Below are 51,648 nucleotides of genomic sequence, written 5' to 3' on the forward strand. Positions count from 1 at the left end.
ATTCTGGTGGGTGCACAGATCCTGGGGCTGCTTCGCAGCCCATCGCGACACAAGGCCGCTCCTACACAATCAAAAGCAACTTCCCCGAAAGCATAGAATCTCCGACAGTATCGGCGCAGAGCCGCGATATTGATATCTGGCTCAGATCACTGTGGGAGCTGGCGCCAGCCTGCGATGAGGCCAGAGACTACCGAGCCAATGCGAGGCGGTTATAGCCCGCCGGTTGCGTTGAACCCCACCCCCGCCGCGGTCAGCAGCGACAGCGGCAGCAGCAGGGTATCGAGCAGCGCACTGCCCGGCAGGTCCAGCCCAGGCCACGCCGGGGCCTGCGCCCCGAAGCGGTCCAGCGGGCAGCAGCCGCCGTTCATCACATACAGGTCCAACCGGGTGCCGGCGTACACCACAGGCGCCCCCGGCTTGTTGGCATCAAGCGTGCGCACCGTGGCGCAACCGCCCAGCGCGCCCAGCATCAGCAGCGCCAGCAGCGGCTTTTTCACTCATCAGCCCCGTAGTGATGCTCGCCCCAACGCGGCAGCATGTCCTGGGGGATGTCCAGCAGGTTGAGCACCCGTGCCACGACAAAATCGACCAGGTCGTCGATGGTCTGCGGCTGGTGATAGAACCCCGGCGCTGCCGGCAGAATCACCGCGCCCATCTGCGACAGCTTGAGCATGTTCTCAAGGTGAATGGTCGAGAACGGCGCCTCGCGCGGTACCAGAATCAACTGCCGACGCTCTTTCAAGGTGACGTCGGCAGCGCGCTCGATCAGGTTGTTGCAGGCCCCGGTGGCAATCGCCGACAGCGTGCCTGTGGAGCACGGCACTACGACCATCGCCGCCGGCGCGCCAGAGCCGGACGCTACCGGCGACATCCAGTCCTCTTTACCATACACGCGGATCTGCCCAGCGGCAGCACCGGTGTATTCGGTCAGAAAAGCCTGCATGCCCTGCGGCTTGGCCGGCAGCACCACGTCAGTCTCGGTGGACATCACCAGTTGCGCGGCCTTGGAGATGAGAAAGTGCACCTCGCGGTCTTCGCGCACCAGGCAGTCGAGCAGGCGCAGGCCATATTGCGCGCCGGAGGCGCCGGTCATGGCCAGGGTGATGCGTTCCGGGCCGCTCACTTGAGCGCCTCGGCGAGCTTGCCGTGCAGGCCGCCAAAGCCGCCGTTGCTCATGATCACCACATGGGTGCCAGGGCGGGCCTGGCCCTTGATGCGCTCGATAATCGCCTCGAGGCTGTCGGCAACCACGCTCGGCACGGTGCATTCGGCGGCAGTACCCGCCAAGTCCCAACCCAGGTTGGGCGGCGCGTACCAGATCACCTGGTCGGCATCGTTGACGCTTTCTGGCAAGCCGTCGCGGTGCGCGCCCAGCTTCATGGAGTTGGAGCGCGGTTCGATCACGGCAATCACCGGCGCCTCGCCGACGCGCTTGCGCAGGCCGTCGAGGGTGGTGGCGATGGCAGTCGGGTGGTGGGCGAAGTCATCGTAGATGGTCACGCCCTGCACTTCGGCGACCTTTTCCATACGCCGTTTGACGCTCTTGAACGCGCTCAGGCCTTCGATGGCCATGGCGGGTACCACGCCAACATGGCGCGCCGCCGCCAGCGTGGCGAGGGCGTTGGCCACGTTGTGCTGGCCGGTCATGCCCCAGTCCACCACGCCTTGGGCCTCACCCTCGAACAACACTTCGAAGCGCGAGCCGTCGGGGCTGAGCAGGCGCGCCTGCCACTGGCCGCCGGCGCCGGTGGTTTGCACCGGGGTCCAGCACCCCATGCCAATCACCCGCTCTAGCGCAGGCTCGGTGGTGGGGTGAATGACCAGGCCTTCGCTCGGGATGGTCCGCACCAGGTGGTGGAACTGACGCTCGATGGCGGCAAGGTCCGGGAAGATATCTGCATGGTCGAACTCAAGGTTGTTGAGGATCGCCGTGCGCGGATGGTAGTGCACGAACTTCGAACGCTTGTCGAAGAAGGCGCTGTCGTATTCGTCGGCCTCGACCACGAAGAACGGCGTACCACCCAGGCGCGCCGACACCGAGAAGTTCTGCGGCACACCGCCGATCAGGAAGCCCGGGCTCATGCCGGCGTGTTCCAGCACCCAGGCCAGCATGCTGCTGGTGGTGGTCTTGCCGTGGGTACCGGCCACAGCCAGCACCCAGCGGCCCTGCAACACGTGGTCGGCCAGCCACTGCGGGCCGGACACATAAGGCAGGCCCTTGTTCAGTACGTACTCAACGGCGGGGTTGCCGCGCGACATGGCGTTGCCGATCACCACCAGGTCTGGCGCAGGGTCCAGCTGGGCGGGGTCGTAACCTTGGATCAGCTCGATGCCCTGGGCTTCGAGCTGAGTGCTCATGGGGGGATAGACGTTGGCGTCGCAGCCGCTGACGCGGTGGCCAAGGTCCTTGGCCAGCACCGCCAGCGAGCCCATGAAAGTGCCGCAAATACCGAGAATGTGAATGTGCATGATCGACCTCGCAAAACATCGAGGCAGGGTAGCCCAGGGCGAGGGAAATCGCACCCGCTGTTTCGCTTAGCCGGCCCTGGCGATGCCGTGTTTGCGCAGTTTCCGATACAGGGTGTTGCGGCTGATGCCCAGGTGCTCGGCGACCTGGGTCAAATGCCAGCGTTTTGCCTCGAGAATGCCAAGCAACGCAGCGCGCTCGGCGTGCTCAAGGCTGTGGCAGCGGGCTTGCCCGGCGATGGCATCGGCAGGGGGTTCAAGGGTGGCCGAGCGCACGTCATCGTGGGGCAAGCCCGCGCCCACGCTGCGCACGACCTGGGGCAGGTCGTGGTACTCGACCCGACCGTCGTCACAGAGCGCTGCCACGGTCCGCAGCACGTTGCGCATCTGCCGCACGTTGCCCGGCCAGGCAAAGCTCAGCAACGCCTGGCGCGCCGCAGGTTCGAGGGCGATGGGTTGGCCTTGCGCCTCTTGTTGCAACAGAAACTCCAGCAGTTGCGCCTTGTCGCTGCGCTCGCGCACAGCCGGCAACGGCACTTCCAGGCCATTGAGACGGTAATACAGGTCTTCGCGGAAACTGCCCTGCGCGACCCGTTCCAGCAAATCGCGGTGGGTGGCGCTGATGATGCGCACATCCACAGGCTGCGGTTCGCCGCCAATCGGCACCACCTGGCGCTCTTCGAGCACCCGCAGCAACCGGGTTTGCAGCGCCAGCGGCATGTCGCCGATTTCGTCCAGCAGCAAGGTGCCGCCGTCGGCCTGCAACAGCTTGCCACGCATGCCTTCCTTGCGTGCACCGGTGAAGCTGCCGCCGCGGTAACCGAACAGCTCGCTCTCGATCAGGCTCTCGGGAATGGAGGCACAGTTGATGGCCACGAATGGCTTGAGCCGGCGCGCGCTGGCCTGGTGCACGGCCTGGGCAAAGGCTTCTTTGCCGCAGCCGGTTTCACCGCGCAGCAACAACGGCACGTCACGTTCGAACACGCGTACGGCGCGCTGGAGTTGGTGCTGCAGGGCTGGGTCGAGCAGACAGATACCGGGCTCGGCACTGGGCAAGGCAGCCGCAGGCAATGCCTGTGGCAGTGACCATTGCGGCGCCTGCGCCCGGCCCCGCAGGCTTGCGAACACCTGGCGCCCGTCGCGGGTACGCAGCGGCCAGGCGGTGCTGCCGTGGGCGGTGGCGCGGCTGAACAGCTCGTCATGGCTACAGGCAAAGAACAGCTCCAGCGGCTGGCCCAGCACACTACCGCGCACAGTACCCAACAGGTTCAGCGCACTCTGGTTGGCCGCATGAATACGCCCGTCGCCATCGAACGCCAGCAGGCCTTCGCTGAACAGCCCCACCGACTCGGCCTGCAGATGAAAGCGCAGCAGCCAGTGCTGCTCGAACTGGCGCAGGAAATAACAGCTCTCGATCATCTTGGCCGACAGGTTGACCAGCGCCATGGTGTGGAACTGGCTTTGCCGCGACACATCGGCCCGCGCCGAGGACACATCGAGCACCGCCAGCAGCTCGCCATGGGGGTCGAAGACCGGGCTCGATGAACAGGTCAGGCCGGTGTGACGGCCACGGAAGTGTTCGTCCTGGTGAATGGTCAGGGCCTGACGTTCCACCAGGCAGGTGCCGATGCCGTTGGTGCCCTCGCGCGCCTCGCTCCAGTCTGCGCCCAGCCACAGCCCGGCGCGCTCGAAGATGCGCCGCTCGCTGGGCGCGGTGACGCAGTTGAGGATCACCCCACGGGCATCGGTCAGCAGCACCGCATGGCCGGCCCCGGAAAGCTGCTGGTGCAGGCTGTTCATTTCAGGGTCGGCGATCTGCAACACCTGGTGCAGGCTTTCGCGGCTTTCGAGCAGGCGGCCGTGCTCAAGCACAACCGGGGCCTGGGCGCGCGCGGGGTCGAGGTGGTAATCCTCAAGGCAACGCAGCCAGGAGCGGGCAATGGAAGGGTCGCTGCCCGGCCCGCTGGCCTGGCCGTGGGCCACGGTCAGCACTTGCTGGGCATGGCGGCTGAATGAGTTGCTCTGCATTTTTTTTGTTCTCCGCAGATAGAGCGTGCCCCAGCATCCTCCAGGCAGGGAAGCTTTGCAATGGCACCGGGTCAGGCTGTGCCGTCAACGGCACAAAGTGTCACCCAGTACGTACCACCCCTGGCACAGCGCGGCGCAACCCACGCCGCAAAACTGACCCAAGTCATTGATTCATAAAGGCTGTAAGGCGCTGGCCCGACCTTTGCTCTACGCTTTGAAACTCCGCAACAATCACAAAGAACTGGAGACACATCATGCGTTACGCACATCCCGGTACCGAAGGCGCGAAGGTTTCCTTCAAGAGCCGCTACGGCAACTACATCGGCGGTGAGTTCGTTCCTCCGGTAAAGGGTGAATATTTCACCAACACCTCGCCTGTGAACGGCCAGCCGATTGCCGAATTCCCGCGCTCCAGCGCCGAAGACATCGACAAGGCCCTCGATGCCGCCCACGCCGCCGCCGACGCTTGGGGCCGTACCTCGGTGCAGGACCGCTCCAACGTCCTGCTGCGCATCGCCGACCGCATCGAGCAAAACCTCGAAGTGCTGGCCATCACCGAAACCTGGGACAACGGCAAGCCGGTCCGCGAAACCCTCAACGCCGACATTCCCCTGGCCGTCGACCATTTCCGCTACTTCGCCGGCTGCCTGCGCGCCCAGGAAGGCGGCGCTGCCGAAATCAACGAAAACACCGTGGCCTACCACATCCACGAACCGCTGGGCGTGGTCGGCCAGATCATCCCATGGAACTTCCCGCTGCTGATGGCCGCCTGGAAGCTCGCCCCGGCCTTGGCCGCGGGTAACTGCGTGGTGCTCAAGCCGGCCGAACAGACGCCGCTGGGCATCACCGTGCTGATGGAACTGATCGGCGACCTGCTGCCCAAGGGCGTGCTCAACGTGGTGCAGGGGTATGGCCGCGAAGCCGGTGAGGCGCTGGCCACCAGCAAGCGCATCGCCAAGATCGCATTCACCGGCTCCACGCCGGTGGGCTCGCACATCATGAAGTGCGCTGCCGAGAACATCATTCCGTCCACCGTCGAGCTGGGCGGCAAATCGCCCAACGTGTACTTCGAAGACATCATGCAGGCGGAGCCGGCGTTCATCGACAAGGCTGCCGAAGGCCTGGTGCTGGCGTTCTTCAACCAGGGCGAGGTGTGTACCTGCCCGTCGCGCGCGCTGGTACAGGAGTCGATCTACCCGCAGTTCATGGAAGTGGTAATGAAGAAGGTGCTGCAGATCAAGCGCGGCGACCCGCTGGACACCGACACCATGGTCGGCGCCCAGGCCTCGCAGCAGCAGTTCGAGAAGATCCAGTCGTACCTGCAGATTGCCCAGGAAGAAGGCGCCGAGTTGCTCACCGGCGGCAAGGTGGAAAAACTCGAAGGTGCCCTGGCCACCGGCTATTACATCCAGCCAACGCTGCTCAAGGGCAACAACAAGATGCGCGTGTTCCAGGAAGAAATCTTTGGCCCGGTGGTCAGCGTCACCACCTTCAAGGATGAAGCCGAGGCGCTGGCGATTGCCAACGACACCGAGTTCGGCCTGGGCGCGGGTGTCTGGACCCGCGACATCAACCGCGCCTACCGCATGGGCCGTGGCATCAAGGCCGGCCGCGTGTGGACCAACTGCTACCACCTGTACCCGGCGCATGCCGCGTTTGGTGGCTACAAGAAGTCCGGCGTCGGCCGCGAAACCCACAAAATGATGCTCGACCACTACCAGCAGACCAAAAACCTGCTGGTGAGCTACGACATCAACCCGCTGGGCTTCTTCTAAAGGGTTCTGATCGCGGGGCAAGCCCGCTCCCACAGAACGGGTGAATGCTGCTCTTGTGGGAGCGGGCTTGCCCCGCGAAGGGCCCGTCAATCCAGAAGCGGTTCGCGTGCACCAACCGCTCTGGCTCGCTTCCTGCAGTACCTATCACCAAGGGCCGGAATCCCACCCGGCCACCAAAAAAAAGAACAGGTGAATCCATGCCAAGCGAACATTCCGCCGGTACGCCGGCCAACGCGTCCGTCGACTTCGAAAAAGTAGGCTCGGACTATTTCCAGCAACGTGAACTGAAAAAAGGCGCCGCCGGCTGGGTGCTGCTGGTGGGCCTGGGTGTGGCCTACGTGATCTCCGGCGACTATGCCGGCTGGAACTTCGGCCTGGCCCAGGGCGGCTGGGGCGGCATGTTCCTCGCCACCCTGCTGATGGCCACCATGTACCTGTGCATGTGCTTCTCGCTGGCCGAACTGTCCTCGATGATCCCCACCGCTGGCGGCGGCTACGGCTTTGCCCGCAGCGCCTTCGGGCCATGGGGCGGGTTCCTCACCGGCACCGCGATCCTCATCGAATATGCCATTGCCCCCGCCGCCATCGCCGTGTTCATCGGCGCGTACTGCGAGTCGCTGTTCGGTATCGGCGGCTGGATGATCTACCTGGCGTTCTACATCGTGTTTATCGGCATCCACATTTTTGGCGTGGGTGAAGCATTGAAACTGATGTTCATCATCACCGCCGTCGCCGCCATCGCCCTGGCCGTGTTCCTGATCGGCATGGTGCCCCATTTTGATGCAGCCAATCTGTTCGACATCGCCAAGACCGACGCCGTTGGTGCAAGCAGCTTCCTGCCGTTCGGCTATGTCGGCGTGTGGGCAGCGATCCCCTATGCCATCTGGTTCTTCCTCGCCGTCGAAGGCGTGCCGCTGGCCGCTGAAGAAACCAAGAACCCCAAACGCGACCTGCCGCGCGGCCTGATCGGCGCGATGCTGGTACTGCTGGCCTTCGCCCTGCTGATTCTGGTGGTCGGCCCAGGCGGTGCAGGTGCCGATGCGCTCAAGGCATCGGGTAACCCGCTGGTCGAGGCGCTGTCCAAGGCCTACGGCGGTTCGACCTGGATGGGCGGCTTCGTCAACCTGGTTGGCCTGGCCGGCCTGATCGCCAGCTTCTTCTCGATTATCTACGCCTACTCCCGGCAGATCTTCGCGCTGTCGCGTGCGGGCTACCTGCCGCGCAAGCTGTCACAGACCAACAAGAGCAAGGCGCCGGTACTGGCACTGGTCATCCCCGGCATCATCGGTTTTGCCCTGTCGCTGACCGGCCAAGGTGACCTGCTGATTCTGGTGGCGGTTTTCGGCGCTACGCTGTCCTATGTGCTGATGATGGCCGCGCACATCACCCTGCGCATCCGTCGGCCGAAGATGGACCGCCCGTACCGCACCCCAGGCGGCATCTTCACCTCCGGCGTAGCCCTGGTGCTGGCGTGCATCGCCGTGGTGGCAGGCTTCCTGGTCGACCCTCGGGTGGTGATCGGTGCCGCGGTGATCTACGCCGTGCTCATCGCCTACTTCGCCTTCTACAGCCGCCACCACTTGGTAGCCGGCACGCCGGAAGAGGAATTTGCCGCGATCCAGCAGGCCGAAGAGGCCCTGCACTGATCGCCGATTTGCGCCGCAGGCCAGGCCTGCGGCGCCCTGGAGAGTTTGTATGGCAGTATTCGTACACACCGTAGGCAACCAGTTGTACCGCTTTGACAGCCTCAAGGAGGTCATGGCCAAGGCCAGCCCGGCGCGCTCCGGCGACTATCTGGCCGGGGTTGCCGCCAGCAACGATGGCGAACGGGTGGCGGCGCAGATGGCGCTGGCCGATATCCCGCTCAAGCATTTTCTGACCGAAGCGCTGATCCCCTACGAAGACGACGAAGTCACCCGGCTGATCGTCGACACCCACGATGCCAGCGCCTTTGCCCCGGTCAGCCACCTGACTGTCGGCGGGCTGCGTGACTGGCTGCTCAGCGAGCACGCCGATGAACACAGCCTGCGCGCCCTGGCCCCCGGCCTGACACCCGAAATGGCCGCTGCTGTTTCGAAGCTGATGCGGGTGCAGGACCTGGTGTTGGTGGCGCAGAAAATCCGTGTAGTCACGGCGTTTCGCGGCACCATGGGCCTGCGCGGGCGGCTGTCCACGCGCTTGCAGCCCAACCACCCCACCGATGAGCCGGCCGGCATCGCCGCCAGCATTCTCGATGGCCTGCTGTACGGCAACGGCGACGCCATGATCGGCATCAACCCGGCCACCGACAGCATTTCGTCGATCTGCGCCTTGCTGGAAATGCTCGATGCGATCATCCAGCGCTACGACATCCCCACCCAGTCGTGCGTGCTGACCCACGTCACCACCTCGATCGAGGCGATCAACCGCGGCGTGCCGCTGGACCTGGTGTTCCAGTCCATCGCCGGCACCGAGGCGGCCAACGCAGGCTTTGGCATCAACCTCAATGTGCTGCAGGAAGGCTACGAGGCGGGGCTTTCGCTCAAGCGCGGCACGGTCGGGCAGAACCTGATGTACTTCGAGACCGGCCAGGGCAGCGCGCTGTCGGCCAACGCCCACCATGGCGTCGACCAGCAAACCTGCGAAACCCGCGCCTACGCCGTGGCCCGCCATTTCAAGCCGTTTCTGGTCAACACCGTGGTCGGCTTCATCGGCCCGGAATACCTGTACAACGGCAAGCAGATCATCCGCGCAGGGCTCGAAGACCACTTCTGCGGCAAATTGCTCGGCGTGCCGATGGGCTGCGACATCTGCTACACCAACCATGCCGAAGCCGACCAGGACGACATGGACACCCTGCTGACGCTGCTGGGCGTGGCTGGCATCAACTTCATCATGGGTATCCCAGGCTCCGACGACATCATGCTCAACTACCAGACCACCTCGTTCCATGACGCGCTGTACGCCCGTCAGACCCTGGGCTTGCGCCCGGGGCCAGAGTTCGAAGACTGGTTGGCGCGCACCGGCATCTTCACCCAGGCCGATGGCCGCATCCGCTTTGGCGACAACCTGCCGCCGGCCTTCCGCCAGGCCCTGGCGCAGCTTGCATAGGGGAACCCCATGGACCGACACACACCCACCGCCGAAAACCCCTGGCTGGCGCTGCGCAACCTGACCCCGGCGCGCATCGCCCTGGGCCGCACCGGCATCAGCCTGCCGACCGGCGCGCAACTGGACTTCCAGTACGCCCACGCCCAGGCGCGCGATGCCGTGCACCTGGCGTTCGACCACCAAGGCCTGCGCCAGCAACTGAGTGACCGTGGCCGCGAAAGCGTGCTGCTGCACAGCGCAGCCAGCGACCGCCACCAGTACCTGCAACGCCCCGACCTGGGCCGCCGCCTGCATGAGGAGTCGGCGCAACGGTTGCGTGAGCACGCCCAGGCCAACCCCGGCGGCGTCGACCTTGCCATCGTCGTCGCCGACGGCCTGTCGGCGTTGGCCGTGCACCGCCACACCCTGCCCTTTCTGAGCCGTTTTGAAGAGCAGGCCGCAGCCGACGGCTGGACTAGCGCCCCGGTGGTGCTGGTGGAGCAAGGCCGGGTGGCGGTCGCCGACGAAGTGGGGCAACTGCTCAATGCCCGCATGACGGTAATGTTGATAGGCGAGCGCCCGGGCCTGAGTTCGCCGGACAGCCTTGGGCTGTATTTCACCTACGCGCCCAAGGTCGGCCTGACCGATGCGTACCGCAACTGCATCTCCAACGTGCGCCTTGAGGGCCTGAGCTACGGCATGGCGGCGCACCGCTTGCTGTACCTGATGCGCGAGGCATGCAAGCGCAAGCTGTCCGGGGTGAACCTGAAGGATGAGGCCGAAGTTCACAGCATCGAAAACGAAGGTTCTGGCGGCAAAAACGGAAACTTCCTGCTCGGCAACAGGTAAAAAACATGTAATGGATGGCGGATTGCGCTTGCAGCGTGCTTTCGGCAGCATGGGACATACACGCTGCTGGCAACCCGCCGTATCCCCCAATGGACTCTGAGGCCCGCCCATGCGCATCATCAAGGCAACCCTGGAACACCTTGACCTGCTCACCCCGCTGTTCGTTAAGTACCGCGAGTTCTACGGCCAACTGCCTTACCCAGACAGCTCACGGTCGTTTCTGGAAAAACGCATCACGCGCGGCGAGTCGATCATTTACCTTGCCCTGCCTCTTGATGACGACAACAAGTTGCTCGGTTTCTGCCAGCTGTACCCCAGTTTTTCGTCGCTATCGCTCAAGCGCGTGTGGATTCTCAACGACATCTATGTGGCTGAAGATTCGCGGCGCATGCTGGTGGCCGACCACCTGATGCGCGAGGCCAAGAAGATGGCCCGCGAATCCAACGCGGTGCGCATGCGCGTGTCTACCAGCAGCAACAACGAGGTAGCGCGCAAGACCTACGAGTCGATTGGCTTTCGCAAGGACACCGAGTTCGAGAACTACGTGTTGCCGATCAGCCAGGACTAAAACCCCTACTGTTAGGTATGGTTTTTGTACAACTCTGTCTTGGCCTCATCGCAGGCTGGCGCCAGCTCCCACAGGATTTGAGCCAGACACCAATATCGCAGCTGACGCGGCCTCTGTGGGAGCGGGCGACAACCTGCGATGAGGCCGGAACAGGTCTGCACATAAGCGTGCCCCCAAAACCCGGCGTGGGAGCGGGCCGACGTCACCTTGTCGTAACCCCCCGCTACAAACTCCTCGGGCACTTTCCGGGCTTCGCCGTATAATCCTTTCCCTGTCGTGTGCGAAAAGTTACCCACCAAGCGGTAAACCCTCCCACGCCCAAGACGCCGTCCGTCATCGCGCGCCCGTAGTAGCGGGACCAGAACACAGGTGCTGTACATGGATTTCAACCCGCTGGACCTCATCCTGCATCTCGATGCCTACCTCGATCTGCTGGTCACCAACTACGGTCCCTGGATCTACGCCATCCTGTTCGCGGTGATCTTCTGCGAAACGGGCCTTGTGATCATGCCGTTCCTGCCAGGCGACTCGCTGCTGTTCATCGCCGGCGCCGTGGCGGCCGGTGGCGGCATGGACCCGGTCCTGCTGGCGGGCCTGCTGATGGCAGCGGCCATCCTCGGTGACAGCACCAATTACGTGATTGGGCGCACCGCAGGCGAACGCTTGTTCAGCAACCCGCGCTCGAAAATCTTCCGCCAGGACTACCTGCAGCGCACCCACGAATTCTACGAACGCCATGGCGGCAAAACCGTCACCCTGGCGCGCTTCCTGCCGATTCTGCGCACTTTCGCCCCGTTCGTCGCCGGCATCGCCCACATGCACTACCCGCGCTTTCTGGGCTTCAGCATCGCCGGTTCCCTGCTATGGGTCGGTGGCCTGGTTACCCTCGGTTACTTCTTCGGCAACGTGCCGTTCATCAAGCAGCACCTGTCGCTGATGGTGGTGGCAATCATCATCCTGTCGCTGGTGCCGATGATTCTCGGCCTGCTGCGTGGCCGCTTTGGCCGCGCCGCCAAGGCCCACTAAAGCGCCCATGTGGTCGTTCAGCGCCTGGCGCCGCCGGCGCCCCCTGGCCCGTTATCCGCTTGATGAACAGCTGTGGCAGCAGGTGCGCGAGCAACTGCCACTGCTCGATGGCATCAGCGCCGAAGAAGACCACTGGCTGCGCGAAGCCTGCATCCTGTTTTTGCACGACAAGCACCTGACCACCCTGCCGGGCGTCGAGCTGGACGACGCCGGGCGCCTCCACCTTGCTGCCCAGGCGCAACTGCCGCTGCTGCACTTGGGCGAGCTGAACTGGTACCAAGGGTTTCACGAGATCATTCTCTACCCCGACGATTTCAAGAGCCCGCAGCGCCATCGCGATGCCAGCGGCGTCGAGCACGTGTGGGACGCCGAGCACAGTGGCGAGGCCTGGCAGCAAGGCCCGGTGATCCTGGCCTGGAACGGCGTGCGCAGCGGCGGTGGCTGGGAAGCCTACAACCTGGTCATCCACGAGCTGGCGCACAAGCTCGACATGCTCAACGGCGACGCCAACGGCCTGCCGCCCTTGCACGCAGGCATGCAGGTCGAGGCCTGGGCGAGCGCCATGCAGCACGCCTATGAAGACCTCAATCGCCAGCTCGACGCCGACCCCGACTGCGAAACCGCCATCGACCCGTACGCCGCAGAAAACCCGGCCGAGTTCTTTGCCGTCACCAGCGAATACTTCTTCAGCGCCCCCGACCTGCTGCACGAGGCTTATCCAAAGGTCTACCAACAACTCGCGCTGTTCTACCGCCAGGACCCGCTGAGCCGTCTGGCACGCCTGTTGGCGGAGCATCCGGCGTATCGCCAGGAGCATGCCTGAGGCCCGCCACACATCAGGCCGGGCGTGGCATGCACTGGCGGAATGTGTCTATAATCGCCGCCACTTTTTTGATCAAACACGGGGACATTGCCCAATGAGCTACAGCAAGATTCCGGCTGGCAAAGACCTGCCGAACGACATCTACGTCGCGATCGAGATTCCGGCCAACCACGCGCCGATCAAATACGAGATCGACAAAGACAGCGACGCCCTGTTCGTCGACCGCTTCATGGCCACCCCGATGTTCTACCCGGCCAACTATGGCTTCATCCCCAACACCCTGGCTGACGACGGTGACCCGCTCGACGTGCTGGTCGTGACCCCGTACCCGGTAGCGCCAGGCTCGGTCATCCGCGCCCGCCCGGTTGGCGTGCTGAACATGACCGACGACGGCGGCGGCGACGCCAAGGTCATCGCCGTCCCGCACGACAAGCTGAGCCAGCTGTACGTTGACGTGAAGGAATACACCGACCTGCCGCCACTGCTGATCCAGCAGATCGAGCACTTCTTCGCCAACTACAAGGATCTGGAGAAGGGCAAGTGGGTCAAGATCGAAGGCTGGGCCGGCGCCGACGCCGCCCGCGAAGCGATCACCAAGTCGGTTGCAGCTTACAAAGGCTGATCGGCTGAACCCAAAGAGCCCTGCTTATGCAGGGCTTTTTTATGCCTGCAGAAAACTCCTACACAAGCCTAGGAGCCCGCCTACATTTCCCCGACGTTCCTACAATTTCCCTACACAACCGGTTCATTTATCAACGCGTAAGACGGCGATAGACTCATCGCCATGAATACATCCGGTGAACGCCTTAAAGCCCTCCTGCTGGAGTGCGACCTGACCCCTTCGGACTTTGCGGCGCTGCGCAAGGTCTCGGCCCAGCACATCAACAACTGGTTCAGGCGCGGCGTGCCGCTCGCCCGTCTCGAGGACGTTGCCGAGCAGTTCAGTGTGCGCCAGCGCTGGCTGAGCCATGGCGAAGGCCCCAAGTACATTGACCTGCGCACCGCCGCCCAGCACGCGGCCATCCCAGAGCGGCCGTTACCCTTGGGCGAGCTGCCCCAGGCGGCGGTGCCGGTGCCCTTCTATCGCATGAACCAAGGCCGGCTGGAGCATGCCACCGAGTTGCACCCCCTGATCCCGCCACAGGCGCTGAAGCGCCTGGGCATCGCGGTGCAGCACAGCTTCTGCATCGAAATGCCAGAAGACAACCTGGCGCCGCAGTTGCCCCAAGGCACGCTGCTGGCCGTTGACCGCAGTTTCAGCAAGGTGGTGGATGGCGAATATTACGCCCTGCTGCACAACGGCCGCCTGCGCGTGCATCAGCTCAGCCGCAGCCCTGGCGGCATCTTGTGCCTGCACAGCCACGACCGCTTCAACCACCCGACCGAGCGCTACACCACCGCGCAACGCCGGGAACAGCAGCTGGAAATCGTCGGCTGGGTATTCTGGTGGTCATGCGTACGCCCGAGTCGCCCAGGGTGAAACACACCGAACCAATTTTTGCTGGGCATCGCTGGCGCGCCCGAGTATGCTACGGCCCACATCACGCCCCCTGATGGTGCAAGCCGCATTACAGAGGGCCTGGCGACGGCCGACACAGCCGCCAGCCATCTTTTTCAGGCCATGTTGCCACCCGTTTAAGGCGGTTGCGGCTTATCAAAAATGAGCCAAAACCGTCCCCGAGAAGCCGGCCACAAGCCGGCTTTTTAATGCCTGTTCGAAAGGCATCCTCCTCGACTTCAACCTTCTGTAGCCATTTTCGTGCAGGAGCATGCGAGGATGAATCATCCGTAGATGGCAGAATGCCTGGCGCCTCATACGATCGAGCCGAAAAACTTCCTTATGCATTTCGTCCCAAATCCTGAGGTCAAGAACCTCGGGGGACTGACAAGCTACGTACCTTTCTTACTTCACCCCTTCTCCGTGACGATGAGAACATTCATTCAGGGTGGGGCGACTGGCGCCCAGCGGCGCGACAGCTATAGACTTGACCTGATTTTCTCGGGGTTTGAAGTGGGCCGAAGTCCGCGAACAGATTGTCGCTGTGTTGAGTGATATGGACGTGGATATCGTAGTGTTCGAACCTTCAAGCCAATATCTAAATGTGGCCAAGCGCAGCGGAGTCGAAAAACTCACGCCTGCTCGCGCTCTCATTGCCGAATTGGTTCGACGCTATTGGGTTTTAGGTATGGAATGCAGCCTGCTTGAGATCCAGAAGCTGGCTTGGTTCCTGGAGCGCTCGATGGAACAGCTGCCCGCCACCAAGAACCCCCTGAACCTTAAGTTTGTAGCGCATAAATACGGCCCATATGCCAACCGATTGGACCACCTGCTCGACAATCTTGATGGCAGCTATCTGCACTGTAACAAGCGCATCAGTGACGCTGGGATCAGTGATGTGATCTGGTTTGACGATGAACGTAAAGCCTTTCTGCAAACCTATCTCAAAACCGAGGCTAAGGAATATTCCCAAGCACTTGAGCGCACCGCCGAACTGATCGATGGCTTCGAGTCGCCCTTTGGCATGGAGCTGTTAGCGACCGTCGACTGGCTGCTAAGCCGGGGAGGCGTTACCCCGACTGTTGCTGCCGTGCGAGAGTCGTTGAGGAAGTGGGATGGCGGAGCGGGATCTGCTGCTCGTAAAAACAAGCTGTTCGACGATCAGGCGCTTGAAATAGCCCTCAAACGCCTGACATCCAGCAGTTTCAGGCCTGAGATGGCTAGCTGCTGAAGCACATCAGTCATCAAGCGACGCGCCCCTCACCCCTTGACGCAAACCACCTGCCGCAAGGTATGCACCACCTCCACCAACTCCCGCTGCGCCTGCATCACTGCATCGATGTCCTTGTAGGCCATGGGGATCTCGTCGATCACCTGTTTGTCCTTGCGGCATTCCACATGGGCCGTGGCGCGCTGCTGGTCGGCGACGGTGAACAGGCTTTTGGCCTTGGTCCGGCTCATCACCCGGCCGGCGCCGTGGCTGCATGAGCAAAACGCCTCTTCATTGCCCAGGCCGCGCACGATGAAGCTTTTGGCGCCCATGGAGCCTGGGATGATGCCCAGCTCGCCCTTCTGCGCCGACACCGCACCTTTGCGCGTCACCAGCACTTCACGGCCAAAGTGTTGCTCTTTCTGCACATAGTTGTGGTGGCAGTTGACGGCCTCAAGGCGCGCCTCGAAGGGGCGGCCGAGCACGCTGCGGGTGGCCGCGACAACTGCCAGCATCATCAGCTCGCGGTTGTGCCGGGCGAAGTCCTGCGCCCATTCCACTGCCTCGACGTAGTCGGCGAAGTGCTGGCTGCCTTCCTCGAAATAGGCGAGGTCTTTGTCTGGCAAGTTGGCGATATGCTGGCGCATGTCGGCCTGGGCCAGTTCGATGAACAGGTTGCCGATGGCGTTGCCGACCCCGCGCGAGCCGCTGTGCAGCATGAACCAGACGCGGTCGGCTTCATCCAGGCACACCTCGATGAAGTGGTTGCCGCCGCCCAGGGTGCCCAGGTGCTGGCGGTTGTTGGTCTTTTCCAGGCGTGGGTACTTGTCGGTGATCGCCTTGAAGCGCCCGGCGAGGTTTTGCCAGACCTGGTCGGCCTGGCCGGGCACGTCGCTCCAGGCGCCTTGGTCGCGGCGGCCGAAGGTCTTGCCGTGGGGGACGGCTTTTTCAATGGCGCTGCGCAGGCCGTGCAGGTTGTCCGGCAGGTCGCGGGCGTGCAGCGAGGTGCGGGCGGCGATCATGCCGCAGCCGATGTCCACACCCACGGCCGCGGGGATGATCGCGCCGAGGGTCGGGATCACGCTGCCGATGGTCGAGCCTTTGCCCAGGTGCACGTCGGGCATCACGGCCAGGTGCTTGAAGATGAACGGCATCTTTGCGGTGTTCTGCAACTGGCGGCGCGCGTCGTCTTCGACCGGCACGCCGTCGGTCCACAATTTGATCGGCTTGCCGCCGGTGACTTCGAGAATGTTCATTACGGGGTTTCCTTGTTACCGGGTCCAGCGTGCGCCGGCCTGAGACAGGCCGACGCCGCTGTGTAATCAACCTGCCTTGATGCTCACCAGGCCGTTCAACACCTGATCGAGCCCGCCGAATACCGAAATCCGGTCGATGCGCTCAGCCACCCGCTCCAGGGTTTCCAGCTCTTTGAGGCGCAACGCCGTGGCGCTGCCCTCCATCACCTTGGCGGTGTTGAGCAGTGAACGCGTCGCCTGGGTTTCTTCACGGCGGCGGATCACGTTGGCCTGGGCGGCTTTTTCGGCCTCCACTACCTGCGCCAGCAAGGTCTTCATCTCGCCAGGCAGAATGATGTCGCGCACGCCCAGGCTGCCCACTTCAAGCCCGCTGCCCTGCAACTGCTTGAGCAGGTGCTCGTTGACGCTGTCGTCGATCAGTTGCTTGTTCTCGAGCAACTCATCCAGGGTACGCGTACCCACGGCTGCGCGCAGGCCAAACTGCAGCTCGCGGTACAGGTGCTCGACGGGCTTACTCATGCGGGCATGGGCGCCGAGCACATCCAGGTAGCGCCAGTTGGCGACCAGGCTCAGGCGCAGGCTCACCTTGTCGCGGGTGAGGATTTCCTGGCCGCTGACTTCCAATGCCTGCAAGCGGGTGTCGACCATCTCGATCTCCACCTGGCTGCCGCACCGCAGGTAGCCATGCTGCCCTGGTTCGAGCAAGCCCACCACCACGCCGTCGATCTTCAGCACACCGACGTGGAACGCCGGCACCAGCGCCAACAGGACATGCTCCATGCCGGCAACACCTGGGCGGTTCAGGCGTGCCACCAGCTCATCTGCCAGGCGCAGCCCCTGGCTCAGGCTGATGCGTTGCAGCTCATGGCGGGCCTGGGCTTTCCAGTACTGGCGGCGGCTGTCCGGTGGCAGCACTTCAACCAGTTTGCCGTCTTCCAGGCGCAGGCCGACTTCATCAGCGCCGAGGTCCATGGTCACGAAATGCTCATCCATGCCCTGGGCGTGGAATTCTTCGGCGTTGAGTTCCGATACCGCCCAGCGGGTGTCGACGGTCTCGACCTCGACCTTGGCGCCACACGCCCAGAAACCATACTGGCCGACCGGCAACAACTCGCTCACCACGCCGTCGATGCGCAGCACACCCACATTGAAGGTCGGCACCTTCACCAGCAGCACGTTGTTCATGCCGGTGATACCGGGCTGCTGCAAGCGAGCCTGCAGCGCGGCGTCGATACGCCGGCCTTGGCGCAGGTCGATACGCTCGACGTGCTGGGCCACTGGCCCTTTCCATTGCAGGCGCTGGCTGCCGGGTGCCAGCAGTGCCTTGAGTTTGCCGTCTTCGAAATACAGGCCGACTTCATGTTCGGCAACATCCAGGCTATCGAAATACTGCTCGACCAGCGCCGGCTCGTACTGGCGCAGGTAGCGCTCGAGCGACGTGTCGTGCAGCGGGGAATTCTGTGGGCAGGTCTGCAGCGTCAGCCGCCCCTGCCAATCGAAACGCTTGTGTTGCCCGGCGCCCAGAATGGCGTGGAACTCGCCATCCTTGAGCAGCAAGCCGTGTTCGCATTTCTTCACCACAAAGCGGTTCAACAGTTTCATCGTGTTCATCCTTTTAAATTGTCCTTGAGTGCTGGTGTGCGCCAGAGCACCGAGCGCCGTAGGCGAAGCCTGGCGGAGTCAGGGCCGTGCAGCATCGCTGCAGCGGGCTCCTTCGTTGCGCCAGGCCCGGCCGGCGGGCCGGGTGAACCAGCGGTGGGCTCAGGTTTTCCTTCGCTGTCACGAGCCGTCCTGGCTCTGTTCGCGTTTACCTGTGCCCCACCAGCGGGGGTATTGCAGGGTGTAGCTACCGTGGAGGGTATTGATCGGTTTGAGGCCAATCTCAGGGTCCGGACGCCCGTTTCAAAGAACGTCCGGTAGCGACTGCCCGTTGCGGCGGCGGCATGCACGACACCAACACTTGCGTGGGCTCGTGCACCGGCGGGGTTTTGTTCAACCCCTGACCCGAGGGCCTGCCTGGCGATGCAGTCGAGAGGAATATTGCGAGCGGCGTGCCAGGTTTGCAAAACCCACCCAAATAAACTTATAAATTATTGATTTATATAGATTTATTAATTTGAATGAACGTTTATTGGTGTTTGACACCGATACAGCAACATCAAGATTCATATACCATGAGCTAGCACTTTATCTTTTTGGATAACCTCAAATGCGTAAGCCAACCGTCGCCATCGGTTTTCTCGGCACCACTCTGGATCGCAATGGCAAGGGCGCCGCTCGCTGGAGCCGCTGGCGCCCCAGCGTTGCCCTGTGCCAGCAGCCAGACCAGCCGATCGACCGGCTGGAACTGCTGCACGGCACCACCGTGCGCGACCTGGACCTGGCTGAGCGCATTCGCGACGACATCCAAAAGGTCTCGCCCGGCACCGAGGTGCGCCTGCACGCCCTGCCCCTGCGCAACCCGTGGGACTTCGAGGAGGTCTACGGCGCCCTGCATGACTTCGCCAGCAGCTACAGCTTCGACACCGAGCGCGAGGACTACCTGGTGCACATCACCACCGGCACCCACGTTGCGCAGATCTGCTGGTTTTTGCTTACCGAAGCCCGCTACCTGCCGGCACGCCTGCTGCAAACCGCCCCCGCGCGCCAGCAGGACGCCGATGCCGACCCGCGCGGCAGCGCCACGCTGATCGACCTCGACCTGTCGCGCTACGACCTCATCGCCTCACGTTTTCAGCGCGAGCAAGCCGAGGGCCAGTCACTGCTCAAGGCCGGCATCGCCACGCGCAACGCTGACTTCAACCGCACCATCGAGCAGATCGAACGGGTGGCGCTGCGCTCCAAGGCGCCCATTCTGCTGGTCGGGCCGACGGGCGCCGGCAAGTCGTTCCTGGCCCGCCGCGTGCACGAGCTCAAGCGCGGCCGCCACCAGTTGGGCGGGCGCTTTATCGAGGTGAACTGCGCAACCCTGCGCGGGGACGGCGCCATGTCGGCGCTGTTCGGCCACGCCAAAGGCGCGTTCACCGGCGCGCAAAACGCCCGCGACGGCCTGCTGCGCGCGGCCGACGGCGGCATGTTGTTCCTTGACGAGATCGGCGAACTGGGCGCCGACGAGCAGGCCATGCTGCTCAAGGCCATCGAAGAAAAACGCTTCTTCCCGCTGGGTGCCGACCGCGAAGTGCAAAGCGACTTCCAACTGATCGCCGGCACCCACCGCGACCTGCGCGCCAAAGTTGCCGACGGCTCGTTCCGCGAAGACCTGTTCGCCCGTATCAACCTGTGGACCTTCGCCCTGCCAGGGCTGGCGGCGCGGCGTGAAGACATCGAGCCGAACCTGGACTTCGAGCTGCAACGCCACGCCCGCGAACAGAACCGCCAGGTGCGCTTCAACCTTGAGGCCAAGCGCCGCTACCTGGCCTTTGCCCTGGCCGCCGAGGCGCGCTGGGCGGGCAACTTTCGCGAGCTGTCGGCGTCGGTCACGCGCATGGCCACGCTGGCCGACAGCGGGCGTATCGACGAGGCGCTGGTGGAGGAGGAAATCGGCCGGTTGCGCCATGCCTGGGGGCTTGAGAGCGAACAACTGCAGTTGCCGATAGACCAGCCGCTGGACCTGTTCGACCAGGTTCAGTTGCAGGCGGTGATCGACGTATGCCGCCGTGCGGCAAGCCTGTCGGAGGCTGGGCGAACGTTGTTTGCCGTGTCGCGCCAGGAAAAGGCCAACCCCAACGATGCCGACCGCCTGCGCAAATACCTGGCGCGTTTTGGCCTGGACTGGCAGCAACTTAAGTCGTAGCGCTTGCCGGCAAGCGGGCCGCTTGCTGTATGCTGGCCCGGTCTTCAGGGCGGGGTGCAATTCCCCACCGGCGGTAAATCGAAAGATGAGCCCGCGAGCGCCCCGGCCATGCCGGGGGTCAGCAGATCTGGTGCAATTCCAGAGCCGACGGTCATAGTCCGGATGAAAGAAGGCGTTTGCCAGGGGCAGTTCGTGCGCCCCTGCGCGCGCATTTTGTTCGCCCCGAGACGTTCATCGATCATTCACGAGGAGCGTTTCATGTCCACCACGCACCACAAGCCTTTCCCCAACGTCACTGCCGCCATCGCCGCCTTCCAGGCTGGGCGCCCGGTACTGCTGCTCGACGACAACGACCGCGAAGACGAAGCCGATATCGTAGCTGCGGCCGAGAACCTGTCGTTGCAGACCATGGCCATGATGATCCGCGATTGCAGCGGCATCGTTTGCCTGTGCCTGGACGAGGCCACGGTCGACGCCTTGCAGCTGGCACCGATGGTGCCGAACAACCAGGCCCGCCACGGCACCGGCTTCACGGTGACCATCGAGGCGGCCGAAGGGGTCACCACCGGGGTTTCGGCGCAGGACCGCATCACGACCATCGAGGCGGCGCTGCGCTCGACGGCGCAACAGCGGCATATCGTCAGCCCCGGCCATGTATTCCCGCTGCGCGCCCGCAATGGTGGCGTGCTGACCCGCCGTGGCCATACCGAAGGCTCGGTGGACCTGGCGCGCCTGGCGGGCCTGCGCCCGGCGGCGGTGCTTTGCGAACTGATGAACCCCGACGGCAGCATGGCGCGTGGCGAGCAGGTAGCGGTGTATGCCCGGCAGTACAACCTGCCGGTGCTGACCATCGAAGAGTTGGCGCGCTATCGCCAGGCGATGCTGGCGCCTGAGGCGGAGCCTGCCTGAGAGTGAACCGGGCTTGACGGTGTAGGAGCGGCCTTGTGCCGCGAAAGGCGGCGAAGCAGCCTCAGGTTCTGTGCCGCGTGCAAGATCGTCGGGGGCGCTTCGCACCCCTTTCGCGGCACAAGGCCGCTCCTACACGCTACAACGACAGGCCAAGCCCTAGCGCAGGCCCAGCGGGCCTTTCAGAAACTCATACAAGCCCGCTGCACTTTTGCGGTAGCCATCGGCTGTCAGGTGCACCTGGTCCGGCCGCGCCAGGCCGTTGGCTTGCCAGCCGGCAATCGAGCATGGCCCGCCCATGAACGCCTGCCAGTCCCAGAACAGCGCTTTGTGCTTCTGCGCAGCCTGCTTCTGGATACGCACCACCGACGCCAACGGCTGCGGCTGGCGTGCCGCACAACTGCCGGCCCTGCGGTTCTTGATCGAGTCCGGCGGCCCCACCAGCAATATCGCAGTGCGCGGCAGGTCCTTGCGCAGGCGCGTCAGGGTCGCGTCCAACTGCGTGCGGTACAGCACCAGGTCGAGCTTGTCGTCGAACGCTTCATTGGTGCCGTAAGCCAGAACCACCAGGTCCGGCTTGATCGCCTTCAGGCTGTCCTGCCAACCCGGCTGCCACTTGTCGACCACCTCCAGCCGCGCACCATTGATGCCCAGCGTGGAGTAGGTGACGCCCGCGTTCTTCTGCCCCTGCAGATACCAGCCACCCAGCGCCACACCACGGCCACCTTCGACACTCAACTGCATCGGCAGGCCAACATTGGCGAAGGCTGGGCTGAAGCGCCACTGGCCCTTGGTGATCGCCAGCGGCCGGCGCTGGCCACCGTTGACCAGCAGCGCAGCATTGCTGGTGGACTGGTACAGCGCCGACACCTTGTAGCGCTGGCGGTCTTCGTCGCGCGCCTGCAACACCACGCTGGCGCGGTTGGCCTGGGGCAGCGAGAGATACCCGCCCAACGGGAACTGGTTGCTTTGCTGGTTGCGCGCCGACAGCAGCTCCCACTGGCGCTTTTCGCTCTTGATGATCACCCGGTCGTTGCGAATACCCGGCACCGGCGAGGCCGGCACCAGGCCGATACCGCCATCACCGTAGCGCGCCTGCAACAAGCGGCGCAGCTCGCCACTGAACAGGTCGGCAGCGGTGTGTGAGTCGCCCAGTTGCACGATGGCGACCGGCGCGCGATTGGCATTGCGCAGCTTGTTTGCCAGCAACGCCACATTGCCGTCCTGACGGGCGGCCGGGGCTGGCGCCGGGCGTGCTGCGGGCTGGCTGGCCACGCTGTTGGCGCCGGTACTGCAACCGGGTGCGGCGCTGATCAGCAGGGCCAGGCCCAGCAGGTGATGCCATTGGCGCATCTTAATGTCCTGTAACGGTCAGGCCCGGAAAACTGATCAGCGACATAACCTGTTCGGCGATCATCTTCTGGCCTGTAATGGTGAAATGAATGCCGTCGTCGACCCGCACCTTGACCCGCTTGCCCTCCGGCGTCTGCACCGTATACGAGAAGCCTTGGTCGGCATAGCCGAGGATGGGGTTGGCCGAGACGTAGTGTTGGCCATACAGCGCGGTCTGTTGCTGGTACAGCCCGCTCAGATAATCCATTGCCGTAGACAGCCGCGCTTTCTCCATGTTCGGTGGGCCGACCCAGATCACCTGTACGTTGTGCGCCCGGGCCTGATCCAGAATCGAGTCGATGCGCGCGCGGTAGGCCACCTCCCAGTCCGGCGACTTGAAGCGCAGGAACGGCTTGCCCTTGCCCTGGGGCATGTCCCAAGGGTCGTTAGGGCCGAGGAACACCACCATCAGGCGGATGTTGGGCTCATGGTCCAGGGTTTCGGCTACCGTCTTCGGCCAGTTGAAGAACCCCGGGTAGGCAAGGCCGGTGCTCTGCTTGCTGAGGTTGATGGTGCGGATCTGATGGCGCTTGCGCAGGCTGTTGGCCAGGTGCGGCGCGACCCCTTGCATCAGCGAATCGCCGACCAGGAACACATCGTCACCGGCGGCCAGTGCAGCAACCGTACCCGGCTGCAGCGGCACAGGATGCGACGGCTGGGCGGCGACCTGCGGCTGCACGGCTGCCGGCTGTGGCGCCGGAGCAGGAACAGGCGCCGGCACGTGCGCAGGTTGCGCCGCCTGCACCGGCTCGTGCTGCGGCGCAGGCTCGGCATGCACCGGCAAAGGCTGGGCCAGCGCGGCCGGGGTTTCCAGGTTGATCGACACCACCGGCTCAGGCTCAGGCAACACCTGTGGCACAGGTGCCGTGGCCAACTGCGGCGCAACTTCGAGGCGCTGCAGGAAGCTGTCGCGGCCTTCTTCCAGCGCCAGGGTCAACTGCGCACCATAGCGCCAGGCGGGCAACTGCCCGAGCAGCGGGATTTCGCAGCCTTGGTGGTATTTCTGCTGGCAGTAGAGCTTGATCGAGTCCTGGTTCAGCCAGAACAGCAGCAAGGTAGTGACCACGATGGCATACAGCGCGCGCAGCGCGCCCAGTTGCACCTGCAACAACTGTTTGCTCTCAGAAGCTTGCATAGATGAACCCCGGCACACCCGATTGCGACGCAAAGATCACCAACGACACCCCCACCCCGAGCGGGATCGGATACACCTGCCACGGCAGCCGCTGGGTGGCAGCGAAGCCTGCACGCAGCAGCACCAGCCATTGCGGGTAAGTGGCGACGAACAACACGCAGCCCAGCAGCATCAAACCGGTCGGGCTGTTGAGGCCGACCAGGCTCAGCTGGGCGATATCACCGAGCATTTCCACGGCACCATCCAGGGTGCTGCTGCGGAAGAAGATCCACGCAAAGGCGACATAGTGGAACGTCATCAGCCGCGCCAGCAGGCCAGCGCCGGGCATGCGGGCAAAGCCTGGCACCCACTGGCTGAACAGCTTGGACAGCGCAAGGCCTATGCCATGCAGGCCGCCCCAGATGATGAAGTTCAGGCTGGCGCCGTGCCAAAGGCCGGACACCAACATCGCCAGCAGCATGTTCAGGTTGCCGCGCCACACGCCCTGACGGTTGCCGCCCAGCGGGATATAGACGTAGTCACGGATGAACCGCGACAGGCTGATATGCCAGCGCCCCCAGAATTCCTTGAGGTTGTGCGCGGCATACGGGGCGTTGAAGTTTTCGGGCAGACGAAAGCCCAGCAACAGGGCAATCCCGGTGACCAGGTTGGTGTAGCCACTGAAGTTGAAGTAGATCAGGAAACTGTAACCGTAGACGCTCAGCAGCACCTGCTCCGGGGTGTAGCCGCCGGGCGTATCGAACACCGGGTCGACCCATTCGCTGCCCAGCCAGGCACTGAGGAAGAACAGCTTGACCACGGCCAGGGCGATCAAGCCCATGGCTCGCTGCGGCTCCAGCACCTGGCGCAGCCCTTCGGGGCGAATCTGCGGCAGCATGTGCAGCGCCCGGTTGACCGGCCCGGCCACCAGGCTTGGGAAGAACGCCAGGTACAGCGCCAGGTCGAACGGCCCGACCGGCGTCAGTTCGCGGCGGCTGATCGACACCAGGTAGCTCACCGAATGGAAGGCATAGAACGACAGGCCAATCGGCACCAGCACTTCCAACAACGGCAGCGACACCACAAAGCCGGCCGATGCCAGGGCGTTTTGCGCCCCTTCGACGAAGAAGGTCTGGTACTTGAACAGGTAGAAGCAGCCCAGCACCAGCGTCAGCATCAACGCGTTGCAGAACCAGCGCCCGGGATAACGCCAGGCCAGCAGCCCGAGCAGGTACACCAGCGCGCTGTAGCCAAGCAGGATGTACAGCGATTGCAGGCTGAAACTTGCCACCAGGCCATAGCTGGCAGCCAGCAACAGCAGGTTCTGCAACCGCGTGCTCCAGCACAGGCTCCAGTAGACAAGGAAGAACACCGTGAAGCAGAGGCCGAATTCGATCGAAAGGAAGCTCACAACGTAGTCCGTTACGTGACATCGAGGAGGGGGTAGCCCTGCGGCATGGGCCGCGGGCTTGGGCGCGCGGATTATGGCAGAGGGCCAGAAGCCCCACAATCGGATCGCACAACGATTTGCAAGCCAGGCATGCGCCTATAAATGCAACAGAATGCTACAAAAGCCCGGCTGATTTGCTCCCCCTGCCCCGCTCTGCTAGTGTCGCGCCGTTCTGAACGCCACCGAGACAGTCGCCATGGCCCGCAAAAAAACCTCCATCGATTTCGAAAAATCCCTCGCTGACCTGCAAGCTCTGGTCGAGCGCCTGGAGAACGGCGAACTGTCGCTGGAAGACTCGCTGGCCGCTTTCGAGCAGGGCATCGCCCTGACCCGTGACTGCCAGGGCGCCCTGGCTCAAGCCGAACAGAAGGTGCAGATTCTGCTGGAGCGCGATGGCGAGCTGGCGGCGCAGCCGTTCGATGCGGAGCCCGAGGCATGATCAGCGCCTACCAGCAAAGCGCCCAGGCGCGGGTGGACGCGGCCCTTGAGCCGTTGTTCAAGGCCCCGTCCAAAGAGCTGGAGCGGCTGTATGCCGCCATGCGCTACAGCGTGATGAACGGCGGCAAGCGGGTGCGCCCGCTGCTGGCCTACGCTGCCTGCCAGGCCCTCGGCGCCCCAGCCGAGCACGCCAATGGCGCGGCCTGCGCCGTAGAGCTGATCCACGCCTATTCGCTGGTACACGACGACCTGCCGGCCATGGACGACGACGACCTGCGTCGCGGCCAGCCGACCACCCACAAGGCGTTTGACGAGGCCTGTGCGATTCTTGCTGGCGACGGGCTGCAGAGCCTGGCGTTCAGCGCCCTGCTCGACCCGCAGCTAAGCCCGCAAGCGGACACTCTGCGCCTGGCCATGGTCCAGGCGCTGGCCAAGGCGGCGGGCCCCGCCGGCATGGTGGGTGGCCAGGCCATCGACCTCGGCTCGGTGGGCGTGAAGCTCGACCAGCAGGCGCTGGAGTACATGCACCGGCACAAGACGGGTGCGCTGATCGAAGCCAGCGTGCGCCTCGGCGCCCTGGCCAGCGGCAATGCCCAGGCGGCGCAGCTCGACGCCCTGCAAACCTACGCGCAAGCCATTGGCCTGGCGTTCCAGGTGCAGGACGACATTCTTGATGTAGAAAGTGATACGGCAACCCTGGGCAAACGCCAAGGCGCCGATATCGCCCGCGACAAACCAACCTACCCGGCGCTGCTTGGTCTGGATGCCGCCAAGGCCTATGCCCTGGAGCTGCGCGACCAGGCCCTGGCTGCGCTGCAAGGCTTCGGTGAAAACGCCGAACCCCTGCGGGCACTGGCGCGCTATATCGTCGAACGCCGCCACTGACACTTCCTCACGTTCTGTAGCAGCGGCCTTGTAACGCGAAAGGGCTGCAAAGCAGCCCTGGCGAATTATGCTGCGAAGCTAAAAATCTGGGGCCGCTTCGCAGCCCTTTCGCGACACGAGGCCGCTCCTACAGGGGCAGCTTTTCCTCCAATGGGTTAAACTGCCGCGTCTTCAAACCTATAACGACTCGCCTGATGCCCACGACGTTTCAAGAGATCCCCCGCGAACGCCCGGTCACGCCGTTGCTCGACCGCGCCGATACGCCAGCCGGCCTGCGCCGCCTGGCCGAAGCCGACCTTGAGCCGCTGGCCGACGAGCTGCGCCAGGAATTGCTCTACACCGTCGGCCAGACCGGTGGGCACTTTGGTGCCGGCCTTGGCGTCATCGAGCTGACGATCGCCCTGCATTACGTGTTCGACACCCCCGATGACCGGCTGGTGTGGGATGTGGGCCACCAGGCCTACCCGCACAAGATCCTCACCGGGCGCCGCAACCGCATGCTCAGCCTGCGCCAGAAGGACGGCATCGCCGCCTTCCCGCGGCGCAGCGAAAGCGAGTACGACACCTTCGGCGTCGGCCACTCCAGCACCTCGATCAGCGCAGCGCTGGGCATGGCCATCGCCGCCCGCCTGCAAAACGAGGCGCGCAAGTCGATTGCCGTGATCGGTGATGGCGCACTGACCGCCGGCATGGCCTTCGAAGCGCTGAACCATGCGCAGGAAGTGAATGCCGACATGCTGGTCATTCTCAACGACAACGACATGTCGATTTCGCGCAACGTCGGCGGGCTGTCCAACTACCTGGCCAAGATTCTCTCCAGCCGCACCTACGCGAGCATGCGCGAAGGCAGCAAAAAAGTGCTGTCGCGCCTGCCAGGCGCCTGGGAAATCGCCCGCCGCACCGAAGAATACGCCAAGGGCATGCTGGTGCCCGGCACCCTGTTCGAAGAGCTGGGCTGGAACTACATCGGCCCGATCGATGGCCACGACCTGCCCACGCTGGTGGCGACCTTGCGCAACATGCGCGACCTCAAGGGCCCGCAGTTCCTGCATGTGGTCACCAAAAAAGGCAAAGGCTTCGCCCCCGCCGAAGTCGACCCGATTGGCTACCATGCCATCACCAAGCTGGAACCGGTCGACAAGCCCGTGGCGCCGAAGCAGCCCAGCGGGCCTAAGTATTCCGCAGTGTTCGGCCAGTGGCTGTGCGACATGGCCGCCGCCGACAACCGCCTGGTAGGCATCACCCCGGCGATGAAAGAAGGCTCGGACCTGGTCGAGTTCAGCGAGCGCTACCCAGAGCGCTACTTCGATGTGGCGATTGCCGAGCAGCACGCCGTCACCTTGGCCGCCGGTATGGCCTGCGAAGGTGCCAAGCCGGTGGTGGCGATCTACTCGACCTTCCTGCAACGTGCCTACGACCAGTTGATCCACGATGTCGCCGTGCAAGACCTCGACGTGCTGTTTGCCATCGACCGTGCAGGCCTGGTCGGCGAAGACGGCCCGACTCACGCGGGCGCCTACGACCTGTCGTACCTGCGCTGCATCCCCGGCATGCTGGTGATGACGCCAAGTGACGAGAACGAGCTGCGCAAGATGCTCAGCACCGGCCACCACTACAAAGGCCCGGCGGCTGTCCGTTACCCGCGCGGCACCGGCCCGAATGCACCGATCAGCGGCGACCTCGATCCGCTGGAAATCGGCAAAGGCGTCGTGCGCCGCAAGGGCAGCAAGGTTGCCATGCTGGTGTTCGGCGTGCAGTTGGCTGAAGCCCTGCAAGTTGCTGAAACCCTCGACGCCACTGTGGTCGACATGCGGTTCGTCAAGCCGCTGGACGAAGCACTGGTACTGGAAATGGCCGCCAGCCATGAACTGCTGGTGACCCTTGAAGAGAACGCCATCATGGGCGGCGCAGGCGCGGCAGTGGGTGAGTGCCTGGCCCGCGAGGCAGTGGTCAAGCCGCTGTTGCACCTGGGGCTGCCAGACCTGTACGTCGAGCACGCCAAGCCTGCGCAAATGCTGGCAGAGTGCGGGCTGGATGTGGCGGGGATTGAAGCCTCGGTCAGGGCGCGGCTGGCAAAGCTCGGCCTGTAAGCCAGTCGCTGTGAGCTGTGTAGGAGCGGCCTTGTGTCGCGAAAGGGCTGCGCAGCAGCCCCGGCGATATCGGCGTGGTGCACAAATCCTGGGGGTGCTACGCACCCCTTTCGCGACACAAGGCCGCTTCTACAGGGGATCGCGGCATGCCGGATGGCGCGGGTCAGCCTAGCTGGCGCGGGATGCGGTAGAGGTACAGCAACACCACGGTCGACAGCGCCAGCAGTATCTGTGGCACCGCCTCCAGCCCCACCAGCACCGACAATGCGGCCACCCAGGCCGGGAAACAGGCAAACAACATGGCCATGCGCCGAACCTGCGCCAGGGTGATCCAGGCGGCAGGCTCATCCGGGCTGCCCAGCGCTTTGTCTGTAGCGATCAACGCCCGCTTGTAGGCAGCGAAACGCGGCAAGCTGAGGAACATGGTTGCAGCGCCCGCGATGAACAGCGGCATGGCCAGCACGCCCATTTGCACGGCGCCACCAAAGGCCCAGGCCATCACCGGCAACGGCACCAGCCCCACGGCCAGGTACTGCCACCAGGCGAGTGCCAGGCGGCGCTTGACCTGCCCGCGTGTCACGCCTGCTCGCCCTGGTGCTTGTTGCCCATCATATGGCCGAGCTTGTCGGCCTTGGTCGCCAGGTACAGGCGGTTGTGCGGGTTGTGCCCGGTGTGCAGCGGCACACGCTCGGCCACCTTGATGTTCATGTCGGTCAGGGCTTTGACCTTGCGCGGGTTGTTGGTCATCAGACGCAGTGCGCTGACGCCCAGGTGCTCGAGCATCGGCAGGCACATGGCGTAGTCACGCTGATCGGCCGCAAACCCCAGGCGCTCGTTGGCTTCGACGGTATCGGCGCCGCCATCTTGCAGCTCGTAGGCGCGGATCTTGTTCAACAGGCCAATGCCTCGCCCTTCCTGGCGCAGGTACAGCAGCACACCACGGCCTTCGCGGGCGATGGCTTGCAGCGCGGCTTCAAGCTGCGAGCCACAGTCACAGCGCTGGCTGAACAGTGCGTCGCCAGTCAGGCACTCGGAATGCAGGCGCCCCAGCACCGGCTCACCGTCGGCAATCTCACCCAGGCTGAGCACTACGTGCTCGCGGCCAGTGGCTTCGTCGAGAAAGCCATGCATGGTGAAGGTCGCAAAAGGGGTCGGGAGTTTAGAGGCGGCAACAAAGACGACGGGCACGTTGTGCTCCTGGATGTAGGAATTTTCAATCGGCAGATTGTATCAGCAGCCCGCCATAGGTGCGCAGGCTGAATACCGGGGCTTAAGATCGAAAAGTTCGATGCTTATGGAGCACGCCCCTGCTACAGCTCAGAGCGGCTGGCTATTGGCAGTGAATGGGTACGGCTGCTTCCAGCGCTCGAAAATCGGCTTCAACTCGCCGCTGCGCACCAACTGCTGCATGCGCTGATCGAACAGGTCGCTGAGCGCCTTGCCGCGCGCGGTATTGCCGAACGCCAGGTACAACGGCAGCTCAGTCAGGTGGGTGCTGCGAAAAAGCCCGGGGTTGGCCGCGCGGCCAAGCACGTACTGAACCTCGGTGAAGGCATCGACATAGAAGTCGACGCGGTCATGCTCGAGCATCGGCAGAATCCCTTCACGGCGCTGTACCTCGCGAAATTCCTCGACATTGGACAGATAACTGCCGTAATCGTAGCCGCGCACCCAGGCCAGGCGGTATTTGCCGATGGTGTCCACAGTCGGCACCGGCTTGCTGGCCAGGCCCAGCACATAGATATGGTCCATATCGAAATGCCAGCGCGGATAGATATCGCCGCTTTCCTCGCCTTTGTAAGACCCCACCCAGGCATCGGCCTCTTCACGCTTGACCAGGCCCATTGCCCGGCTGTACGGCGCGCTTTGCGCCTGTACCTTGACCCCGGCCGGCTCGAACACCTTGCGCAGCACGTCCCAGGCAAGCCCGGTACCATCGGCATTGGTGTAGTCGACCCATTCCTCGCTGACCAGGCGCACTTCGGCAGGCGCCTGCCCGGCAACGGCGCAGGGGCCTGCGACGAGCAACAGCAATGCCAGCAACACAGTCCTGAACCCCATCACCACGCTCCGTGCTTCATCTGTGCGGCCACAGCCACAGGTTGATCCACATGCCGCCCTTCCCGCACAAGACAATGGCCCCATGGCCGCAGCCACGCAAGCGCCCGCTCACACGGTCTGCCCGAAGTGCTGATAGCCGCGCTGTTGCGGGGTGATGTCCTGGCCATGCTCATCGCGCAGGCTGACGCCCTGGCCCGGCAAAACCCGGCCAATAACGTGGTACGGCTGCACCAGGGACGCCAGCGCCGCCTGCGGCGCGGTAAACGCCAGCACGTAGTCGTCGCCACCGGTCAGCGCCGCATGCAGCGCCGCATCACGCCCCAGCAGCGCCAGCAGCGCGGCAGACACCGGCACCTGCGCCTGATCAACTTGCAGCGCCACGCCTGAGGCCTTGGCGATATGGCCGCAATCGGCCAGCAGGCCGTCGGAGATATCCAGCGCCGCGCTGGCCAGGCCACGCAACTGCTCGCCAAGGCGCAACTGCGGCAGCGGCGCCCAGTAGTGATCAAGCAAGGGTTGCGCAACGTCGGCCGGCGCCGAGCGCTGGCCCAACACCAGCGGCAGAGCACCGGCAGCGTTACCCAGGTCGCCGCCCACACACAGCAGGTCACCTGGTTGCGCGCCACTGCGACGCAACGCCTGGCCTGTTGGCACACGGCCAAACACTGTGACAGTGATACTGAGTGGGCCGCGGGTGGTGTCGCCACCGATCAGGCTGATAGCGCAGCGCCCGGCCATGCGGCCTAGGCCTTCGGCAAAGCCTGCAAGCCAGTTACGGCCGACGTCAGGCAGGGTCAGGGCAAGGGTGAAAGCGATTGCCGTAGCGCCCATGGCCGCCAGGTCGCTGACCGCCACGGCCAACGCACGCTGGCCGAGCAGCAGGGGGTCACAGGCATCTGGAAAGTGCACACCGGCCACGAGCGTGTCGGTGGAGATTGCCAGCTGTTCGCCGGCAGGCAGGTCCAGCAGGGCGCAGTCGTCGCCGATACCCAGCGCCACGCCTTCGCCACCCTGCGCACAAGGCGCGGCGGCGAAGTAATGGCTGATCAGCTCGAACTCACCCATGGCGTGTCAGCGCTGCAATCAGCGCTTGTTCGCCTTGACTTCAGCTTCACGCAGGCGCGGGGCCAGCTTGTCCAGCACACCGTTGACGAACTTGTGACCGTCGGTGGCGCCGAACACTTTGGCAAGCTCGACACCTTCGTTGATGACCACGCGGAACGGCACGTCGACGCGCATCATGAACTCCCAGGTGGACAGGCGCAGCACCGACAGTTCGACCGGGTCGAGCTCTTCGAGCGGGGTGTCCAGGCAAGGCTTGAGGGCCTCGTCGATTTCGTCCTTCTTCGCAGGCACCCCGTGCAGGATTTCGCGGAAGTAGGCACCGTCGACGTCGGTGAAATCGTTATCGACGCGGAACTGCGCCTCGACCTCGTTCAACGAATGCTTGGCAACGTGCCACTGGTAGAGCGCCTGGGTAGCGAGCTTGCGCGCTTCGCGGCGTTTGGCGCTTTTCGATGGCTTGCCAGCATCCGCAGGTTTTGGATCGCGCGGGTTGAAACGATCGCTTTCGTCGCTAATCACTTGGCCTCCAACTGCGCCAGCAGGCTGACCATTTCCAGAGCGGACAGGGCAGCTTCGGCACCTTTGTTACCGGCTTTGGTGCCGGAACGTTCGATGGCTTGTTCGATGGAATCGACGGTCAGAACGCCGAAGGCCACCGGAACGCCGAATTCCATGGACACCTGGGCCAAGCCCTTGGTGCACTCGCCCGCTACGTATTCGAAGTGCGGGGTACCGCCACGGATCACTGCGCCTAGGGCGATGATCGCGTCATAGGCACCCTGTTGGGCGACTTTCTGCGCGACCAACGGGATTTCGAAGGCACCCGGGGCACGGATGATGGTGATGTCGCTTTCGCTGACGCCGTGGCGAACCAGGGCATCGACGGCGCCGCTTACCAGGCTTTCAACGACGAAGCTGTTGAAGCGGCCAACCACCAAAGCATAGCGACCTTTGGGGGCGATGAAGGTACCTTCGATGGTCTTCAGGGTCATGTGCGATGTTCTCATCTTCAAGAGCGAGGCCGCGCTGTGGCGGCCTCGACAGGGTTTGGACTCGAGCTTGAGGGCGACAAAGACGCTTCAAGTCACTCGGAGGGCACGTATTCTACAACTTCCAGATCGAATCCGGATATCGCGTTGAACTTCATCGGCGAACTCATCAGGCGCATCTTGCGCACGCCAAGGTCGCGCAGGATCTGCGAACCGGCACCGACGGTGCTGTAGGTGGTCGGGGTCTTGGTCGGGGCATCGCCTGCGCTTTCACGAATGTGCGCCAGCAGTACGTCGCCATCGAGCGGGTGGCCCAGCAGCAGCACCACGCCGCTGCCGGCCTCGGCCACGGCAGCCATGGCGGCGCGCAGGCTCCAGCGGCCCGGTTGCTTGACCAGCAGCAGGTCGCGCAGCGGGTCCATGTTGTGTACGCGCACCAGGGTTGGTTCTTCAGCGCAGATGTTGCCCAGGGTCAGGGCCATGTGCACGTCGCCTTCGACCGCGTCGCGGTAGGTGACCAGGTTGAACTCGCCCAGCTCGCTTTCTACCGGCTGCTCGGAGACGCGCTGGACGGTGCGCTCGTGGATCATGCGGTAGTGGATCAGGTCGGCGATGGTGCCGATCTTGAGGTTGTGCTGGGCAGCGAACACTTCGAGCTCGGCGCGACGCGACATGGTGCCGTCGTCGTTCATCACTTCGCAGATCACCCCGCTTGGCTCGAAACCGGCCATGCGCGCCAGGTCGCACGCCGCCTCGGTGTGGCCGGCGCGGGCCAGGGTACCGCCAGGCTGGGCCATCAGCGGGAAAATGTGGCCGGGGCTGACGATGTCTTCGGCCTTGGCGTCCTTGGCCGCCGCTGCCTGCACGGTGCGGGCGCGGTCAGCGGCGGAGATGCCGGTGGTAACGCCTTCGGCGGCTTCGATCGACACGGTGAACTTGGTGCCGAAGCCCGAGCCGTTGCGTGGTGCCATCAGCGGCAGCTTGAGCGTTTCGCAGCGCTCGCGGGTCATGGGCATGCAGATCAGGCCACGGGCGTGCTTGGCCATGAAGTTGATGTGCTCAGGCAGGCAGCATTCGGCTGCCATGATGATGTCGCCTTCGTTTTCGCGGTCTTCGTCATCCATCAGGATGACCATTTTGCCCTGGCGGATGTCTTCGACCAGTTCTTCGATGCTGTTGAGCGCCACGCGGCACCCCCTTCTCAATCAGGATTTCAAGAAGCCGTTGGCGGCCAGGAAGCTTTCGGTAATGCCACTGCCCTTGCTCGGTTCGGCAGCCTTGTCGCCCAGTAGCAGACGCTCCAGGTAACGGGCCAGCAGGTCGACCTCAAGGTTGACCCGACGCCCTGCGCGGTAGTCGGCCATGATGGTTTCGGACAGGGTGTGCGGGACGATGGTCAGCTCGAACTCGGCGCCATCGACCTCATTGACCGTCAGGCTGGTGCCGTCGACGGTGATCGAGCCCTTGTGGGCGATGTACTTGGCCAGCTCTTTAGGTGCGCGCACGCGGAACTGGATGGCGCGGGCGTTATCGGCACGCGAGACGATCTCGCCGACACCGTCGACGTGGCCGCTGACCAGATGGCCACCCAGGCGAGTGGTCGGGGTCAGGGCCTTTTCGAGGTTGACCCGGCTGCCGCTCTTGAGGTCGACCATGGCGGTGCGCTTGAGGGTCTCGACGCTGACGTCGGCCCAGAAACCGTCGCCAGGCAGCTCGACGGCGGTCAGGCACACACCGTTGACGGCAATGCTGTCGCCGAGCTTGACGTCGCCCAGGTCGAGCTTGCCGGTTTCGACGTAAACACGCACGTCACCACCCTTGGGGGTCATGCTGCGGATGGTGCCGATGGATTCGATGATGCCGGTGAACATGCTGCTCTCCTGATAAAACGGGCTGCGCGGAGCCAGCCCGGCATTCTATACGTCGGCGGCCGGCAGCGGGATGGCCGTCACCCGCCAGTCATCGCCGACTGCGCGCATTTCGGTAATTTTCAACCGCGGTGCCGCGCTCATCTGCGTCAACGGCCAGTCCAGCAACGGGCGGGCCTGTGAGCCGAGGAAGGTGCCGGCAACAAACAACTGGAATTCGTCGATCAGCCCCAGCCGGGCGAAAGCGCCCGCCAGGCCAGCACCGGCCTCCAGCAGGATTTCATTGACCCCGCGCTCAGCCAGCACACCTAACAGCGCCGGCAGGTCGACCTGGCCATCGCTGCCGGGCAACACCAGCAGTTCGTGGCCTGCGGCTACGTAGCGTGGGTCGGGCGCTGCGGCGGTGACCACCAGCGCGGGGCCGGCGGCGAAGAACGGCGCGTCCAGCGGCAGGCGCAGGCGCCCGTCGATCAGCACCCGCAGCGGCGGGCGCGACAGCGCCAGGGCGGTGGTTTCGGCATCCAGGCCCAGCTCGCTGGCGCGCACTGTCATGCGGGCGTGGTCTTGCAGCACACTGGCGGCACTGGTCAGCACCACGCTTGAACGGGCGCGCAGGCGCTGCACCGCGGAGCGAGCCGCAGGGCCGGTAATCCACTGGCTCTCGCCGCTGGCCATGGCGGTGCGACCGTCCAGGCTCATGGCAAGCTTTGCCCGCACGAACGGCAGGCCGTGTTCCATGCGTTTGAGAAACCCTGGGTTGAGCGCCCGCGCTTGGGCTTCGAGCACGCCACTGACCACTTCGATGCCGGCCTGCTGCAAGCGCCGCAGGCCGTTGCCGGCCACTTGCGGGTTTGGGTCCTGCATGGCTGCTACCACCCGCGCCACCCCTGCCTGCACCAGCGCTTCGGCGCACGGCGGGGTGCGGCCGTGGTGGCTGCAGGGTTCGAGGGTGACATAAGCGCAGGCGCCACGGGCGCGCTCACCGGCCTGGCGCAGGGCATGCACCTCGGCGTGCGGCTCGCCGGCACGTACATGCCAGCCTTCGCCGACTACCTCGCCATCGCGCACGATGACGCAGCCTACGCGCGGGTTGGGGTGGGTGGTGTACAAGCCCTTGCGGGCCAGTTCCACGGCCCGGGCCATGTAGTGGGCATCGAGAATGGCGGCTTGGCTGGGCATGGCTACTCTTTGGCTGGCTCGCGGGCCAGGCGGTCGATTTCTTCGCGGAACTCGTCGAGGTCCTGGAAGCGTCGGTACACCGAGGCAAAACGAATGTAGGCGACTTCGTCGAGCTTGCGCAGCTCGCCCATCACCAGTTCACCCACCACCAGCGACTTCACTTCGCGCTCACCGGTGGCCCGCAGCCGGCTTTTGATGTGCGCAAGGGCGGCTTCCAGGCGCTCGACGCTGACTGGGCGCTTTTCCAGCGCGCGCTGCATGCCGGCACGCAGTTTGTCTTCGTCGAAGGGCTGGCGCGTGCCGTCCTGCTTGATCAGCCGGGGCAGGACCAGCTCGGCGGTTTCGAAGGTGGTGAAGCGCTCGCCGCAGGCGAGGCATTCGCGACGGCGACGCACCTGCTCGCCCTCGGCGACCAGACGCGAGTCGATGACCTTGGTGTCGTTGGCACCGCAAAAGGGACAGTGCATGGTGGCAGGCAACAAAAAAAGGGAGGGCCATGGTAGCGCATTGCACTGGCAAGACAAGCCAAAGGGGTTAACATCCAAGGGAAATCTGCCCGCCAAGGACTCACATTCATGCATCATCGAGCGCTCGTCGTGCTGTGCTGCGCCGCCCTGCTTGCCGCCTGCGGCAGCGACCGGCCCAAGACCGAGCCGGCTGCACCACCGGCGCCAGCCAAAACTGCCACCAGCAAAACCGTGCCACTGGGCCCGCTGCCGGCGTATCAGCGCGAGCTCAGCGGCACGCTGCTGGAAATCCCAGCCGGCGCTACCGTGGAACTTGCGCTGCTGGTCATTGATGAACGTGGCCGCCCGCAGCAACTGCTCGCCAGCAGCACCTTGACCGGCACCGGCCAGGCCCTGCCCTATCAACTGCGCTTCAACCCCGAAGCTTTCCCGGCCGGGGCCAGGGTCGAACTGCGCGGCCGCGCCAGCCAATCCGGCCAGTTGATCATGCACCTGCCGCCGCAACCGATCGCCCAGGCACAAACCCAGGCCACTGGCCCGCTGCGCTTCGAACAGGCGCCGTAAATGGCGCCGCTCGCCTTGCAACAGGCCCTGAGCGGCCTGATTGGTGAAGCGCGCCTGGTTGTCAGCGCGCTGCCTGACTGCGCACTCAAGCTGTGGCTGCTCGACGAGCACAACATGGACCGGGCATTCAGCAGCGAAGAAACCCGGCGAATTCTTGAAGAGCCACCGTACTGGAGCTTTTGCTGGGCCAGCGGCCTGGCCATGGCCCGGTACCTGGCTCGCCACCCCGAGTGGGTGCGTGGCAAGCGGGTGCTGGATTTCGGCGCAGGTTCCGGCATTGCCGGCATTGCTGCTGCCCGTGCCGGCGCCCTTGAGGTCGTGGCCTGTGACCTTGACCCACTGGCGCTTGCAGCCTGCCGGGCCAATGCTGCGCTCAATGGTGTGAAGCTGCGCTACAGCAGCGACTTTTTTGCCGAGGCCGACCGCTACGACCTGGTGCTGGTGGCCGACGTTCTGTACGACCGCGCCAACCTGCCGTTGCTCGACCATTTCCTAAGCCGCGCCCGCCAGGCCCTGGTGGCGGACTCGCGGGTGCGCGACTTCAGCCACCCGCTCTACCGCTCGCTGGGCACACTGGATGCGCTGACCTTGCCGGACCTTGCCGAACCGCACGAATTCCGCCGGGTCAGCCTGTACCACGCCAGCCGCGAGCCTTTATAGTGATGCCATTCACCGTTTTGCGAGAGTCACGATGAACCAAGCACCTGTTACCAACGATGTGCCGTATATCTTCGATGCCACCGATGCCAGCTTCCAGCAACTGGTCATCGAGAACTCGTTCCACAAGCCGGTGCTGGTCGATTTCTGGGCTGAGTGGTGCGCCCCGTGCAAGGCCCTGATGCCGCTGCTGGCGAAAATCACCGAGGGTTACCAGGGCGAATTGCTGCTGGCCAAGATCAACTGCGATGTCGAGCAGCAGGTGGTAGCGCAGTTCGGTATTCGCAGCCTGCCGACCGTGGTGCTGTTCAAGGATGGCCAGCCGGTCGACGGTTTTGCCGGCGCCCAGCCTGAATCGGGCATCCGCGCCATGCTCGAACCGCACGTGCAAATGCCGGCACCGCCCACCGCCACGCCGCTGGAACAAGCCAAGGCGCTGTTTGCCGAAAGCCGCTTCAGCGAAGCCGAAGCGCTGCTGCAGGCACTGCTGGGTGAAGACAACAACAACGCCGAAGCACTGATCCTGTATGCCCGCTGCCTGGCAGAACGCGGCGAGTTGGGCGAGGCACAAGTGGTGCTGGACGCAGTCAAGAGCGACGAGCACAAGGCCGCCCTGGCCGGCGCCAAGGCGCAACTGACCTTCCTGCGCCAGGCCGCCAGCCTGCCAGAGGCTGCCGAGCTGAAAAGCCGCCTGGCGCAAAACCCGCAGGATGACGAGGCGGCCTACCAGCTGTGCATTCAGCAACTGGCGCGCCAGCAGTATGAAGCCGCGCTGGATGGGCTGCTCAAGCTGTTCCAGCGCAATCGCGGTTACGAGAACGGCCTGCCACACAAGGCATTGTTGCAGGTGTTCGAACTACTCGGCGGTGATCATCCGCTGGTCGGCAGCTATCGCCGCAAGCTGTTCGCTGCAATGTACTGAAGGTGCGCGGTGGGCTCGAACGCTGTCAGGCGAGCCCACTGTCACACGCGCTCAACTCACCTTGTTGCTCATGGTAACGAACTCCCGAACGCTTTTCAGCGGCAGCGGCAAGATGATCACGGCCCAGTACAGCCGACGATCATCCTTCTCGATCGCCAGCACCACGGAGAACGGTTGGTCACTTCCGGGGGTGAACGCCCCGGAAGCATCCATCACACCGCCGCCGTCCAGCACACGCCACTCGATGTCTGCGGGCGCAACGACAACCTCCTCACCGCCCCGGTTCAGGTAGCAGAGTGTCAGCCCAACCTGGTAACCCCGCTCATCGACCCGCAGATAATGCGTCGGGCTGGCATTGAGCACTACATAGGTGGACATCACCGGATTGCCGGGGGTGCCAGACACGACTTTGTCGATCACTACCGGAGAAAATCCAGAAGTCTTGTACATGCAAGCTCGCCAGGTCTTGCCTGATGTGTCGTGCGGCACCCCAGGATCATCCGGCGGGCAATACCAGCAGGCATCGCCATGCGGATCAAGGGCGCCGTGGGCCTTACCCTGGAATGTCCAGCTCAGCGTGCCCCCGGTATGCGGCATTACAGACATGAGGGTGCGTTGACGCACGCCGCTCACCATCTTCACCAAGGGTGAAGCATGCTGTCGTGCGGCAACCGGGACATACTTGAGCGTCGATCCGGCGCCCCAAGGGTAGTCGTAGAGAACTTCCATGGCGTGGTCTACGATTTGATCGGGCACGACAACGGACTTGAAGAGAAGGGTATCGACTGGGTACAGCACCTGCATGAACTCATCCATGGCGCTTGCTAAGGGGTCCTTGAACGAGAGCTCATTGTTCAGGCCCCCATTCCTGGCCCCCGCCGAATGGTAATGGTAGACCGAGGGCAGGTTGTTGATCGGCGAGGCCGGGAGGTCCGAAGACCTCTGGGTGGGCAGTAGCCCGTCCTCTCCGTCATCGCGAGCCAGATACAACCAATACCAGTCGGTTTTGTCCGACGCCTTGCGCACGTAGAAGTGAGCAGGAACCACGTAGTAAGCGTTGTTGAATGGCGTCAGCTCAACATGGCGCAGCCTCACCAACCGCTGTGAGTCTGGCAGTGCCTCGAATCGCTGACGGTAGCCCAGTGCAGCAGCTTCGTCCGGCTCGAAGGCGGCAGCCCCCAGGTAAGCCATATAAAACCGCGAACCTTTGGAAACCTTGATATTGACGCTACCATCCTCTGCGAAGAGCCCAACGAAAGCGTCGAGGTGAAACTCCTGGAACAGATAACGGTTGGCTGTGCGGTCGACAACCTGAATTTCCCTGACACTTCTGATGTGGTCTCCCAGGTCCATGGCCAACTGAATGGTGGTATCGCTGAGGACCTGCCTGCGCACTTCCACTTTCCCCGGGCTGCAGTACGGCGAATTGAACAACATCAGGGGCCGGGACAGCACGGTATCAGCGACCTCCCAATGCAGGCCCGCCTCTATGACCCGATCGAAATGGACGCGATCGAGGTCATCGCTGCCCGTATGGTCACCCACCCACTGCGAGGCACAGAACTCATCGACATGACGGCCATTGAATCGCGCATTGATGTACCACCAGATGATGGATCTTGGCACCACGGGGTCAGGTATTTGCGAGTCTTCTGTGTCCATGAACGTATGCCTCCGAGTTGGTAGGCATACTGATAGCACCGCCGAACTCGGCCGGACAACTGACAAAAATGACAGGTCTGAGGCGGCTTGCGGTCAGCCAAGCCAGCAATAAACAGGGGCATCGGTACCGCTTTGCACGCGCACTTGCGCGCAATGTCGCAGCCTGACCAGCAACCGCTTGCCACTTGCCGTGCTGCCGGTCAGCTCTTCCAACCGCTCCAGCAGCTCGGGGCCGTTGATACGCCCGGCCTGGCGCAACAGCTCACAAGCGGCCGCCCAGTGGCCATCGTCCACGCGGGCAGCAGGTTGCGCCGCATCTGGGGCTACGGCCTGCGCTACCGCTGGCGCAGACGCCTGCAGCCCACGCGTCAGCTGCGCCCATTGCGCGGGGTCCAGCTCGATGGTCAGGTCCACCGGCCAGTCACCAATCTGTCCACGAATTCTCATGAAGTGTTCCTTTGCATACGGGTCAAAGTTGGCATGCTACAGCAACATGAAACCTGTGCACGGCGGGGTAGCGATACGCCAAAAAGTTGTTATAACATTACTAAACCTGTCCAAGCCGCTTCTGGAGCTGTTCATGCGTCGTCTGCTGCTCGCCCTGCCCTTTGCCCTGCTGCCCCTGGCCGTGGCCCATGCCCACGACGAACACGATCATGACCACGGCACCCTTGCCGCCCACGAGCATGGCGTAGCCAAACTCAACGTGGTGCTCGACGGCAATACCCTGGAACTGGAACTGGACAGCCCGGCGATGAACATCGTCGGCTTCGAGCATGCCGCTACCAGCGATGCCGACAAAGCCAAGGTCGCCGCCGCGCGCAAACAACTGGAGCAACCGCTGGCCTTGTTCAACCTGGCCCAGGCGGCCGGCTGCAAGGAAGATCAGCAAGCGCTTGAAAGCCCGCTGTTCGGTGATGCTGCCGAGGGCGACAAACATGAACACGGCCATCAGCACGCCGACATCAATGCTCATTACCAACTGGCCTGCAGCAACCCGGGCAAGCTCACCCAGGTTGACCTCGCCCCCCTGTTCAAAGCCTTCGCGCAGACGCAGAAAATCAATGTGCAGTTGATCGGCCCGAACGGCCAGAAAGGCCTGGAAGCCACCGCCGCCAAGGCCGTGGTCCCGTTCTGAATGAGCCAGGCGCTGATCGAGCTTGAGGATGTGACGTTCGCCTGGCCGGGCCAGGCGCCGCTGCTGGATATTGCCCAGTTTCGCCTTGAAGCCGGCGAGGCGCTGTTCCTCAAAGGCCCGAGCGGCAGCGGCAAGACTACCCTGCTTGGCCTGCTGGGCGGGGTAAACCGCCCAGGCCAGGGCCGCATCCGCCTGCTCGGCCAGGACCTGGCCAGCTTGAGCCAGGGCGCCCGCGACCGTTTTCGGGTCGACCACACCGGCTATATCTTCCAGCAATTCAACCTGCTGCCGTTTCTGTCAGTGCGCGAAAACGTCGAGCTGCCTTGCCGCTTCTCGAAAAGCCGCGCCGCACGCGCCAGCCAACGCCATGGCAGCGTCGACCAGGCCGCCGCTCATTTGCTCGAGCACTTGGGCCTGAACCAGCCTGGCCTATTGGCGCGTCGCGCCGGCAGCCTATCAATCGGCCAGCAGCAACGGGTGGCCGCCGCCCGCGCGCTGATCGGCCAACCGGAGCTTGTAATCGCCGACGAGCCCACTTCGGCGCTGGATGCCGACACCCGCGAGGCGTTCATTGGCCTGCTGTTCAATGAGTGCCGCGCGGCCGGCTCCAGCCTGCTGTTCGTCAGCCATGACCAAAGCCTGGCGCCGCTGTTCGACCGCCACCTGTCCCTGGCCGAACTCAATCGCGCCGCCAAGCCCCGGGAGGCCTGATGTACCTGCTCCGCCTAGCCTTGGCCAGCCTCGCCAACCGCCGCTTCACGGCACTGCTCACCGCCTTCGCCATCGCCCTTTCGGTGTGCCTGCTGCTGGCCGTCGAACGGGTACGCATCGAAGCCCGCGCCAGCTTTGCCAGCACCATCAGCGGTACCGACCTGATCGTCGGCGCCCGCTCGGGTTCAGTGAACCTGCTGCTGTATTCGGTGTTTCGCATCGGCAACGCTACTAACAATATCCGCTGGGACAGCTACCAGCACATCGCCAAGGACCCACGGGTAAAGTGGGCCATCCCGATCTCGCTGGGCGATTCGCACCGCGGCTACCGCGTGCTGGGCACCACCGGCGAGTACTTCGAGCACTATCAGTACGGGCGCCGCCAGCACCTGCAACTGAGCCAGGGCCGGCCCTTTGCCGACAACCCGTTCGACGTGGTGCTGGGCGCAGAAGTGGCCGAGGCGCTGCACTACAAGCTCGGCGACAAACTGGTGCTGGCCCACGGCGTAGCGGCCATCAGCCTGGTCAAGCACGACGATAAACCCTTCACCGTGGTCGGTGTACTGCAACGCACCGGCACCCCGGTGGACCGCACCCTGCATATCAGCCTCGCCGGCATGGAAGCGATCCATATCGATTGGCACAACGGCGTGCCGGCGCGCGGCGCCGGGCGCATCAGTGCCGAGCAGGCGCGCGCCATGGACCTGCAACCAGCGGCCATCACCGCGTTCATGCTGGGCCTGAACAACAAGATCGCCACCTTCAGCGTGCAGCGTGAAATCAACGAATACGGCAACGAGCCGTTGCTGGCGATTCTGCCGGGGGTGGCCTTGCAGGAACTGTGGAGCCTGATGGGCACTGCCGAGCAGGCGCTGTTCGTGGTGTCGCTGTTTGTGGTGCTGACCGGGCTGATCGGCATGCTCACCGCCATCCTCACCAGCCTCAACGAGCGCCGCCGAGAAATGGCCATCTTGCGCTCGGTGGGCGCACGCCCCTGGCACATCGCAGGCTTGCTGGTGCTCGAAGCGCTGGCCCTGGCGCTGGCGGGTATCGGCGCTGGGCTGGGTTTGCTATATGCCGGTATCGCCTTGGCCCAAGGGTATGTGCAAGCCAACTACGGGCTGTATCTGCCGCTGGCTTGGCCCAGCGCCCATGAGTGGACGCTGCTGGCGATCATTCTTGGCGCCGCGCTGCTGATGGGCAGCGTGCCGGCCTGGCGCGCCTATCGGCAGTCGCTGGCCGACGGCCTGTCGATTCACCTTTGAGGATGGGCCATGGCTAAGCGAGAGCAGTTATTGGGGGAGCGGGCTTGCCCCGCGCTCGGGCCAGTCTTGATGGCACCGGCCTTGCCGGTGTTCGCGGGGCAAGCCCGCTCCTACGTCGGGTGGTTGCTGGCCGTGCTGTTGCTGCCAGCCTTGTGCTGGGCCGGCGAGCCCCGCGAGCTGGACTGGCCGGCGCTGATCCCCGAGGGCGCGCCAGTGATTGCCCCGCAACTGGCGCCGCTGCACGACCTGTCGCAGATCGGCAACGCGCTGGCAGCCGAGTCCGCCCCGGCTGCGCACCAGCAGGCGCCGGCCGCCCCGGTGGTCAAGGCGCTGGATGGCCAGGTGGTCAAGCTGCCCGGCTACATCGTGCCGCTTGAGGTGAGCGAAGAAGGCCGTACCACCGAGTTTCTGCTGGTGCCGTACTACGGCGCCTGCATCCACGTGCCGCCGCCGCCGTCCAACCAGATTGTGCACATCGTCAGCGAGATGGGCGTGCGCGTTGAAGACCTCTACCAGCCGTACTGGATCGAAGGCACCCTGCGCGTCAAAGCCTCCAGCAGCGATCTGGCCGAGGCCGGTTATCAAATGGAAGCCGAAAAAATCTACGCCTATGAGCTGAAATGAGAAAGGTTCCCCGGCTGTGATGCTGCTTCGTTGAGCTGGGTCAAACATTCTGTTTAGGCGGCTCCGTACCATTGGACTACTTGATTACTTACGTCCTTTGGGAGCTTCCATGAACAAGTCCTTGCTCGGCGCCTCGCTCGTTGCCCTGGCGCTCGCAGCGCCCGTTGCCCACGCCCACCAGGCGGGGGATTTCATCCTCCGCGCCGGCGCCATCACCACCGCGCCTAACGAAAACAGCAGCGATATCAAGCTCGATGGCGCCAAAGTGCCGGGCACCAAGGCAACCCTGGACAGCGACACCCAACTGGGCCTGGCCTTCGCCTATATGCTCACCGACCACATCGGCCTTGAGCTGCTGGCTGCTACCCCGTTCCAGCACACTGTAGGCGTCAAAGGCCTCGGCGCAGGCCTGGACGGCAAGCTGGCAGACATCAAGCAACTGCCGCCAACCCTGTCGCTGCAGTACTACCCGATGGCACCGACCTCCAAGTTCCAGCCATACGCTGGCGTTGGTCTGAACTACACCCTGTTCTTCGATGAAGACCTGAGCAGCAAGCGCAAGAGCGAAGGCTTCAGCAACCTGAAGCTGAAAAACTCGGTGGGCCTGGCCGGCCAACTGGGCATGGACTACATGCTGACCGAAAACCTGCTGTTCAACGCCGCCGTCTGGTACGTCGACATCGATACCCAGGCCACCATGAATGGCCCGAGCGCTCTGGGCGTAGGCCGCACCAAGGTCGACGTCGACGTCGATCCATGGGTGTACATGGTCGGTCTCGGCTACAAGTTCTGATAGGCAGCGACTTTCTGGCCGTAAGGTAAGAACGCTCCTACAAAGCCCGCAGCATTGCTGCGGGCTTTTTGTTTTGCAGGACCGCGCAGATGCACGCCAACGCGCTGATGCCCGCCCCCAGCCCACACACCGCAGGCCACCCCGCCGCTTCATACATCCAGCTTGCAGCCATCGCCCCCAGGCCGCTGCCCACCGAATAGCAGCACATGTAAGCGCCGATCAGCCGGCTGGCCATCGCTGCACGCCCGGCCAGCAACAGGCTCTGGTTGGTGACGTGCACGGCCTGCACCGCAAGGTCCAGCATCACTACGCCCAGAATGAGCGCCAGCAGCGAGTGGTCAAGCATCGCGCTGGGCAGCCAGGAAAGCGTCAGCAACGCCAAGGCCAGAACGGTTGTGCGCGGGCCGTGCCCTTGGTCTGCCAGCCGTCCGGCGCGGGACGCCGCCAGGGCGCCGGCCACACCGGCCAGTCCGAACAAGCCAACCTGGGTGGGGCTCAACGCATGCGCAGGCGCCGTCAGCGGTAGCACCATGGCCGACCACAACACGCTGAACGCGGCGAATATCAGCAACGCCAACAAGCCACGTTGGCGCAGCAGGCGGTCGTCACGGTAAAGCGTCAGGGTCGACAGTAGCAAGTCACGATAACGTTGGCCGGCGCTGGCGGCGGGCGTTGCCGGCAAACGCCATGCAAGCAGCATCGCCATCAGCAACGCCAACCCCGCTGCGCCAACATACACCCCGCGCCAGCCCAGCAGGTCAGCGAACACGCCGGACACCAGCCGCGCCAGCAAAATGCCCAATACGATACCGCTGGTCACTGTGCCGACCGCTTGGCCCTGCTGCGCCGGGCTCGCCAAAGTAGCGGCATGCGCCACCATCACCTGCACCACCACTGCCATCAGCCCGACCATGGCCATCGCCGCCAGCAGCATCGCCCAGCCTTGGGCCAGCGCCACGGCCAGCAGCGCACCACTGGCGACCAGCAGTTGCGTGAGGATCAGGCGTTTGCGCCCGAGCAAGTCGCCCAGCGGCACGATCAGCAGCAACCCGACGGCGTACCCCGCCTGGGTTGCGCCCACCACCAGCCCGACCCGCGCCAGCGGTACACCCAGGCTCAGCGCCATGGCCGCGAGCAGGGGCTGGGCGAAGTACACAGTGGCGACCGCCAGGGCACAGGCGGCCGCCAGAAGCAGGGTCAGGCCGCGGCTTAGCGGTACATCGGTCATCGAGGCACTCCTGGCAATCCGGTTGTTAATTAAAACCACATCTGGCTTTCTAGCAAATGTGGTTTTAATCTGCAACCAAAGTCACCCGCGGATATTCAGATGCTCGACGACAATAACCAGCAATGCCCCGTGGCCCGTGCCTTGGACGTGATCGGCGATCGTTGGTCGCTGATGATCCTGCGCGATGCCTTCGATGGGCTGCGCCGCTTCAGCGAATGGCAAAAGAACCTGGGGCTGGCGAAGAACATTCTGGCGGACCGGCTCAAGTCGCTGGTCGAGGCTGGGTTGCTGGATCAGCAACCGGCCTCCGATGGCAGCGCGTACAAGGAATACGTGCTGACCGACAGGGGGCGTGCCTTGTTTACGGTAATCGTCGGCCTGCGCCAGTGGGGGGAGCGGTACCTGTTCAGCAGCGGGGAGCCGCGCTCAGAACTGGTCGATGAGCGCGGGCAGCCGCTTGAGAGGCTGCAGGTTCGTGCGCAGGATGGCGCGGCGGTTGAAGCCCAAGGCTGCCGACGCCGGGTTGTTCGCCACGCAGCGGGCTCTGTGGGGGCCCCCTCGCCAGCCAGTCTTTTGTAGGAGCTGGCGACAGCCTGCGATGGGGCCGTCAGCCTTTGCCGAGCAACCGCGCCAAACCATCAACGAACGGGGTTGGTTCGGGCAACTCGAAGCGCGCCAGCAAGCGGCTGTTATCAGCACGCGAATGGCGGATATCACCCGAGCGCGCCGGGCTGTAGCTGACCGCAGGCAGACTGCCGACCACGGTTTCCAGCGCAGCCAGCAGTTGCTTCAGCGAGGTCGCCTGGTTCAGGCCGATGTTCACCGCGCCCTCTTCAACCTGTGGCATTGCCAAGGCCTGCACCATCACCTTGACCAGGTCGCCCACATACAGGAAATCACGGGTTTGCTCGCCATCGCCGAAAACGGTAATGGGCTGGCCGCTGACGGCGCGTTCGGCAAAGATGCTGATCACCCCGGAATACGGCGAGGAAGGGTCCTGGCGCGGGCCGAAAATATTGAAGAAGCGGAACACCACCGGCTCAAGGCCATGCTGGCGGCGATAAAAGTCCAGGTACTGCTCGCTGGCCAGCTTGTCTACCGCATAGGGCGTCAGCGGCGCTTTGAGCGTGTCTTCGGCAATCGACTGGCCCTCGCCGTTGTTGCCGTACACCGCGGCACTGGAGGCGAACAGCACGCGCCGTACGCCATTCAGGCGCATGGCTTCGCAGACGTTGAGGGTGCTGATGAAGTTGCTCTGGTGGGTTTTCACCGGGTCATCGACCGAGGCCTGCACCGAGGCCACCGCCGCCAAGTGCACCACGGCCTGGCAACCTTCAGCGGCACGTGCCACCAAGGCGGCATCGGCGGCATCGCCCTGGATCAGTGTCAGACGTGGATGATCAAGTTGCAGGTTCTCGCGCTTGCCGCTGGACAGGTCATCGAGGATGCGCACCGTGTGGCCAATTTCCAGCAGTGCATCACTCAGATGCGAGCCGATGAAGCCGGCACCGCCGGTAATCAGGATGGGGGCGTCAGCCATGTCGGTAGAAACGGTCCAGTAGGGGCGGCAAGCCAGCGCGCCAGGCGCGGGGCTTGATGCCGAAAGTATGAAGGATCTTCTTGCAGGCCAGCACCGCATGCTGCGGTTCTTCGCTGGCATCCGGGCGGGCGGCATGGGCCTGGGCGGTCGGGGCCTGCACCGCCAGCTGGCGCCAATGGGCAGCCTCGGTCAGGATCGCCTGGCCCAGCGCCAGCGGTGTGGTCGCCTCATTGCCGGCGTAGTGGTAGGTGCCCCACAGCGGCGCCTTGCAATCGAGCTGTTTGAGCACCGAGAGGATCACCCGTGCGGCATCATCGACCGGCGTCGGGTTGCCGCGCCGGTCATCGGCCAGCAGCAGTTCCTGAGGCTGTTCGGCGCGGGTGAGGAAGCGCCCGAGCGAGCCATCGCGGCTTTCGTCGAGCAGCCAGCCAAAGCGCACCAGCACATGCTGCGGGCAGGTCGCGCGCACGCTTTGCTCGATACGCCACAACGCCTGGCCGCGCAGGCCGAGCGGGACCGGTTCGTCCTTCTCGCTGTAGGCCGTGGCCCGCGAGCCATCGAAAACGCGGTAGCTGGACGGTTGCACCAGCACGATTTCGTGGTGCTGGCACAACTCGGCGAGGCGCTCCACAGCGCGCTCCTGTTGCGCAAGGCGCGGCTCGCTGACCGACTCGGCCTGGAACCAGTCGAAGTAGTAGGCCAGATTGACCACGGCGGCCGGGCGCTGCTCGTCGAGCAGCAGCGTCAGGCTGGCCGCATCCCAGCCGCCCTCAGGCGGACGCGGCGCCAGGAAGGCGATGTCTTCCTCGGCCCCAAGGCGAATAAGCGCTTGCCCAAGGGCATTGCCACCACCCAACAGCATCAGGCGCATACGCATAGAGTCAGAAGGTCCGGTCAGATCGATGGAGGAAAGAGCCATTTTGCGGTGTGTGCGGGGGGAAGTGCAACCCGGCCCCGTGGGTGGGGTACAGGTGGCATTGTAGTCACTAGGCTCTGTCCACCGTGTTTGGAACGCCGTAATTGCCAATCGCATTTTCTGGATAGCAACGGCATTCGTGATGAAGCACCGCGAGGGCCGCAATGCGCCCCTGGCGCCTGCGCAATGATTTTCGCGAATCGTTGCACTGAGAGTGGCTGGTATAGCGACGAGACCGAAAGCTACGTCGCTGTTCCAGATACCTCATCATTCATCAACATCACTTGGGAAGCCAGTTCGGCAGCCAGCGATCTTAGTTCATGGTCATCTGCACGCTGCCAGTCATGGGAAGATACATATCCTTCATAGTGATGAAAGTACTTATCAACGCGTGACGAGATTTTTCTAAAATCGCTGCCCTCTCCGGTGGCATGTAGGGGAAACAGCTTGGCATGCAGATGATCCACCCCATATCCTTCAAAGACCAAGGCGGTTCTGCCAACGCCCTGCAGAGTAGCGTCCAGAATACGAGCGACTTTTTTGGCTGCAACCACGAGTTCCGCTAGCGCTTCATCACTCTGATCAAATGCGTAACTACCGCAATGTTTTTTAGGGATGACAACCGTTGCCCCAAGTGTATTAGGGTAAATCGATAGAAAAGCCAAATGCCTTTCATCTCGCCAAAATATGTACCCAGGCGCCGTAGCGGAAACGATCTGGCAGAACACACAGGGTTCCGCATTATTTTTCTCACCCTCCCCCACTGTACGCACCTCCCCGTGAGTCCCACCTGACAACATGTGTTTTTTGCTCACCAAATGTTTGTCTTGCCAATGCCATTATCAAGTTGTTTGACAGCACAGATGCGAGCGAAAAATTCATTGGCCCATAACTGGGCATGATTGCACTCGGCAACGTAAAGCACGTCTCAGCCTCTAAATCTGCGCTAAGCCTTTCAACTTCTGCGCAATCTCCTGGCGTGAAACTAAACGCGGCACAAATATGATGCAGATACCCACCCGACACTACTGGAACGCCACAGCGTTCTGCAATTTTCCAACCTTCTCTCGCCAACGTCGATGGATTGTCAGCCGTGATCACCACGGCACTAACAGGGCCATCTGCCAATACCGCCAACTCGTCAATACCCAAGGCTGAGTCCAAGCACTCAATGTGTAATTGCTCAAACCTGCTTTCAAGTGCCTGCTTGAGCACCTCGACTTTTTTGCGCCCTTCGTCGGCTCGCGTCCAAAAAAGCTGTCGATTCAGATTGCTTTTCTCAACGATATCGTCATCGATCAATAAGAAATTTCGAATACCTGCTCCTGCCAGCAACATGCAAACTGAACTACCTATACCACCGCACCCCACTATCATCACACGGCTGCGAACCAACGCCTCAACATCACCTATAACATCGGCGCATCGCTTTGCCGAGCAAAGCAGATAACTCACGGTGCGGCTATGCTCAGCTGAACGTAGTAAACCGATCACACCTGCGACATCAACCGCCGCCCCAGTCACCAATGCACCCGCATTTCGCAAGGCATTGCGAAAACCGGGCTCGTCTTGTCTATGAGCAGAGGTGATACCATCCGGCCCGTTAATCAAGACTTCATCACCGGTAAATTCGTAGTATGTGGAGGGCGCAACGATACCTGCCGGCACACCTTCATCATAGTAAATAAGATCTTCCATAGCACCCCCATGAAATCTAGCAGGCTGGAAGTCTCGCTCCAGCCCGTCCCGGTCAGTTCTTACAATGAGGCATCAGCTTTACGCGTGTACCACTACAGTCGCTTGCCGCTGTAAGCATATGGGGCACAGGTTTTTGCTCTTTAGTTGTGGAGGCAGGCGGAATTTTACTTACAGCAACAGCATCAACGGATGCATGGACCGCCGAGACACCAAGCATCATTACCGCTGCAACACCCAGCATTTTTTTCATGGGAAAACCTCCTTGATATCGAACGCACTTCGTTCGCAATCAATTATCATTCAATGAATATTCTCTAGCAACTTTTCCCTGGCGGGAAATTTCCGCCAGCAAGGTAAGACAACTCCTACCAATCAGCCGGAAAAGACCGTGACCTCACATTTTACGTAGGAGGAGTTCTGAAATTAATAAATCTCTTCTATCCTAGATCGTAATAGTTTGAGTGAATAGTCTGACGCTCGAGCCCAAATTAGAAGGTATTCACATGCGGCATGGAATGGACTCACCTCAGCTCTCAACGTGGCAGTACGATGAACCGGCTCCTGGCCAGGTACGCTATATAGACGAACATTTCGTCAGCTACCGCCAGCAGGCACGTTTGCTGGTCGCAAGCGATGAGCGTGTGGCGCCGGTGTTTGTGGTGGGCGGTGCACGCTCAGACTTCACCCGGCTCAACCCGCTGCTGTATCGCCTGCAGCAACAGGGCATCGGCTCGCTGACCGGCAACCTGTCCGGCCACAGCCGCGCCAGCGAACCGGGCGCGGTAGACGCCTCGCTCAATACCAACCTCGCCGAAGCCCTGCGCTTTCACCAGCACCTGGGCAGCCGCAGCGATACGGTCATCGGCCACAGCCTGGGCGGCGCCATCGCGCTGAAGCTTGCCGCACAGCGCCCGAACGTGCGCAAGCTGGTGCTGATCTGCCCGGCGGTGTACCCGGATGCTGCGCACAGCGCACCGTTCGGCCCGGCATTCACTGCGGCGATCCGCCAGCCGTTCGCCTTTCTGGACTGCGACAGCTACGCCTTCTTGCGCCAGTTTCAGGGCCGCGTGCTGCTGGTGATAGGCGAGTACGATGGGCTTAATTCCCGGGTGCACGGGCAAGGGCCGGGGACCTCGGCCGGGGTGCGGCGCATCGCTGGGGTCGAGCGCTACAGCCCGATACCGGAAGAGGTTACCCACGCTTTGCTGCGCTCGGTGCCCGCGCCCCATGTGGAATGCCTGATGTTGACTGATTGCGATCATGGGATTGCCGCGCACCTGCGGGACAGGCCCGAGGTGGCGGACCAGGTGGCTGAGGCGGTGGCGGCGTTCATTTTGCAGTGAGGTGCAGCGCGCGGCGGCGACAGGGAGCAGCTAGTGAAGCCTGTGCCGGCCCTATCGCAGGCTGTCGCCAGCTCCCACAGAGCTTCGCCCATCCCCATATCGATGCCGTCTACGCGGTCAGTGTAGGAGCGGCCTTGTGCCGCTCCTACAGAATCAAAAGCGACTTGCCCTAAACCATAGAGTCTCCCACAGAGGCCGTGCTCAAGCGCACCATTGCTGGTTGTACCCAATCCTCTGGGAAACGGTAGATAGTTGTGGCGAGCGGGCTTGTCCCGCGTTGGGCTGCGCAGCAGCCCTGAAAACCCAAGGGGCTGCTGCGCAG

50 protein-coding genes, 2 pseudogenes and 1 riboswitch are annotated in these 51,648 nt (G+C 63.4%); of the genes and pseudogenes, 25 read left to right on the forward strand and 27 right to left on the reverse strand.

Going from position 1 to position 51,648, the window contains the following annotated elements:
* Positions 1-209 precede the first annotated feature (209 nt).
* From HU720_RS10465 to HU720_RS10480, 4 genes are all read right to left on the reverse strand, one after another.
* Positions 210-497, reverse strand: a complete 288-nt coding sequence (locus tag HU720_RS10465) for a YceK/YidQ family lipoprotein (RefSeq protein WP_186519854.1) — start codon at positions 495-497, stop codon at positions 210-212.
* A complete protein-coding gene (gene ubiX / locus HU720_RS10470; protein WP_186519855.1) occupies positions 494-1,123 on the reverse strand; it encodes a flavin prenyltransferase UbiX in 630 nt (209 codons plus the stop codon). The genes HU720_RS10465 and ubiX overlap by 4 nt, the downstream gene beginning before the upstream one ends.
* Positions 1,120-2,469, reverse strand: coding sequence for a UDP-N-acetylmuramate:L-alanyl-gamma-D-glutamyl-meso-diaminopimelate ligase (gene mpl, locus HU720_RS10475; RefSeq protein ID WP_186519856.1), 1,350 nt, complete (start codon positions 2,467-2,469; stop codon positions 1,120-1,122). Before mpl ends, ubiX begins: the two co-directional genes overlap by 4 nt.
* Before the next feature lie 66 nt (positions 2,470-2,535).
* Complete coding sequence (locus HU720_RS10480) at positions 2,536-4,494, reverse strand: sigma-54-dependent Fis family transcriptional regulator (RefSeq protein ID WP_186519857.1); 1,959 nt, start codon at positions 4,492-4,494, stop codon at positions 2,536-2,538.
* A 254-nt stretch (positions 4,495-4,748) separates the two neighbouring features.
* Between HU720_RS10480 and HU720_RS10485 the strand changes: the two genes are divergently transcribed.
* The 10 genes and pseudogenes from HU720_RS10485 to HU720_RS10530 form a co-directional block, all read left to right on the forward strand.
* Positions 4,749-6,269, forward strand: a complete 1,521-nt coding sequence (locus tag HU720_RS10485) for an aldehyde dehydrogenase family protein (RefSeq protein ID WP_186519858.1) — start codon at positions 4,749-4,751, stop codon at positions 6,267-6,269.
* 197 nt (positions 6,270-6,466) lie between these two features.
* Positions 6,467-7,915: an ethanolamine permease gene (gene eat / locus HU720_RS10490; protein WP_186519859.1), complete on the forward strand. Its 1,449-nt coding sequence runs from the start codon at positions 6,467-6,469 to the stop codon at positions 7,913-7,915.
* A 49-nt stretch (positions 7,916-7,964) separates the two neighbouring features.
* A complete protein-coding gene (locus HU720_RS10495; RefSeq protein ID WP_186519860.1) occupies positions 7,965-9,359 on the forward strand; it encodes an ethanolamine ammonia-lyase subunit EutB in 1,395 nt (464 codons plus the stop codon).
* A 9-nt stretch (positions 9,360-9,368) separates the two neighbouring features.
* The gene (gene eutC, locus HU720_RS10500; RefSeq protein WP_186519861.1) at positions 9,369-10,187 is read left to right on the forward strand and encodes an ethanolamine ammonia-lyase subunit EutC; all 819 of its coding nucleotides are present in this window, start codon (positions 9,369-9,371) and stop codon (positions 10,185-10,187) included.
* 109 nt (positions 10,188-10,296) lie between these two features.
* Positions 10,297-10,755 carry a GNAT family N-acetyltransferase gene (locus HU720_RS10505; RefSeq protein ID WP_186519862.1) on the forward strand — a complete coding sequence of 153 codons (459 nt, stop codon included), beginning with the start codon at positions 10,297-10,299 and terminating at the stop codon, positions 10,753-10,755.
* Positions 10,756-11,133: 378 nt separating this feature from the next.
* Positions 11,134-11,781 (forward strand): DedA family protein, encoded by a 648-nt coding sequence (locus HU720_RS10510; protein WP_186519863.1) that lies wholly within the window; start codon positions 11,134-11,136, stop codon positions 11,779-11,781.
* A 7-nt stretch (positions 11,782-11,788) separates the two neighbouring features.
* Positions 11,789-12,604 (forward strand): M90 family metallopeptidase, encoded by an 816-nt coding sequence (locus tag HU720_RS10515; RefSeq protein WP_186519864.1) that lies wholly within the window; start codon positions 11,789-11,791, stop codon positions 12,602-12,604.
* Between the two features lie 94 nt (positions 12,605-12,698).
* Positions 12,699-13,226, forward strand: coding sequence for an inorganic diphosphatase (gene ppa, locus HU720_RS10520; protein ID WP_186519865.1), 528 nt, complete (start codon positions 12,699-12,701; stop codon positions 13,224-13,226).
* A 162-nt stretch (positions 13,227-13,388) separates the two neighbouring features.
* The gene (locus HU720_RS10525) at positions 13,389-14,084 is read left to right on the forward strand and encodes an XRE family transcriptional regulator (RefSeq protein ID WP_186519866.1); all 696 of its coding nucleotides are present in this window, start codon (positions 13,389-13,391) and stop codon (positions 14,082-14,084) included.
* Between the two features lie 523 nt (positions 14,085-14,607).
* Positions 14,608-15,333, forward strand: a pseudogene (locus HU720_RS10530) (Appr-1-p processing protein); the annotation flags it as partial.
* A 29-nt stretch (positions 15,334-15,362) separates the two neighbouring features.
* Here the strand turns inward: HU720_RS10530 and HU720_RS10535 are convergent.
* Both HU720_RS10535 and HU720_RS24610 read right to left on the reverse strand, forming a co-directional pair.
* Positions 15,363-16,568, reverse strand: a complete 1,206-nt coding sequence (locus HU720_RS10535; protein WP_186519867.1) for an RtcB family protein — start codon at positions 16,566-16,568, stop codon at positions 15,363-15,365.
* 66 nt (positions 16,569-16,634) lie between these two features.
* A pseudogene (locus HU720_RS24610) lies at positions 16,635-17,567 on the reverse strand (slipin family protein); the annotation flags it as partial.
* Positions 17,568-18,777: 1,210 nt separating this feature from the next.
* On the opposite strand from HU720_RS24610, the gene rtcR reads away from it, so the two are divergent.
* Complete coding sequence (gene rtcR, locus HU720_RS10545; RefSeq protein WP_186519868.1) at positions 18,778-20,361, forward strand: RNA repair transcriptional activator RtcR; 1,584 nt, start codon at positions 18,778-18,780, stop codon at positions 20,359-20,361.
* Between the two features lie 36 nt (positions 20,362-20,397).
* Positions 20,398-20,539: riboswitch (FMN riboswitch) on the forward strand.
* Positions 20,540-20,619: 80 nt separating this feature from the next.
* Positions 20,620-21,270 carry a 3,4-dihydroxy-2-butanone-4-phosphate synthase gene (gene ribB, locus HU720_RS10550; protein WP_186519869.1) on the forward strand — a complete coding sequence of 217 codons (651 nt, stop codon included), beginning with the start codon at positions 20,620-20,622 and terminating at the stop codon, positions 21,268-21,270.
* Positions 21,271-21,426: 156 nt separating this feature from the next.
* Here ribB and HU720_RS10555 read toward each other — a convergent pair whose 3' ends face one another.
* From HU720_RS10555 to HU720_RS10565, 3 genes are read right to left on the reverse strand one after another with little or no spacing between them, the layout of a single operon-like run.
* Positions 21,427-22,620 (reverse strand): SGNH/GDSL hydrolase family protein, encoded by a 1,194-nt coding sequence (locus HU720_RS10555; RefSeq protein ID WP_186519870.1) that lies wholly within the window; start codon positions 22,618-22,620, stop codon positions 21,427-21,429.
* A 1-nt stretch (position 22,621) separates the two neighbouring features.
* Complete coding sequence (locus tag HU720_RS10560) at positions 22,622-23,794, reverse strand: SGNH family hydrolase (protein ID WP_186519871.1); 1,173 nt, start codon at positions 23,792-23,794, stop codon at positions 22,622-22,624.
* A complete protein-coding gene (locus tag HU720_RS10565; RefSeq protein WP_186519872.1) occupies positions 23,781-25,184 on the reverse strand; it encodes an MBOAT family O-acyltransferase in 1,404 nt (467 codons plus the stop codon). Before HU720_RS10565 ends, HU720_RS10560 begins: the two co-directional genes overlap by 14 nt.
* A gap of 235 nt (positions 25,185-25,419) precedes the next feature.
* Between HU720_RS10565 and HU720_RS10570 the strand changes: the two genes are divergently transcribed.
* The 3 genes from HU720_RS10570 to dxs all read left to right on the forward strand — a co-directional run bounded on the left by HU720_RS10570 (position 25,420) and on the right by dxs (position 28,636).
* Positions 25,420-25,662, forward strand: coding sequence for an exodeoxyribonuclease VII small subunit (locus HU720_RS10570; protein WP_186519873.1), 243 nt, complete (start codon positions 25,420-25,422; stop codon positions 25,660-25,662).
* Complete coding sequence (ispA, locus tag HU720_RS10575) at positions 25,659-26,546, forward strand: (2E,6E)-farnesyl diphosphate synthase (protein ID WP_186519874.1); 888 nt, start codon at positions 25,659-25,661, stop codon at positions 26,544-26,546. Before HU720_RS10570 ends, ispA begins: the two co-directional genes overlap by 4 nt.
* Before the next feature lie 194 nt (positions 26,547-26,740).
* Positions 26,741-28,636 (forward strand): 1-deoxy-D-xylulose-5-phosphate synthase, encoded by a 1,896-nt coding sequence (gene dxs, locus HU720_RS10580; RefSeq protein WP_186519875.1) that lies wholly within the window; start codon positions 26,741-26,743, stop codon positions 28,634-28,636.
* A 163-nt stretch (positions 28,637-28,799) separates the two neighbouring features.
* Here dxs and HU720_RS10585 read toward each other — a convergent pair whose 3' ends face one another.
* The 10 genes from HU720_RS10585 to nrdR all read right to left on the reverse strand — a co-directional run bounded on the left by HU720_RS10585 (position 28,800) and on the right by nrdR (position 36,265).
* Positions 28,800-29,216, reverse strand: a complete 417-nt coding sequence (locus HU720_RS10585; RefSeq protein WP_186519876.1) for an MFS transporter — start codon at positions 29,214-29,216, stop codon at positions 28,800-28,802.
* Positions 29,213-29,824: a GTP cyclohydrolase II gene (gene ribA / locus HU720_RS10590; protein ID WP_186519877.1), complete on the reverse strand. Its 612-nt coding sequence runs from the start codon at positions 29,822-29,824 to the stop codon at positions 29,213-29,215. The genes HU720_RS10585 and ribA overlap by 4 nt, the downstream gene beginning before the upstream one ends.
* Before the next feature lie 129 nt (positions 29,825-29,953).
* Positions 29,954-30,697, reverse strand: a complete 744-nt coding sequence (locus HU720_RS10595) for a transporter substrate-binding domain-containing protein (protein WP_186519878.1) — start codon at positions 30,695-30,697, stop codon at positions 29,954-29,956.
* Positions 30,698-30,805: 108 nt separating this feature from the next.
* Entirely contained in the window at positions 30,806-31,762 is a 957-nt protein-coding gene (gene thiL / locus HU720_RS10600; protein ID WP_186519879.1) for a thiamine-phosphate kinase, read from the reverse strand.
* Between the two features lie 18 nt (positions 31,763-31,780).
* Entirely contained in the window at positions 31,781-32,281 is a 501-nt protein-coding gene (gene nusB / locus HU720_RS10605) for a transcription antitermination factor NusB (RefSeq protein WP_186519880.1), read from the reverse strand.
* The gene (gene ribE / locus HU720_RS10610) at positions 32,278-32,754 is read right to left on the reverse strand and encodes a 6,7-dimethyl-8-ribityllumazine synthase (RefSeq protein ID WP_003255395.1); all 477 of its coding nucleotides are present in this window, start codon (positions 32,752-32,754) and stop codon (positions 32,278-32,280) included. Before ribE ends, nusB begins: the two co-directional genes overlap by 4 nt.
* A 92-nt stretch (positions 32,755-32,846) precedes the next feature.
* The gene (ribBA, locus tag HU720_RS10615; protein WP_186519881.1) at positions 32,847-33,938 is read right to left on the reverse strand and encodes a bifunctional 3,4-dihydroxy-2-butanone-4-phosphate synthase/GTP cyclohydrolase II; all 1,092 of its coding nucleotides are present in this window, start codon (positions 33,936-33,938) and stop codon (positions 32,847-32,849) included.
* Between the two features lie 18 nt (positions 33,939-33,956).
* Positions 33,957-34,622 carry a riboflavin synthase gene (locus HU720_RS10620; RefSeq protein WP_011531966.1) on the reverse strand — a complete coding sequence of 222 codons (666 nt, stop codon included), beginning with the start codon at positions 34,620-34,622 and terminating at the stop codon, positions 33,957-33,959.
* A 45-nt stretch (positions 34,623-34,667) separates the two neighbouring features.
* Positions 34,668-35,798: a bifunctional diaminohydroxyphosphoribosylaminopyrimidine deaminase/5-amino-6-(5-phosphoribosylamino)uracil reductase RibD gene (ribD, locus tag HU720_RS10625; RefSeq protein WP_186519882.1), complete on the reverse strand. Its 1,131-nt coding sequence runs from the start codon at positions 35,796-35,798 to the stop codon at positions 34,668-34,670.
* A 2-nt stretch (positions 35,799-35,800) separates the two neighbouring features.
* Positions 35,801-36,265, reverse strand: coding sequence for a transcriptional regulator NrdR (gene nrdR / locus HU720_RS10630; protein WP_186519883.1), 465 nt, complete (start codon positions 36,263-36,265; stop codon positions 35,801-35,803).
* A 108-nt stretch (positions 36,266-36,373) separates the two neighbouring features.
* Here nrdR and HU720_RS10635 point away from each other — a divergent pair, with 108 nt between their 5' ends.
* From HU720_RS10635 to trxA, 3 genes are read left to right on the forward strand one after another with little or no spacing between them, the layout of a single operon-like run.
* Entirely contained in the window at positions 36,374-36,829 is a 456-nt protein-coding gene (locus HU720_RS10635) for a YbaY family lipoprotein (protein WP_186519884.1), read from the forward strand.
* Complete coding sequence (locus HU720_RS10640) at positions 36,830-37,489, forward strand: 50S ribosomal protein L11 methyltransferase (protein ID WP_186519885.1); 660 nt, start codon at positions 36,830-36,832, stop codon at positions 37,487-37,489.
* A 31-nt stretch (positions 37,490-37,520) separates the two neighbouring features.
* Positions 37,521-38,408 carry a thioredoxin gene (gene trxA / locus HU720_RS10645; protein WP_186519886.1) on the forward strand — a complete coding sequence of 296 codons (888 nt, stop codon included), beginning with the start codon at positions 37,521-37,523 and terminating at the stop codon, positions 38,406-38,408.
* 51 nt (positions 38,409-38,459) lie between these two features.
* On the opposite strand, the gene HU720_RS10650 is transcribed toward trxA, so the two are convergent.
* Entirely contained in the window at positions 38,460-40,070 is a 1,611-nt protein-coding gene (locus HU720_RS10650) for a hypothetical protein (RefSeq protein ID WP_186519887.1), read from the reverse strand.
* 93 nt (positions 40,071-40,163) lie between these two features.
* Positions 40,164-40,517 carry a hypothetical protein gene (locus HU720_RS10655; RefSeq protein WP_186519888.1) on the reverse strand — a complete coding sequence of 118 codons (354 nt, stop codon included), beginning with the start codon at positions 40,515-40,517 and terminating at the stop codon, positions 40,164-40,166.
* 133 nt (positions 40,518-40,650) lie between these two features.
* On the opposite strand from HU720_RS10655, the gene HU720_RS10660 reads away from it, so the two are divergent.
* The 5 genes from HU720_RS10660 to HU720_RS10680 all read left to right on the forward strand — a co-directional run bounded on the left by HU720_RS10660 (position 40,651) and on the right by HU720_RS10680 (position 44,601).
* The gene (locus HU720_RS10660; protein WP_186519889.1) at positions 40,651-41,208 is read left to right on the forward strand and encodes a DUF2796 domain-containing protein; all 558 of its coding nucleotides are present in this window, start codon (positions 40,651-40,653) and stop codon (positions 41,206-41,208) included.
* Positions 41,209-41,919: an ABC transporter ATP-binding protein gene (locus HU720_RS10665; RefSeq protein ID WP_186519890.1), complete on the forward strand. Its 711-nt coding sequence runs from the start codon at positions 41,209-41,211 to the stop codon at positions 41,917-41,919.
* Positions 41,919-43,184: an ABC transporter permease gene (locus tag HU720_RS10670; protein WP_186519891.1), complete on the forward strand. Its 1,266-nt coding sequence runs from the start codon at positions 41,919-41,921 to the stop codon at positions 43,182-43,184. The genes HU720_RS10665 and HU720_RS10670 overlap by 1 nt, the downstream gene beginning before the upstream one ends.
* 69 nt (positions 43,185-43,253) lie before the next feature.
* Positions 43,254-43,808 carry a DUF3299 domain-containing protein gene (locus HU720_RS10675; protein ID WP_186519901.1) on the forward strand — a complete coding sequence of 185 codons (555 nt, stop codon included), beginning with the start codon at positions 43,254-43,256 and terminating at the stop codon, positions 43,806-43,808.
* Between the two features lie 109 nt (positions 43,809-43,917).
* Entirely contained in the window at positions 43,918-44,601 is a 684-nt protein-coding gene (locus HU720_RS10680; RefSeq protein WP_186519892.1) for an OmpW family outer membrane protein, read from the forward strand.
* A gap of 37 nt (positions 44,602-44,638) precedes the next feature.
* Here HU720_RS10680 and HU720_RS10685 read toward each other — a convergent pair whose 3' ends face one another.
* Positions 44,639-45,829 carry an MFS transporter gene (locus tag HU720_RS10685; RefSeq protein ID WP_186519893.1) on the reverse strand — a complete coding sequence of 397 codons (1,191 nt, stop codon included), beginning with the start codon at positions 45,827-45,829 and terminating at the stop codon, positions 44,639-44,641.
* Between the two features lie 99 nt (positions 45,830-45,928).
* Here HU720_RS10685 and HU720_RS10690 point away from each other — a divergent pair, with 99 nt between their 5' ends.
* Positions 45,929-46,408: a helix-turn-helix domain-containing protein gene (locus HU720_RS10690; protein ID WP_186519894.1), complete on the forward strand. Its 480-nt coding sequence runs from the start codon at positions 45,929-45,931 to the stop codon at positions 46,406-46,408.
* 28 nt (positions 46,409-46,436) lie between these two features.
* Here HU720_RS10690 and HU720_RS10695 read toward each other — a convergent pair whose 3' ends face one another.
* The 5 genes from HU720_RS10695 to HU720_RS10715 form a co-directional block, all read right to left on the reverse strand.
* Positions 46,437-47,369, reverse strand: coding sequence for an NAD-dependent epimerase/dehydratase family protein (locus HU720_RS10695; protein WP_186519895.1), 933 nt, complete (start codon positions 47,367-47,369; stop codon positions 46,437-46,439).
* Positions 47,362-48,246 carry a sugar nucleotide-binding protein gene (locus tag HU720_RS10700; protein WP_186519896.1) on the reverse strand — a complete coding sequence of 295 codons (885 nt, stop codon included), beginning with the start codon at positions 48,244-48,246 and terminating at the stop codon, positions 47,362-47,364. Before HU720_RS10700 ends, HU720_RS10695 begins: the two co-directional genes overlap by 8 nt.
* Positions 48,247-48,527: 281 nt before the next feature.
* Positions 48,528-49,013 carry an HIT family protein gene (locus tag HU720_RS10705; protein WP_346656572.1) on the reverse strand — a complete coding sequence of 162 codons (486 nt, stop codon included), beginning with the start codon at positions 49,011-49,013 and terminating at the stop codon, positions 48,528-48,530.
* Positions 49,014-49,035: 22 nt separating this feature from the next.
* Entirely contained in the window at positions 49,036-49,983 is a 948-nt protein-coding gene (locus HU720_RS10710) for a ThiF family adenylyltransferase (protein WP_186519897.1), read from the reverse strand.
* 52 nt (positions 49,984-50,035) lie between these two features.
* Complete coding sequence (locus tag HU720_RS10715) at positions 50,036-50,233, reverse strand: hypothetical protein (RefSeq protein WP_186519898.1); 198 nt, start codon at positions 50,231-50,233, stop codon at positions 50,036-50,038.
* Between the two features lie 253 nt (positions 50,234-50,486).
* On the opposite strand from HU720_RS10715, the gene HU720_RS10720 reads away from it, so the two are divergent.
* Complete coding sequence (locus HU720_RS10720; RefSeq protein WP_186519899.1) at positions 50,487-51,326, forward strand: alpha/beta hydrolase family protein; 840 nt, start codon at positions 50,487-50,489, stop codon at positions 51,324-51,326.
* Positions 51,327-51,648: the final 322 nt, after the last annotated feature.

It is taken from the genome of Pseudomonas sp. SWRI51 (assembly GCF_014268825.1).
In the GTDB taxonomy this organism is placed as follows: domain Bacteria; phylum Pseudomonadota; class Gammaproteobacteria; order Pseudomonadales; family Pseudomonadaceae; genus Aquipseudomonas; species Aquipseudomonas farsensis.

Bases quoted from the DNA above. Each gene is read 5' to 3' on its own strand.
- HU720_RS10700 (WP_186519896.1), bottom strand. From the start codon at position 48,246: ATGCGTATGCGCCTGATGCTGTTGGGTGGTGGCAATGCCCTTGGGCAA.
- HU720_RS10515 (WP_186519864.1), top strand. From the start codon at position 11,789: ATGTGGTCGTTCAGCGCCTGGCGCCGCCGGCGCCCCCTGGCCCGTTAT.
- ispA (WP_186519874.1), top strand. From the start codon at position 25,659: ATGATCAGCGCCTACCAGCAAAGCGCCCAGGCGCGGGTGGACGCGGCC.
- ribE (WP_003255395.1), bottom strand. From the start codon at position 32,754: ATGACCCTGAAGACCATCGAAGGTACCTTCATCGCCCCCAAAGGTCGC.
- HU720_RS10480 (WP_186519857.1), bottom strand. From the start codon at position 4,494: ATGCAGAGCAACTCATTCAGCCGCCATGCCCAGCAAGTGCTGACCGTG.
- HU720_RS10525 (WP_186519866.1), top strand. From the start codon at position 13,389: ATGAATACATCCGGTGAACGCCTTAAAGCCCTCCTGCTGGAGTGCGAC.
- ribD (WP_186519882.1), bottom strand. From the start codon at position 35,798: ATGCCCAGCCAAGCCGCCATTCTCGATGCCCACTACATGGCCCGGGCC.
- eutC (WP_186519861.1), top strand. From the start codon at position 9,369: ATGGACCGACACACACCCACCGCCGAAAACCCCTGGCTGGCGCTGCGC.
- HU720_RS10655 (WP_186519888.1), bottom strand. From the start codon at position 40,517: ATGAGAATTCGTGGACAGATTGGTGACTGGCCGGTGGACCTGACCATC.
- HU720_RS10555 (WP_186519870.1), bottom strand. From the start codon at position 22,620: ATGCGCCAATGGCATCACCTGCTGGGCCTGGCCCTGCTGATCAGCGCC.
- HU720_RS10670 (WP_186519891.1), top strand. From the start codon at position 41,919: ATGTACCTGCTCCGCCTAGCCTTGGCCAGCCTCGCCAACCGCCGCTTC.
- HU720_RS10680 (WP_186519892.1), top strand. From the start codon at position 43,918: ATGAACAAGTCCTTGCTCGGCGCCTCGCTCGTTGCCCTGGCGCTCGCA.
- HU720_RS10485 (WP_186519858.1), top strand. From the start codon at position 4,749: ATGCGTTACGCACATCCCGGTACCGAAGGCGCGAAGGTTTCCTTCAAG.
- HU720_RS10570 (WP_186519873.1), top strand. From the start codon at position 25,420: ATGGCCCGCAAAAAAACCTCCATCGATTTCGAAAAATCCCTCGCTGAC.
- HU720_RS10620 (WP_011531966.1), bottom strand. From the start codon at position 34,622: ATGTTCACCGGCATCATCGAATCCATCGGCACCATCCGCAGCATGACC.
- HU720_RS10560 (WP_186519871.1), bottom strand. From the start codon at position 23,794: ATGCAAGCTTCTGAGAGCAAACAGTTGTTGCAGGTGCAACTGGGCGCG.
- HU720_RS10685 (WP_186519893.1), bottom strand. From the start codon at position 45,829: ATGACCGATGTACCGCTAAGCCGCGGCCTGACCCTGCTTCTGGCGGCC.
- HU720_RS10535 (WP_186519867.1), bottom strand. From the start codon at position 16,568: ATGAACATTCTCGAAGTCACCGGCGGCAAGCCGATCAAATTGTGGACC.
- HU720_RS10495 (WP_186519860.1), top strand. From the start codon at position 7,965: ATGGCAGTATTCGTACACACCGTAGGCAACCAGTTGTACCGCTTTGAC.
- HU720_RS10510 (WP_186519863.1), top strand. From the start codon at position 11,134: ATGGATTTCAACCCGCTGGACCTCATCCTGCATCTCGATGCCTACCTC.
- ribB (WP_186519869.1), top strand. From the start codon at position 20,620: ATGTCCACCACGCACCACAAGCCTTTCCCCAACGTCACTGCCGCCATC.
- HU720_RS10720 (WP_186519899.1), top strand. From the start codon at position 50,487: ATGCGGCATGGAATGGACTCACCTCAGCTCTCAACGTGGCAGTACGAT.
- mpl (WP_186519856.1), bottom strand. From the start codon at position 2,469: ATGCACATTCACATTCTCGGTATTTGCGGCACTTTCATGGGCTCGCTG.
- rtcR (WP_186519868.1), top strand. From the start codon at position 18,778: ATGCGTAAGCCAACCGTCGCCATCGGTTTTCTCGGCACCACTCTGGAT.
- HU720_RS10695 (WP_186519895.1), bottom strand. From the start codon at position 47,369: ATGGCTGACGCCCCCATCCTGATTACCGGCGGTGCCGGCTTCATCGGC.
- ppa (WP_186519865.1), top strand. From the start codon at position 12,699: ATGAGCTACAGCAAGATTCCGGCTGGCAAAGACCTGCCGAACGACATC.
- HU720_RS10640 (WP_186519885.1), top strand. From the start codon at position 36,830: ATGGCGCCGCTCGCCTTGCAACAGGCCCTGAGCGGCCTGATTGGTGAA.
- HU720_RS10635 (WP_186519884.1), top strand. From the start codon at position 36,374: ATGCATCATCGAGCGCTCGTCGTGCTGTGCTGCGCCGCCCTGCTTGCC.
- HU720_RS10595 (WP_186519878.1), bottom strand. From the start codon at position 30,697: ATGGGGTTCAGGACTGTGTTGCTGGCATTGCTGTTGCTCGTCGCAGGC.
- dxs (WP_186519875.1), top strand. From the start codon at position 26,741: ATGCCCACGACGTTTCAAGAGATCCCCCGCGAACGCCCGGTCACGCCG.
- nrdR (WP_186519883.1), bottom strand. From the start codon at position 36,265: ATGCACTGTCCCTTTTGCGGTGCCAACGACACCAAGGTCATCGACTCG.
- thiL (WP_186519879.1), bottom strand. From the start codon at position 31,762: ATGGGTGAGTTCGAGCTGATCAGCCATTACTTCGCCGCCGCGCCTTGT.
- HU720_RS10665 (WP_186519890.1), top strand. From the start codon at position 41,209: ATGAGCCAGGCGCTGATCGAGCTTGAGGATGTGACGTTCGCCTGGCCG.
- HU720_RS10690 (WP_186519894.1), top strand. From the start codon at position 45,929: ATGCTCGACGACAATAACCAGCAATGCCCCGTGGCCCGTGCCTTGGAC.
- HU720_RS10660 (WP_186519889.1), top strand. From the start codon at position 40,651: ATGCGTCGTCTGCTGCTCGCCCTGCCCTTTGCCCTGCTGCCCCTGGCC.
- HU720_RS10505 (WP_186519862.1), top strand. From the start codon at position 10,297: ATGCGCATCATCAAGGCAACCCTGGAACACCTTGACCTGCTCACCCCG.
- HU720_RS10715 (WP_186519898.1), bottom strand. From the start codon at position 50,233: ATGAAAAAAATGCTGGGTGTTGCAGCGGTAATGATGCTTGGTGTCTCG.
- trxA (WP_186519886.1), top strand. From the start codon at position 37,521: ATGAACCAAGCACCTGTTACCAACGATGTGCCGTATATCTTCGATGCC.
- HU720_RS10710 (WP_186519897.1), bottom strand. From the start codon at position 49,983: ATGGAAGATCTTATTTACTATGATGAAGGTGTGCCGGCAGGTATCGTT.
- HU720_RS10675 (WP_186519901.1), top strand. From the start codon at position 43,254: ATGGCACCGGCCTTGCCGGTGTTCGCGGGGCAAGCCCGCTCCTACGTC.
- eat (WP_186519859.1), top strand. From the start codon at position 6,467: ATGCCAAGCGAACATTCCGCCGGTACGCCGGCCAACGCGTCCGTCGAC.
- HU720_RS10650 (WP_186519887.1), bottom strand. From the start codon at position 40,070: ATGGACACAGAAGACTCGCAAATACCTGACCCCGTGGTGCCAAGATCC.